The organism is Flavobacterium sp. CSZ, assembly GCF_015350725.1.
In the GTDB taxonomy this organism is placed as follows: Bacteria; Bacteroidota; Bacteroidia; order Flavobacteriales; family Flavobacteriaceae; genus Flavobacterium.
Map to the genome: position 1 here is coordinate 57,672 of NZ_JADKPQ010000016.1, position 57,671 is coordinate 115,342.

A 57,671-nucleotide genomic window follows, 5' to 3' on the forward strand; every position below is an offset into this window, starting at 1 on the left:
TTGTTCTCCAACTGTTCTAACACGACGGTTTGATAAGTGATCAATATCATCAATCTCTGCCTTAGAGTTGATTAGTTCGATCAAATATTTTACAATGGTAATGATATCTTCTTTGGTAAGCACTTGCTTTTCCATTGGGATATCCAAACCAAGTTTTTTGTTCATTCTGTAACGACCAACTTCACCTAAGTTATAACGTTGATCAGAGAAGAACAATTTATCGATAATACCACGAGCAGTTTCTTCATCAGGCGGTTCTGCATTACGCAATTGTCTGTAGATATGCTCAACGGCTTCTTTTTCAGAGTTTGTTGGATCTTTTTGTAACGTATTGTGGATAATAGCATAATCTGCCTGATTATTATCCTCTTTGTGTAACAAAATAGATTTAACGTTAGAATCAATGATTTCCTCAACATTATCCTTATCGATAATAGTATCTCTATCAAGGATGATCTCGTTACGTTCGATAGAAACTACCTCACCGGTATCCTCATCAACGAAATCCTCGTGCCATGTGTTCAATACACGCGCAGCAAGTCTTCTTCCAATATATTTTTTAATACCCGTTTTAGAAACTTTAATTTCTTCAGCAAGGTCGAAGATCTCAAGGATATCCTTATCTCTTTCGAATCCAATTGCACGGAATAAAGTGGTTACTGGTAATTTTTTCTTTCTATCGATATAAGCATACATTACGCTGTTGATATCTGTAGAGAATTCTATCCAGGAACCTTTAAAAGGAATTACTCTGGCAGAATAAAGTTTTGTTCCATTTGCGTGGAATGATTGACCAAAGAAAACCCCTGGAGAACGGTGTAGTTGAGATACTACTACACGCTCAGCACCATTGATAACAAAAGTACCGCTTGGAGTCATATAAGGTATTGTTCCAAGATAAACGTCTTGTACAATAGTTTCAAAATCTTCGTGTTCTGGATCTGTACAGTATAGTTTTAACCTGGCTTTTAAAGGCACACTATAAGTAAGACCTCTCTCTATACATTCTTGAATTGTATAACGTGGCGGATCTACAAAGTAATCTAGGAATTCCAATACAAAGTTGTTTCTTGTATCTGTAATTGGGAAGTTTTCCATGAAGGTGTTGTATAACCCTTCGTTGCCTCTTTCATCAGATTTAGTTTCTAATTGAAAAAAATCTTTAAAAGATTTAACCTGAACGTCCAGAAAATCCGGATAGTCAGGAATATTTTTTGTAGAGGCAAAATTCAATCTTTCAGTCTGATTTGTTATCATCAATGGACAAAATTTTGATTAAAAAAAAGTAATTTTTTGTGTAAACACACACTGTTTAATCTATACTTTCTTATTGTAATCAATACATCTTTAAAAATAAACCAGTAAAATTTGGTCCAATTTTTTTTCTTCGTATTGATCAAAAACTTTTTCGTATTTTAAACTATTTGATAATAAAACTTGATCTATTTTATTATACGAAAAATGGTTTAGGCCATTGAGCGTTCACTCAAGACCTAAACCTAGTTCTTAAAACTGAGTTGAATTATTTAAGCTCAACTACAGCTCCAGCTTCTTCTAATGATTTTTTAAGACCTTCAGCCTCTTCTTTAGAAACACCTTCTTTAACGTTACTTGGAGCACCGTCAACTACATCTTTAGCTTCTTTCAAACCTAAACCTGTAAGTTCTTTAACTAATTTTACAACTGCTAATTTAGAAGCACCAGCTTCTTTTAATACAACTGTAAACTCAGTTTGTGCTTCTTCAGCAGCACCTTCTCCACCACCAGCAGCAACTACTACAGCTGCAGCAGCAGGCTCGATACCATACTCGTCTTTTAATATTGTTGCTAATTCGTTAACTTCTTTAACTGTTAGGTTAACTAATTGTTCTGCGAATTGTTTCAAATCTGCCATTTTTTCTATCGTTTAAAATGATTTGTAAAATATAATTTATTTATTGTGCGCTAATTAAGCTACCAGGAAACTGAATTCCTGGCACGAATTATTATGCTTCAGCTTCTTCTTCGCTACCAGCGAATTTGTTTTGTAAAGCTGAAATAATTCTTTGTGCTGGTGATTGCAATAATCCAATAAGTTCTCCAAGAAGTTCTTCTTTAGATTTGATAGTTGCCAAGGCATCTAATTGATCATCTCCAATGTAAATTTCAGAATTGATATAAGCTCCTTTCAATACAGGTTTAGCTGATTTTTTTCTGAAATCTTTAATTATTTTTCCAGGTGCATTTGCAACATCTGAAATAAATATAGCACTATTACCAGTCAATACTGAAGGTAAATCACCATAGTCATTAGCAGAAGCCTCCATTGCTTTTGCAAGCAAAGTGTTTTTTACAACCTCTAATTTTATACCTGCTTTAAAGCAAGCTCTTCTCAAGCTTGAAGTAGTTTCTGCGTTTAATCCAGAAATATCAGATACATAAATAATATTTGTACCAGCTAACTGTGCAGTTAAATCTTCAATCGCGATTGATTTTTCTTCTCTAGTCATACTAAAAATTATTAACTACCAATTATACTGCTTTAGGGTCCAATGCAATTGCAGGACTCATAGTGCTTGTAAGGTGAATACCTTTAATGTAGGTACCTTTAGCAGCAGTTGGTTTAAGTTTGATTAATGTTTGAATAATTTCGTGTGCATTGTCATAAATTTGCTCAGCTCCAAAAGAAACTTTACCAATTCCTGCATGTACGATACCAGTTTTATCAACTTTAAAGTCAATTTTACCAGCTTTTACCTCTGCAACAGCTTTTGCAACATCCATAGTTACAGTACCTGTTTTAGGGTTTGGCATTAAACCTCTAGGTCCTAAAATACGACCTAATGGACCTAATTTACCCATAACAGCTGGCATAGTGATGATAACATCAACATCTGTCCAACCATCTTTAATTTTTTGTAAATAATCGTCAAGACCTACATAATCAGCCCCAGCTTCTTTAGCTTCCGCTTCTTTATCTGGAGTAACCAATGCTAATACTTTAACGTCTTTACCTGTTCCGTGAGGTAATGTAACTACACCTCTAACCATTTGATTCGCTTTTCTTGGATCTACACCCAAACGAACTGCGATATCAACAGACTCATCAAATTTTGCAGAAGCTATAACTTTAATTAATGCAGCTGCATCTTTTAAAGAGTATAGTTTGTTCTTTTCAATTTTTGAAGCAGCCTCTTTTTGCTTTTTTGTTAATTTTGCCATTTCTTTCTCTTAATTAAAAAGGAGCATCTCCTGATACAGTTATACCCATAGATCTAGCAGTTCCAGCGATCATGCTCATTGCAGATTCGATTGTGAATGCATTTAAATCTACCATTTTATCTTCAGCGATAGCTTTGATAACGTCCCAAGTAACACTAGCTACTTTTTTACGATTTGGTTCACCTGATCCAGACTTTAGCTTTGCAGCTTCCAATAATTGGACAGCAGCTGGAGGAGTCTTAACAACAAAATCAAATGATTTGTCTTTATACACAGTAATTTGTACTGGGCATATTTTGCCAGGTTTATCTTGTGTTCTAGCATTGAACTGCTTACAGAACTCCATGATATTAACCCCAGCAGCTCCTAAAGCAGGTCCAACCGGTGGCGACGGATTCGCAGCACCTCCCTTAACTTGTAGTTTAACTACCTTACTAATTTCTTTAGCCATTTTTTAAAAAATTTAACACCCTAATCATTGGAAGCGATTACGATGGTTATTATAGATGTAACAAAAATTATACTTTTTCAACTTGCATAAAACTCAGTTCCAGTGGAGTTTTTCTTCCGAAAATCTTCACCATAACTTCAAGTTTACGCTTTTCTTCATTGATTTTTTCAACCGTTCCGTTGAAGCCATTAAAAGGACCATCGATCACTTTTACTGTTTCCCCTAAGTTGAAAGGGATAGCGCGGGTATCTGTATTTACAGCCAGCTCATCTACTTTACCTAACATTCTATTTACTTCAGAGAGTCTCAAAGGAACAGGTTCTCCACCTTTGATCTCACCTAAAAATCCAATTACACTAGTAATAGACTTAATAATATGAGGTATCTCACCAACCAAATTGGCTTCGATCATAACATATCCAGGGAAATAAACTTTATCCTTAGACATTTTCTTTCCTTCTTTTACAGTAACTACTTTTTCTGTAGGTACTAAAACTTGGGAAACATAATCACCCATACCTAGTCTGGCAATCTCAGTTTCGATATAAGCTTTGACTTTGTTTTCCTGTCCGCTTACAGCTCTAACTACGTACCATTTTTTCACATTATTATCTGCCATCACAAAAAAATTATCCTTTTAACCAGTTAAAAAATCCAGCCAAAGCTTTTGCAAAAAATTCGTCTACTCCCCATGTTGCCAAGGCGAATAAAACCGAAAATACAGCCACAACAATTGTCAATTTTTGAACCTCAGCCCAAGCAGGCCAAGTAACATTTGACTTTAACTCTTCGAAAGCCTCTGATAAATAATTCGTAACTTTTGTCATTTGATATATTTTTTATTGCACGGGCGGAGGGATTCGAACCCCCATCAACGGTTTTGGAGACCGCTATTCTACCCTTGAACTACGCCCGTAATTAAAAGCCAGTGATTTCAGTTAAGAAAATCAACTGGCTTTTTATAATTTGTTTATAGGATTATCCTACGATTTCAGTTACCTGACCTGCACCTACAGTTCTACCACCTTCACGGATAGCAAAACGTAAACCTACGCTCATTGCGATTGGGCTTAATAAAGCAACATTGATAGTCAAGTTATCTCCTGGCATTACCATCTCTACTCCTTCTGGTAAAGTAATAACTCCTGTTACGTCAGTTGTACGTACGTAGAACTGTGGACGGTAGTTATTATGGAATGGAGTATGACGTCCACCTTCTTCTTTTTTCAAGATATAAACCTCAGCTTTGAAAGTAGCGTGTGGTTTTACTGATCCTGGCTTAATGATAACCATTCCTCTTTTGATAGATTCTTTATCAATACCTCTTAACAATAAACCTACGTTATCTCCAGCCTCACCTCTATCAAGGATTTTACGGAACATCTCAACTCCTGTAATAGTAGAAGTTAATTTATCAGCTCCCATACCAATGATTTCAACTGGATCTCCTGTATTAGCAATACCTGTTTCGATACGACCTGTAGCAACAGTTCCACGACCAGTAATTGTAAATACATCTTCAACCGGCATCAAGAATGGTTTAGCTACGTCACGCACTGGCTCTTCGATCCAAGCATCAACAGCTTCCATTAATTCAATGATTTTTGGTACCCAAGCAGGATCATTATTCAATCCTCCTAAAGCAGAACCTTGAACTACAGGACCATTATCTCCATCATATTCGTAGAAAGATAATAAATCTCTGATTTCCATCTCAACAAGCTCTAACAATTCAGCATCATCAACCATATCCACTTTGTTCATGAAAACAACGATTCTTGGAATACCTACCTGACGACCTAAAAGGATGTGCTCACGAGTTTGTGGCATTGGACCATCTGTAGCAGCAACTACTAAGATAGCTCCGTCCATTTGAGCAGCACCAGTAACCATGTTCTTTACGTAATCCGCGTGACCTGGACAGTCAACGTGAGCGTAGTGACGGTTAGCTGTTTCATACTCTACGTGTGATGTATTAATAGTAATACCTCTTTCTTTCTCCTCTGGAGCGTTATCGATTTGATCAAACGATTTTGCTTGACAGTAACCAGCATCAGACAATACTTTTGTAATTGCTGCAGTTAATGTAGTTTTCCCGTGATCCACGTGTCCAATTGTACCTATGTTTAAGTGCGGTTTGGAACGATTAAAATTCTCCTTTGCCATTTTACTTAATTTTTAATCTTAGTTATATATTAATTTTCAATTTCCTACTTACTTGAGCCAACTACGGGAATTGAACCCGTGACCTCTTCCTTACCAAGGAAGCACTCTACCTCTGAGCTAAGTCGGCAGAGAGTTCTGATTTAGATTGTATTTATGGATTTTAGTTTTAAAACCCGAAATCTACGCCCTGAAATCTTAACTTCTTTTTGTGGGGAGAGCAGGATTCGAACCTGCGAAGTTCACACAGCAGATTTACAGTCTGCCCTCGTTGGCCGCTTGAGTATCTCCCCTTTATTTTATCAATAATTGCATGAACAATTTCAAATCGCATTTGAAATATTTAGAGCCGGCGGAGGGACTCGAACCCACGACCTGCTGATTACAAATCAGCTGCTCTAGCCAACTGAGCTACGCTGGCAATATCAATAAAAAAGTCCGCTATTTCTAACGGACTGCAAATGTAGCTATTTTATCTTTTAATCAAAACATTTTTTAAAAAAAATTTTCAATTATATGTGTGCTCTTATTTTTTCTTTCCTTTTCACCAATACACGTTCTAGAGATTCTGCCGAAAGCTCGACTGCTTCTTCAAAGGTTTTGCATTGTTTTTTAACCAAAAAATCATCTCCCGGGACATTAATCTTAATCTCTACTGCCTTATTCTCCTTATCACTTGTTCTTTCGACCTTTAAAAAAATGTCAGCCGAAACAACCCGATCGTAATATTTTTCTAATTTATCCATTCTTTCCTGAATAAAATCTACTAATTTTCTGTCAACAGTAAAGTTAACTGCATGAACATCTACCTTCATAATACAAATTTTAGGGTTAAACATTTAAGAATCATTATTTATTTCTTGGATGCGCATCACCATACACCTTTTTAAGCTCTGCTAAACTATTATGAGTATAAACTTGCGTAGATGCCAAACTCGAATGTCCTAATAACTCTTTAACTGAATTTAAATCTGCCCCGTTATTTAGCAAGTGAGTTGCAAAAGTATGCCGAAGCACATGCGGACTCTTTTTTACCTTTTCAGAGACTTTACTAAAGTATGAATTTATTAATCGATACACAAAAGATTCACTCAATTTTAACCCTTTTGCTGAAATAAAAAAATAATCCTCATCAATGATCTTCTCCACCAAGGCCCTTTGCTGCAAATACAAATTAAACTGCCGGGTAATTATAGGCAAAACCGGAATGATACGTTCTTTATTTCGTTTCCCCAACACCTTAATTACATTTGAAGACAAATCGACATTGTACTTCATTAAATGTATCAGCTCAGCCCTACGCATCCCTGTGGTATAAAAAAGATCCACAATCAACTTATCTCTTACTTGCTCAAATCCGCAAGGATCCCCGACCTGCTGCATCAAATCTGTTAATTCTTTTTCAGAGAATGGAATCTGAACAATTTTGGGCGTTTTTAATGCTTTATGTTTCAGCATTGGACTCACCTCTATTTGTTTTGTTTTTAAAAGGAATTTATAAAATGCTTTTAAGGAAGACATTTTTCGATTGACAGACACATTGGAAATACCATCATCGACAAGTGAGACTATCCAGCTCCTGATTTGACTGTAATTAACCTGTTCGATATTTTGCTGCTCAAAATGTTCTTTATTGAATGTTTCGAAAAATAAAATATCATTCAAATAAGCATTGACCGTATGCGGGGAATATTTTTTCTCCAATTCAAGATAATCACCAAACGCCTCTTTATTTGATTTCATAAGATTATAGACTTTTTCATTTATTCAAACTCATATCCTAACTTATAAAGAATATTATTTATCTCAAAATTAAGCATAAAAAAACCGTTAGTATCAAAATTTTGACAACTAACGGTAATTATTTTTGAAAAGCTAATACTAACTCTCTAAACCATCTCTCATGTTTTGGATGTAAGCAGCTTTTTGAATTTGTGCTCTTTTGATAACAGAAGGCTTAATAAAAGCAGTACGTGCTCTTAGTTGACGAACAGTTCCTGTTTTATCAAATTTTCTTTTATAGCGCTTTAATGCTCTATCGATATTTTCTCCGTCTTTAATTGGTATAATTAACATAATATTGACACCTCCTCTCGTTAAGGCTGCAAAAGTAAGCATTAATTATCAATTATGAGTTATGAATTATTATTTTTTTTGATAAGGTAGAAAAGAAACCAGAAAATAGACCCACTATCTTTAAAAACTAATCCTTGCACAAACTCACACCGTTATGAGCACCGCCGCTGAGAGGCTGCCATGAGAATCCTTTTATATTTTTTCTTTGAAGTATATAACATGGATGTAACACAAAGCCCGACCTTCAAAAAAAACAAAAAAAAGCCACTCAACATTGAATGGCTCATTATTTTTTTTGTGGGCACGCCCATATTATGATCTTACTCTTACTTATATTACTTGAGTAAATTTCTTGAAATAACTAACTTTTGAATCTCGGTAGTGCCCTCTCCTATAGTACATAGTTTGGAATCACGATAGAATTTCTCTACAGGATAATCTTTTGTATAACCATACCCTCCATGAATTTGAACCGCTTCGTTTGCAATTCTCACGCAGGCCTCAGAGGCATACATTTTTGCCATTGCGCCCAATGTGGTAACAGGTTTATGTTGTTGCTTTAAGAAAGCTGCTTTATGCAATAGTAATTCTGAAGCTTCGATCTCTGTTGCCATATCGGCCAGCTTAAAGGAAATCCCCTGAAAACTACTAATAGGCTGACCAAACTGATGTCTTTCTTTAGAGTATTTAAGCGCCGCCTCGTACGCGCCCTTTGCAATCCCAAGAGATAAAGCTCCGATTGAAATACGCCCTCCATCTAATATTTTCATGGCCTGGACAAATCCCTGGCCTACTTCTCCTAATCTATTGGCATCGGGAACACGGCAACTGTCAAAAACCAACTCCGCAGTTTCACTGGCACGCATCCCTAATTTATTTTCTTTTTTACCCGAGGTGAATCCTTTCATTCCTTTCTCGAAAACAAAAGCGGTCATTCCTTTAGAATCTCCTTTTTCTCCGGTACGCACAATTACAACTGCGATGTCTCCAGAGATTGCATGGGTAATAAAGTTTTTAGCCCCGTTTACAATCCAATGATCTCCATCCTTAACGGCTGTTGTATTCATTCCACCGGCATCAGAACCTGTATTGTGCTCTGTTAAACCCCAGGCTCCTATATATTCTGCGGTAGCCAGTTTTGGCAACCATTTTTTCTTTTGCTCTTCGTTTCCAAAAGTCAAAATATGATTGGTACATAATGAATTATGCGCAGCAACCGATAAACCAATTGAAGGATCTACTTTTGAAATTTCCTCTACAACGGTAATATATTCATGATACCCTAACCCTGATCCTCCGTATTCTTCAGGCACCAAGACTCCCATAAATCCCATTTCTCCTAATTTTTTAAATAGGTCAACTGGAAAAATTTGAGCCTCATCCCATTGCATAATGTTAGGTCTGATATTTTTTTCGGCAAAATCCTTTATAGATTGAGCAATCATCGACTGCGTTTCGTTATATTCAAAATTCATTGTAAGCTGCTTTTGTTTTAGAACTCCAAATATAAACTAATTATTTTTGCTTTTTCAACAGGAAAACCTTTAATTTTTGATAAATCCTCAATATTATTAATATTTCTGCTTCTACTTCTATAAGTTAGAATTTATTTTAACCCGACATATTGGAAATAGAACAACATCCATAATTCTTTTAAAGACCCAGCCTCTATGGCTATTTTCTTTAATTCACCCTAGAGAGACAACCTTGGCTGTTTTTGCAGAAAAGATTTTTCAGGTAAACTAAAATCGACCAAAAAATAAATTCTATGCACTATCATTATAAGCAAGAAAGAGTAAAAAAAAATCCTGTTGATTGCTGCTTTGCATGGCTAAAACATTTTACAAATAGGCTAAAGCTTGTTCCCATTGAAAATATTGATTTCTAATAATTCCCAGAAATTAAGAGAAAAACAATTTATTTAATAAGAATTATATTAAAAATGTTATTGTTTTTAAAATTACATTTTTCACTACTAAAGCCCAATTAATTTAATGAATCCCAGTATTTAAAGAATAATCAACGCAGGTTTTATCAAAAAAATTAATATTTTATAACTTAAAAACAGATAATTGTTTTTATTTTTTACAAAAAACGATACATTTGGAGCTTAATAACAATAAACCAATATTATAATATGTCAATTTGGAAAACTAAACCACTTTCGGTATTGCTTGACGAAGCTTCCGAATCTGAAAAAGGCTTGAAAAGAACTCTATCTTCACGGTCGCTCGTTGCACTTGGAGTTGGAGCTATTATTGGAGCCGGATTATTCTCGTTAACAGGAATTGCTGCTGCAGAACATGCAGGACCAGCAGTTACTCTTTCTTTTGTTTTAGCAGCCGTTGGATGTGCTTTTGCCGGACTTTGTTATGCAGAATTTGCCTCTATGATTCCTGTTGCCGGTAGCGCCTATACATACTCTTATGCTACAATGGGAGAATTTATGGCTTGGATTATTGGCTGGGATTTAGTTTTAGAATACGCTTTGGGAGCCGCCACAGTTGGTGTAAGCTGGTCCCGCTATTTATTAGAATTACTAAACAAATACGGAATTCACCTCCCCCATCAATTTATATGTTCGCCCTGGGAAACTCTTAAACTCAGTGACGGTACAGTAATTGAAGGTGGTATTGTCAATTTACCGGCGATTTTTATTGTATCTATGCTATCTTTATTATTAATAAGAGGAACAAAAGAATCTGCATCTTTAAACAACTTTTTAGTTGTTGTAAAAGTTGCTGTAGTACTTGTTTTTATCATTTTAGGATGGAGCTTTATTGACTCTTCCAACTACACGCCTTACATTCCTGAAAATACAGGTGTTTTTGGTGAATTTGGATGGTCAGGAATTGCTGCAGGTGCGGGAACTGTATTCTTTGCCTTTATTGGTTTTGATGCTGTATCTACAGCTGCACAGGAAGCTAAAAATCCTCAAAAAGGAATGCCAATTGGTATTTTAGGATCCCTTGTTATATGCACCTTATTATATGTATTCTTTGCTCACGTAATGACAGGTCTTGTTAATTACAGAGAATTTGCCGGTGATGCCAAGCCTGCTGCAACTGCTTTTGCAAAAACAGGTTATGATTTTCTACAAACAGGTTTAATTGTAGCTATTCTGGCGGGTTACACCTCTGTAATATTAGTAATGCTTTTGGGACAAAGCCGTGTATTTTATACGATGAGTAAAGATGGTTTATTACCTCCATTTTTTAGTTCTATTCACTCTAAATTTCGTACTCCGTGGAAAACTAACCTTTTCTTCTTAGTATTTGTAAGTTTATTTGCTGGATTGGTTCCGGTAAGCGATTTAGGACACATGGTAAGTATTGGAACATTATTGGCTTTTGTACTTGTTTGTATTGGTGTGATGGTGATGCGTAAAAGAATGCCAGATGCTCCAAGATCTTTCAGAACACCTTTAGTACCATTTGTGCCTATCGCAGGTATTGTAATTTGCCTGGCTTTAATGTATTCATTACCTAACGAAAGCTGGGTGAGACTTGTAGTCTGGATGGCATTAGGAGTAGTAATCTATTTTGTTTATGGTAAGAAAAACAGTAAACTGAATAATCCAGGGAAGTAATTTTCTTGGAGATAATAAAAAAGGATCATAGAGTATAAATACTTTATGATCCTTTTTTTTATGTTGTATATCGATTTATAAATCAAAAACCGAGGTACGTTTTGCCCGAATTAAATCTTTTAGGCGAATCCAGAATGCCAAAGTAAGATAAACTCCAAATCCCAAACCTGCCGTAACAAATGAAATATAGATAAAAAACAATCTCACACTTGTCACGCGCATACCCAGTTTATCGGCCAATCGTGAAGAAACATGGAATCCGTACTTCTCTAAGAAAAACTTAAGTCTTAAAACTGCCGACATAGTTACATTTTTATTTTATCCCTGGGCTTTACCCAGGATGCTATTAGTATTTGCCGACAAAAGTACAAAATTATCTCATTGACCCATTTTCTAAATCTCTAATTATTCTCTAGCAGCTCCCTTGCTAAGAACACCTCTTAGAGATGCTCTGTGATTGAGTAACCATTTTTAACCTTGTATTAATCTTTGTATTTCAAAAATATCTTTAGCGCAAACTCCAAAAGATCTAAATGCATCACTCAGATCGTTTTTCTTAAGGGCTACGCTCACTGACAAATATTAATTCCTCACCAATTAATCTGCCCCCCTTACTCTCAAAGAGCAAACTAAATTAGCATTATGGTATTAATTGTGATCACAAGGGAAACTCCCTACTCTTTCAGTAAATATTCTTTTAGGCTTTTACTTTGTCTTATAGAAAGTCTGAAAATGAATTAAAAATAATATTCCTTCCTGAGCTTGTTGGCTTTTATCTCAACAGATACAATTTAGCACAAGCTCTCGCATCAGATAGCGCCTCGTGATGATCGAGTTGAATTTTCATCTCCCGACAGCAATCACTTAGCTTAGTGGGCTTAAAACCTTTTGCCTTATAAATCTTCACGGTGCATTCCCACTTCTCTGCTATATTCAAATCTTGATATTGCAAACCATAAAGCATCATCGATTTCATTAAAACATTTCGATCAAAACTCTCGTTGTGTGCCACCACCACTCTGTTTTTTAATCTTTTTTCGATCTCGGGATAGACCTGGACAAAAGTTTTGGCATTCAGGGTATCTCTGGGATAAATTCCATGTACACGAATCGTAAAGGGATTGTATTCGTTTTTGGGAGGCTTAATCAGGGTAACAAACTCATCTGTAATGATTCCGTTCTCTACAGTAACGATTCCAACAGAGCACGGATGATGTCCTGTAGCAGTTTCAAAATCTATCGCGGTAAAAGTCATTTTCAAGTATATTAAGCTAAAAAATCCATAAACCTAATTATCAAAACTAGATTTATGGATTTCAATTATTAAAACCGTATTATTTTATAGATCCAATGATATCATATTTTGTAATAATATGATGATTACCATTTCCTAAATCAACCAAAACAGCATCATTTTCTTTGGTAAACAATTTAGAAACTTCTTCAATTGGTGTTCCTAATTTTACAATTGGGAAAGGTTTTCCCATTACTTCTTTAATTGGTTTTTCGGCTACATTTTTATCTGCAACATAACTTCTAAACAAATCTGTTTCATCAACAGAACCCACAAACCCAGTAATATCTACAACAGGAATCTGAGAGATTTTGTATTTACGCATACGTTCAATGGCGTGAGAAACCAATTCTTCTGTACGCACCACGATTAATTCCTTATCGATATGATCTTTAATTACGTCTTCGGCCTTTGTAATGTTCTCTTCCAAGAAACCACGCTCACGCATCCAGTCGTCATTAAACATTTTACCCACATAACGGCTTCCTGAATCGTGAAACAACACCACAACCACATCTTCTGGCTTAAAGTGTTCTTTAAGCTGTAAAAGGCCTTTTATACAAGCTCCGGCAGAATTACCAACAAAAATAGCCTCTTCAAGAGCAATTTTTCTGGTATAAACAGCCGCATCTTTATCGGTTACTTTGGTGAATCCGTCAATTAGAGAAAAGTCAACATTTTTAGGTAAAATATCTTCTCCAATTCCTTCTGTGATGTAGGAGTAAATTTCGTTTTCATCGAAAATTCCCGTTTCATGGTATTTTTTAAACACAGAACCATAAGTATCGATTCCCCAAATTTTAATATTTGGATTTTTTTCTTTTAAGTATTTTCCAACACCAGAAATCGTTCCTCCTGTTCCTACTCCAACAACAAAATGAGTGATTTTCCCATCAGTTTGTTTCCAGATTTCCGGGCCTGTTTGCTCGTAATGTGCCAAAGAGTTTGACATATTATCGTACTGATTTACATACCATGAATTTGGCGTTTCTTCAGCCAGGCGTTTTGAAACAGAATAATAAGATCTTGGATCTGTTGGCTCAACATCTGTTGGGCAAACTACTACTTTGGCACCCACGGCGCGCAAAATATCCATTTTTTCTTTAGACTGCTTGTCTGATATTACACATATCAGTTTATATCCTTTAATGATGGCCACAAGAGCCAATCCCATTCCGGTATTTCCAGAAGTCCCTTCAATGATAGTCCCTCCGGGTTTTAATCGGCCATCTGCCTCTGCATCTTGAATCATTTTCACGGCCATTCTGTCCTTTACAGAATTTCCGGGATTAAAAGTTTCGACTTTTGCCAATACTAACGCATCAATTTCAGCAACAATTTTGTTGAGTTTTACCAATGGTGTATTACCAATTGTTTCTAAAATGTTATTTGAAAAGTCCATTTCTATTTAATTTAATATTTGATTTTTAATATAATAATACCTAATGCTATTGGAAGAAATTCCAAACTAAACCAAATCGGATAACAAAATCACGATAAGGATTATTAGGCGCTGAATAATAGTCGCTTTTAGAAAAAAGAGCATTGATGTGCTCAGCCTTTACATAGAATCGGGTTTGGCGAATTCTGGCATTTACGAAAACATCAAATAATGGATAACCTCCAATTTCTTTTTCTTTCTGAACATAAAACTCTCCAACAACAGGGTTATAGCCATTTGCGTAATATTTCGTAAAATAGTTAAAAACGATTCCGGTTTGTAAAAACAATGCTTTTTGAAAAAAGTGACCTGAATAATAAAAGGTATTTCTTGTTACAAAATCAGGCACATTTAAAATTAAATCTGACTGATCTACTTTTTGATATAATAGTGTATTATCAAGAGCGAAAGGGCCAAATTTAAATTCACGACTTGCTTTTATCTCCAAGTAATTAATCGCATTTGAGTATTGAGCCGGATTTATAATTTGTGTATTGACCGCCTTTTGTTCTGGCGAGGAAACATCTGCAAAATACAAATGATCATTTAAAACCGTATACTGAACTTCCCCGTTTAGCCAAGGCGTTCGAACAGCGGCGCTAAGGGAATTAATTTTCTCGTTTTTAAAATTATTCGACCAGTTATACTCCACATAACTGCTTTGGTACAAATTGTAGTTATTATTGGGTAATTTATTGATGTTACGGTATCTAAAATCAAACTGGATTTTATCATTAAAATCATATTTTAATTTAGCATCTAAATCAGACAATGACTGATCTGTAATTGATCTTGAATATAAAAAACGTCCGTTCCATTTGTTTTTTTGATATTCGAATTGTCCCCCTACATTATTAATCTGCAAAAATAAATTATCGGGAATAACAGTCCCATCTTTATCGACTAAGACTCTTCCGTATTTATAATTAGACCTGTAATCGTCTACAAAAAAATTAAATTTCCCTAAAAGAGAATTTTCATAGGCCACCCCCACCTTATTATACAATCTTTCATAATGGGTCTGATCGTTTATACCACTTGTTACATATGATTCTCCAAATCGTTTCACTGATCGGGTTCCAACAGCTGAAAGAACGGTTGGCTGATTGTATTCGAAAAATTTGTTTTCGTAATTAAACTGGTGCGTTACATATAAATTATTATTGCCCTCAGTTGGATTTATTCTAAAAGCATGATCAAAAAACAAACGTCGGCCTTTTAAAAATGATTCGGCATCGGTAAGATACACTTGCAATCTTTGACGGTTTTTATAATCCGGATTATCACTTTCAAAGTCTGCAGGTGTAGTAATCCCTCCATTTTCTTCGTTTAAAACATCCTGATAAGTATAATGCGCATTGATTGCATATCTTCTATCGGTTGTAGCGTAACTTGTTGTAAATCTAAAATTTCCTGCACTTACCAATTGGTTTATATAATCTCCTTCTGAACGTAAACCTCTGTATGCAATAGAAAAGTTAAGATTTTTTGACGTATTTAATGTAATAAAGGAATCTACATTCTGACCTTTATTTATTGTTGTATTAAAAAACAGTTCGGTCAGGGGCGTTGCTGCCGAGTAATAATTGATTTGATCTGCCTGAAGATAATTAAAATGTTTTCCGTTAAAACCAATTTCCGGATACGGAGAAAAACTAGTCAGGCTGTATTGCAGAGTATTATAAGTCTGACCGATATTGGCAAAAGACAATAGTCCGAAATCATCCCTGCGAAGATTATTTTGTTTGTAAGCACTCTTTAAGGTTAATGAAGTATCGACATAAGTAGTATCATGCTCCAGGGTAATAATCTGGTATTGATCTATGGTTGCAATTTTTGCTTTTTTCTTTTTTATAGTATCAGTTATACTTGAATATTTAGTATTCATATCTAAACTATTTTTAGAAGTATTTTTTTCCTGAGAAAACAATAAAGTGGGTACAACTAATAGGTATAGAAAAAAGAATATTCTCATTTGATCGCTTTATATGGAATTATTTTGGCAAAATTTGTCTGGCAAAGGTAAAAGATAAAAACGTATAAATAAAAAAACACTTGAATTTATACCACTGCTTTGGCAAATAGTAAGAGAACGAATGTTTTTAAAGAAAATTTTATAATATTTGCCAATTAAAACAAAAAAAGCAAATGCTTGAAAAAAATTTCTCAGGATTTAATTTAGAGACCGGAACTGACGAGGCTGGCCGAGGTTGTCTGGCTGGTCCGGTAACGGCTGCTGCAGTAATTTTACCCCATCATTTTGAGCATGAATTTTTAAACGACAGTAAACAATTGTCTGAAAAGATGAGAGTGTTTTTAAAACCAATCATCGAGCAGCATGCCCTTTGTTTTTCGGTTACCCATTTGCATCCCAACGAAATTGATGAGATTAATATTCTAAACGCCTCTATGAAAGGCATGCAGGAATGTATTTTGAAATTACAACATGTTCCTGAATTTATCATTGTAGATGGTAATCGTTCTTTGAATGCAAAACTGGGTTTAAAAAATACTTTTGGCAAACAATTTTCTCTTCCTGAAATTGAATTACTAAAATCGATTCCTAACCAAAGCATTATAAAAGGGGATGGTAAATTTTTAAGCATTGCCGCAGCTTCTGTCCTGGCCAAAACCTATCGCGATGAGTACATGGATCAAATTCATGAAGAATTCCCTATGTACAACTGGAAACAAAACAAAGGTTACCCCACTAAAGAACACCGGGAAGCGATCAGAAAATACGGAACCACCAAATACCACCGCATGAGTTTTAGGCTTTTGCCGGATCAACTCGAATTGAATTTTGAATAACAAAAAAAGACTTATCTAGATCGATAAGTCTTTTTTCTATAGAGAGATTTAGATTTCTCTTATTTTTTACTTTTCAGGAATTCTGCAAATTGTTTGGTATCAAAATAAAAAGGTCTAATTGCGATAATTTTTCCATTTTTTAAATCGAAATGCTCCGAGATTGGCACTGAGATTGTTTTTCCTGATTTTTTTGCTTTGGCTTTTATGGTGAAATAAATCATTACTTCATTTTTTGTAGCATCACTAAAATAAACAGGCTCTTTTTCTATCTCTAAATCAAAAAACTCAGCTGATTTGCTGTACATTTTTACCCATTCATTAAAACCTGTAAACTTTCCTCCGTAAGGCAATCCTTCTGCCTGATTATAAACTGCCCCTTCTTCTATTAAATGTGCCATTGTCGTGAAGTCCCTGGTTTTAAAAACGCTTTGGTAATATTGGCCAACAATCTTAAAATTTTCCGTTTCGAGATTATTCAAAATTTCAGCCTCAGACAAAGTGGCTTGCGGATTCCAAAAACCAATGATTTTGCTCACCTGACCTTTTCCGTTTAGTCGGGCAAAATCACGACCGGCCATTATAAGCTTATTTTTTGAATCTAAAATTTTCCAGTCCCAACTTACATAATTGTCTTTTACCACTTTTGGACCTGAGCTAAATACTGCATCGGGGTACTTTTTATAAAATTCATTTATAACATTATTGAAGGCAGCCGTTCCTTTTATAGATGCAGAAGGATCCTCAAAAGTACTTTCCTCGAGCCAAATTGTTTTAATTATTTTTAGCCTCACATCACTCTTAGGTTCTGACCAGGCCTTTTGATAAATCTCGATTGGATTTAATTTATCCTTCTTTTGAGCAAAAAGACCATTAATCATAAAAATAAAACAGATAAAGTAGATTTTTCCCATAAGTCATTAAATTAGGTTAGCTAAAGCTTTTATTAAAAGTATAAAACCAAATTTAGTATAAAAAACTCATACTAGTACTACCCTAAGATAATTTGCGGTCCATTTAAAATCTTTGCCGTTAAAGACTCTTTTTTGTATTTTTTGCAACCATCTTTAATTTTAAATCATTTTATCCCAAAACAGATTCTTTATCGATGAATCTCAAAGTAGTTTTGATCTGATTTTCCCAATCCGAAATACCCTCTTTAGAGGCTCTGTCGGCTTTATCAAAATAAAAATGCTGCTCGATTTCTAATCCGCAATACGTAAAAATTCCGGTATCAGAGGTTAAGGCCAAAGCTTTGTCCATTCCCATTGCCTGATATTCTTCATTTGATTTTCCGTGCGAATTGATAATGATTGTTTTCTTTCCTCTCAATAAACCTTTCTGAACGCCCTTTTCGTATCTGTATGCAAATCCGTAACTAAATACACGATCAATATAACCTTTCATTATTGCCGGCATTCCTGTCCACCAGATGGGGTAAATAAAAACAATACGATCTGCCCAGGTTATAAAATCCTGTTCTGTTTTTACATCATCGGCAACCTTTCCCATTCTTTGTCCGTTCATATCATCTAAAGAAAGTACGGGATTAAAATTGATCTCATTCAAATCGCGAAGTGCAATTGCTTCTCCAGATTCCTGAAGACTCTCCAGTACCGTTTGTTTGAAGAAGTGATTTAAACTCCCTGAATTGGGATGCGCATAAACAATTAAATTTTTCATGTTTTCTGTTTTTAAAGATTAACATGACAAATCTAAAGCGCAAGGCTGGGGTAGAATTGTAAGAAAACGAAATCTTCTTTATTCTGACCTTGAGCTGCAGATATCGTTTTGAAATTTCAGGAATTTTCTGGGCGAAATATTCATATAATATTTAAAGTCATGAATGAGCTGACTCTGATCGTAATAGCCGCACTGATCCACAATCGTTAGCCAATCCGTTTTTGAGTCCTTTAGTATATTTTCCTGAATTTGATTTACGGCTTTTAAAAACCTCTCATACCGATTGGCTTCTTTAATTGTATAGCCAAAAAGTTTCTTCTGATTGAGCTGAATATTTCTCTGGGTTTGATTGATCTGTGAAGCAATTGCTTTTATTGGACTGAGATTTTGGTTTTGAAAATCAGTTAAAAGCGTCGTTATCTGCTTTTGCTCCCTTAAATAAGGTTTGCAGAAATCTAAAATATAATCGACACGCTGTTTTGGGTCTGAAAGTTTTTGAAGTTCTTCCCATAAAAGAGCAAAACAATTCTCATCAATTAAATCATCCGGATCAATAGGCAAAGAATCAAAAAGCGCATTGCCAAAGAATCTGTAAAAAGCATCTTCTTTAAAATTGGCTACCAAAATCTCTGAATTAGGCTCTAAAGTATAATTGAAAGCTTGTTTTATAGGACCAAGAACCATACATTTTTCAACTTCCAGAAAGGTATTTTGCTGCGATTGTAAAGATGATTTTCTTCCAAAGTTAAAAACCAGTATGGTTTGAAAACTTGGCAATAAGGTTTTGGTTATGGGAAATGCCGTTTTATTTTCGGCAAAGTAAAAATGAGAAAAAACAGTTTCAAATGCTGAAGGAACGGCAATTCTATAATTGTTATTTTCTTCAGCATTTTTCATACTATTTATATTTAATAGGCTAATTTAAACAAATTCAGCTTCGAATAATTGTGTCAAATGTTTTACTATTTTAGCCTTTACTTGGGCTTCATCGACTTTTTCTACACCAAGTTCTACTTGCAATGAAGTAACGCCTTTTCCGCGAATTCCACACGGAATAATGTTGTCAAAATATCCTAAGTCTACATTTACATTTAAGGCAAATCCGTGCATGGTTACCCAGCGTGAAGCGCGTACACCAAGCGCACAAATTTTTCTGGCAAAAGGAGTTCCCGCATCGAGCCAGACTCCAGTTTCGCCTTCGCTTCGCCCGCATTTTAAGCCGTATTCTTCTAAAGTCAGGATAATAGCTTCCTCGAGAAAACGCAAATATTTGTGAATATCTGTAAAGAAATTCTCTAAATCCAAGATCGGATAACCTACAATTTGTCCCGGGCCATGATAGGTAATATCACCGCCACGATTGATTTTATAAAAAGTGGCTCCTTTGGCCTGGAGCTGTTTTTCGTTTAATAAAAGATTGTCAAGATCTCCACTTTTACCCAAAGTATACACATGGGGATGCTCAACAAAAAGTAAATAATTGGGTGTTGGCAAATCAAGTTCTTCTCTTCGGTTTTTGATTTTTAAGTCGACTATATCCTTAAAAATTTCTTCCTGATATTCCCAGGTCGATTTATAGTCTTTACTTCCTAAATCCTGAAGTTGAATTTTTTTATTCATTTTAATTATTTTTCAAACTCTACATCAAAGTTAAGTTTGTCAGGATTCTCCATATAATCCGTAAAAGGGTATTGAATTGTAATTGATTTTCGATCCTCGCTAAACAAAGCATTTGGGTTGGATACTTTTTTTATTTTCTTAGGAAAATGATACTTTATAATGTAGCTCGAAGAAGCAAAAATCATCTTAGACATATCGGCCGTAGAATCTTTCGCTTTTGCAGCTAATTTGTCTTTATCGATTACTGCTGTACGTGTAAATTTCTTTCCATCGTAGGTATAGCTTAATTTACTATTATTATCTCCTAAGCCTTTCCCCAACGGTGATGAAGCATTTGCCCCTCCTTCTAATTTTTGAAGTGCGTTTAAAGATTGCAAAGCATCTTGTAGCTCATTTACATTTTTAAAATCAGTCGAAATGGTCATTAAAAACTCTTTTTTCTCACCATTCATTTTGGTATTTACTACAAAATTTTCCAGTTTTTTAAGTTCTTTTTGGGCTTCGGGAGACAATTTTGCAATGCTGTCTTTTTTCTCTTCAAATAATTGCTTGAAGGTAAAAGTAGAATCTATATTTTTTTTAGCGTCAGGTCCAAGCTGGTCACCGGCCATGGCCATTAAAGAGGAACCATCCATATCTACAGAAAACTTTCCGGTTCCGTTATCATTTACATATATATTTTCGGTTAAGGTGCAGCTTGTTAATGTTGCTAATACAAAACAAAAACTAAGTAACTTGTATAATTTCATAATGGCTAATTTTTTATCAAAGATACGAAGACTATTTTATTTTTTAAGATTCTAAGACAACACTATTGAAGGTCTTTTTGTTCTAAAACCACTTCCAGATTCGTTATTTCTGGATTTTGTAAACAATCTGAAAGTTGAAATTGGAATGTCATTGTTTTTTTATCTGCACTGATAACTGCTTTTTCGTTTGAAACAGATTTTATTTCTCTTGGAAAATGATATTTTAAACTATAGGACTGCACCAACTTATACTTAGCATACATTTTTTTTCTTTCTTCCAACATTTTTTTATCCTTATCAAACTTTTGCTGATCAACAATTACAAGATTTCTTTTGAAAGTAGAGCCATCGAAAGTATATTGTATTTTGAAAGATTCTTTTGAAACCGGATAATTTTCTTTTAAAGAATTTGCCAAAGTAAGACTTTCATAAAGATTAGGTATTTCTTCTATTTTTTTAAAGTCAGAAGAAATTACATTAAAATTTTCCATTTGAACCGGATCCGCTTTAATATGCATTTTTACATTGGCATGCTCCTGAAACAATGCCTGGTCAGATTTATTAAATTTCACAAACGTTGCTGCATACTTTGTTATATAATCCTGAAAAACAAAAATTGTATCTGTAAATTTTTCAGAATCAGAATAAGGACGTCCTAATTGCAAATAACTATTTTCGTCGCGTAATTGAAAAACTTCAATAGTTCCGCTCCCGTCTGGGTTTATCTTTATAGTTTCTGTGATTTGACAGCTTGAGACTAAAATTAAGAGTAGAAAGGCTTTTATGATTTTCATTTTCTTGCAAGGTTGTGAGTTGCTAAGATACTGAGGTTTTTTTGTTTAATTTTTACACAAATGTTTTTTCATTGGTTTAGTTTGTCATTCCGAGCAATGACAAGATTGTGTAACCACATCAACTAAAACGCCTTTTGAAAACTTAAATTTCTAATGAGCCCTGATAGAAATGAAAATCCTTTTATGCCGGTGTTGGGCAAAAAAGACACAAGTGAATAGCGGGACAAAAGGCAATTGAAATGCAATAAATTACTGCTACAAAAAATCTAAAACCTGCATTCTAAAATCTACATTCTTTTCTTTATCTTTGCACACTTAAAAAAGAGCACAAAATGGCATTATCAGAACAAGAAATCATCCGAAGAGAAAAACTTCAAAACTTACGCAACTTAGGAATCAATCCTTATCCGGCTAATCTTTTTCCTGTAAATCATACTTCCAAGCAGGTGAAGGAATCTTTTGAAGAGGGTAAGAAGGTGATCGTTGCCGGACGTTTAATGAGTGTTAGAGATCAGGGGAAAGCTTGTTTTGCTGAATTACAGGATAGCGAAGGACGTATACAATTGTATGTGAATCGTGATGTTTTGTGTGAGGGTGATGATAAAACTTTATACAACACAGTATTTAAAAAACTAACTGATTTAGGTGACTTTATTGGTATTGAAGGTGAATTGTTTACCACAAAAGTGGGCGCGCAATGTATTCGTGTGGACGGATTTACTTTCCTGAGCAAAACTTTACGTCCACTGCCTTTACCAAAAGTAGACGAGGATGGAAACGTACACGATGCTTTTAATGATCCTGAGTTACGTTACAGAATGCGTTATGTGGATTTAACAGTGAATCCCCAGGTAAAGGAAAACTTTATCAAACGTACCAAGTTGTATACAGCAATGCGTGGTTATTTTAACGATGCAGGATATCTTGAAGTGGAAACTCCGGTTTTACAGTCAATTCCTGGTGGAGCTGCCGCAAGACCTTTTATCACGCATCACAATTCGCTTGACATTCCGCTTTACATGCGTATTGCAAACGAATTGTATTTGAAAAGATTAATTGTTGGTGGTTTTGAAGGTGTTTATGAATTCTCGAAAAACTTTAGAAATGAAGGTATGGACAGAACCCATAATCCTGAATTTACCGCTATGGAAATATATGTAGCCTACAAAGACTACAACTGGATGATGGAATTTGCAGAAGGCCTTCTTGAGCATTGTGCAATTGCCGTAAACGGAACAAGCGAGGTTACTTTTGGCGAACACCAAATTAACTTTAAAGCGCCGTACGCCCGTGTAACCATGACAGATTCTATCAAACATTTTACTGGTTTTGATATCTCGGGTAAAACGGAAGAGCAATTGTTTGACGCTGCCAGAGGAATGGGAATTGACGTTGATAAAACAATGGGGAAAGGAAAATTGATTGATGAGATTTTTGGCGCTAAATGCGAAGGAAATTATATTCAGCCAACTTTCATTACCGATTACCCAAAAGAAATGTCGCCTTTATGTAAAGAACACCGCGATAATGCTGAGCTTACTGAGCGTTTTGAATTGATGGTTTGTGGTAAAGAAATTGCAAATGCATATTCTGAACTAAATGACCCAATTGATCAGCGTGAGCGTTTTGAAGACCAAATGCGTTTGGCTGAAAAAGGTGATGATGAAGCAAACGGAGTTATCGACGAGGATTTCTTAAGAGCATTAGAATATGGTATGCCTCCAACTTCGGGAATGGGAATTGGTATGGATCGTTTGATTATGTACCTAACAAACAACGCTTCGATTCAGGAAGTTTTATTGTTCCCTCAAATGCGTCCTGAGAAAAAACAAGCGCAGATTGAATTGTCTGATGAAGAGAAATTCATCGTAGATTTATTGAAAGGAAATGAAAACAAGATGGATCTTCAGCAATTAAAAATTACTGCTAATTTAAGTGGTAAAAAATGGGATGCGTCTATGAAAAATTTATCAAAACATGGTTTGACTAAAGTGGCTGTTGAAGGTGAGTTTAAATTTGTGGAACTTGTAGAGTAAATTTTAAAATTCCAATTTTTGAAAATTCCAAATTCCAAAATTGTATTAATATTCAAACCCGACAAATTTTTAAAAATCTGTCGGGTTTTTTATTTTAAAACCAGTACTTCTCTAATTTCTTTGCCTGAATATCTAAAACCTTTGAGTTTTCTTTAGGAGTTTCACCTTTCCAAATTTCCTGAACTGAAGGGTTTGAAGGGTATTTACCATTTTTCATTTTCACAAGGTGGAACTTTCCTCCGGTTTCAAATATAAGATCGTAAAACTTTTCAGTAGATGAAGTGGTGACCAAAATCGGAAAATCGGTTACGGTAAAAGAATTAATTAAACCTCCATCATTCTTTAGAATATATCCTGAGCAGCCTCCGCTTCCGCAGAAGTAAGAGTTGGAGAATCCTACGAAATATTCGTCTTTTTTATCGTTGTTTAAATCGAAAGCATCGTAATAAAAGAATCGGTCATCTTTTGTCATTGCCGGAAGATCTTTCTTTAATAGAATATTCAATTGTTTGCGGATCAATTCCACTGCCTTATCATCTTTTGCAGGGGCATCACTAAGATCTGCAGTTCCTGCAACGGTTTTTGATAAGGTATCCTCAGCAATTGTTTTGATGATACTCTTTGCGTCTGTTTTATCTTTGTTTTGGCATGAAAGTATTCCCAGAATCATAACTGCCACTAAAATTTTATTTTTCATAATCTCTTTGTTTTAAGTTCTCAACATTGCCTTTGTTAAACCAGCAAAGCTGCTTTATTTTCAATATCATTTTTAGTCAATAAATCTTTTATATTATTAAAAGTTATCACAGCAATCTGCGTTAGGGCTTCATTGGTAAAAAAGGCCTGATGCGCTGTAACCAAAACATTGGGAAAACTCATTAAACGCTGAATGGCATCATCCTGAATAATATCAGCAGAAAGATCTCTGAAGAATAGTTTTTCTTCCTGCTCGTACACATCTATTCCCAAATATCCAATTTTACCTTCTTTTAAACCTTCAATTACCGAAGCTGTTTCTATTAATCCGCCTCGGCTTGTGTTGATGATCATCACGTTGTCTTTCATTTCATCGATAGACTTCTTGTTTATGATATGTTTGGTTTGCTCGTTTAATGGGCAATGCAGCGAAATAATATCACTCTGTTTAAAAACTTCTTCAAGAGACACGAATTTTACTCCGTCTTTTATCATTTCATCATTTGTAACAATATCATAGGCGAGCACTTTGCATCCAAAACCTAAAGCAATTTTTGCAAAAGCTTTCCCTATATTTCCCGTTCCGATAATTCCGATTGTTTTTCCAAACAAATCAAAACCCAGTAATCCATTTAGAGAAAAGTTTTGTTCACGAACTCTGTTATAGGCTTTATGCGTTTTTCTATTTAAAGTTAAAATCATCGCGATAGCATGTTCTGCAACTGCCTGAGGAGAATAAGCCGGAACACGACATACTTTTATATTATACTTTTTTGCGGCTTGCAGATCAACGTTATTAAAACCAGCACAACGCAAAGCAATAATTTTCACATTCTTTTCTGCCAATTGTTTGATTACCGCCTCATTTACAATATCGTTTACAAAAACACAAACTATAGCAGCATTTTCGATAAGGATTACCGTTTGAGGATTCAGTTGGGTTTCAAAAAAATCCAATTCAAAACCAAATTCTTCATTGTACTTATTAAAGAAAGTCTTATCGTAAGGCTGTGTCGAAAAAAAGGCAATTTTATTATTGTTTGATGTGGCATTTAAACTCATGATTGTTTCTTTTGGGTTTTAACTTGTGGTTGTACTAAATTACGCAATTAATTCTGAAGTAAATTTCTGATATTAAAAAATCAACTTATTTTGGGTATTCTTTGCCATGTGCTATAGTAAATCCCTCTTTTGGATGCAAACCAGAAACATCATAACCTAAACTTTCAAGTATTTCTAAACCATCAACAGATTCTAATTTGTTTTTCCCGTTCCAGCCGTTATTCAAACCATACAAAATACATTCTCTAATATATTTGGGCCTGTTCAGGTTTATAACTTCTGTTTGCTGATTAGATAATCTGGTTAGCTTTATACCAGTATTCAATGGATTTCCGTCACACAAATCTTCCCATGTAGTGAAACTAATTTTCAATGGGGTTTGTTTAAAATCCTTTAAGAATATAGTTATTTCAAACGTTGCTATATCTGTATTAAGTCCAAATCCACAAGTTGTTTTATAAAGATAAAAGTGCTCTTCGACTGTAATTTTTCTTAATGCCATGAAATTATGACCTAAATTTTAAATGATCTGTACTAAAAAGCAAACCAATGCCACTGTACGGATCTTTTTTTAAGTCATAAAAATTATTTACTCCTGCCAGATCCTGATACAAATCTGAAATTATCGAAGATTGCTGAAATCCGTCTATGGTATGATTTATAATAGTATCTGCCAAACATGTTAATTCTTTTGTAGCGTTGGTAACTCCAACATTATTTCCCGTTTCCCAATCCCAAATAATCCAATTCCATTGGTGTTTTTTATGCACGCAATCCATCCATAAATAAGAGAGATTCTTAATTTTTATCTTTCCTAATTCTTTTTCTTTCCAATACTCTATACTTTCTATTATAGCTTGAATCGCTTCATCTGTTTGATTGTAAACAAAATCAGGATTCGAAATCTGAATAATCTTTACAGCAGCTGCAATTTTGGCATTGATGTTTTTTAACTCTTTTTCGTTGGGGGTTCTTAAAAAAGCAAACTCAATATCCTCTCGTTCAAAAATAATTCCCGGCGATTTTTCCAGCATTTGAGCAGGAATACATTTAGTATTAGAATTTTCATCGAGAAACTCTTGCTTTGGATCAAAAGAAAAATGCTCCTCTTTATAAAACCCGGAAGTATATTTTTCTTCAATTTCTTTTATTACAAGATAAGTCTGATAATTAATATCCTGTTTTATTGCCTCCTGGTTTTTGAATTTACAGAAATAATCCGGCTGCAAGATCCAATACAAACAAAGCGCTGTTCCTTTGTCCAGGTGCTTTTGTTTGATGATCCAGTTAAAGGGTTCAAGTCCGTCATCATAATTCCAGTGCTGCACAAATTGATGCAATTCGGCAGTGGTTAATTTTTGATACGACATCTCTCCGCTTACGGCTTTAAGAACACGGTTTTTATTTTTCTTATTAAATAATTCTTCCATATTTTATCCTGGTAATTCTATTTTGAAATTGTCAATGCACTAACAAATTTAAAAACCTATTGTTGTAAAACATCATCATCGAGCATAATTAAAACAATAAAAAAGCCCTTGTAAATCAGGAGACAATATCGCAAAGCGATTTTTCGTCTTGTTAAATAAACTACAATTCTGATTATCAGATTAAACCTATTGAATTTAATAAAGTCTAACAACTATAACAATTAAAAAACTCAACATCATGAAAAAACTATTTATCGCAGCTTTGTTATTTATTGGAGTAGCAAGTTTTGCACAAGAAGCAGATCAAACACCTACACGCGAACCAAGAGAAAGACTAACTCCGGAACAACGTAATGAGAAACAGTTAAAAAAAATAACTACAGAGTTAAATTTAGATGCCAATCAGCAAGCTCAGGTAAAACAACTATTAGCCGACAGAAGTGCTAAAGCAGAAAAATTAAGAGCAGAACGAAAAGACCGAAAAGAGAAACCTACTGCAGCGGAAAGAGAAGCTTTTAAAAATGAATTAAAAGCTGAAAAAGACGCCAATGATGCTAAAATGAAAGCGATACTCAATGCGGATCAATACAAAAAATGGACCTCTATTCAGGACGAAAAAAGAGAGCAGGCAAAAGAGAAAATGAGAGAATACAAAAAAGAAAACAACTAATTATAGTTTACAAAGAGGCTTAAATAGCCTCTTTTTTATTGAGAATACTTTTTATGCTTTCCTTAATAGTTTGTGTTAATTAAAAGATAAATCTTACAACAAGATTAAACCTAGCCAACTTCTTGAAGTCTAATGGATATAAACCTTTAAAAAAAAACGAATTATGAAAAAATTATTTATCGCAGCTTTATTATTCGTTGGAATGGTAAGTTTTGCGCAAGACATCAATCAGAAAGCTACAGGTGATCAAAGAGAAAAATTAACTCCTGAGCAGCGTAGTGAGAAACATTTACAAAAATTAACTTCTGAATTGAGTTTGGATAAAAACCAACAGGAAAAAGTAAAACAATTATTAGCCGAAAGAAATGCTAAAGCAGAAAAGTTTAAAGATGCTAATAAAGATCGCAAAACAAAACCAACTGCTGCAGAAAAAGACGCTTTTAAAAAACAAATGGAAACTGAAAGAGCAGCAAATGATGCCAAAATGAAAGCTATTCTAAACGCCGATCAGTATACTAAATGGACCGCTCTTAAAAAAGAGCATAAAGATCATAACAGAAAAGGCGATCACAGAGGAAAAAGAGATTTGAAATCTCCACAAGAACGCGATCAGGCACACTTGCAAAAACTAACTACAGATCTAAACTTAAATGCTGATCAGCAAAAACAAGTTACTGAACTTTTATCTGAGAGAACTACCAAAATCTCTATGCTTGAAAAAAGCCGCAAAGATACTGGTGTAGCTCCAAGTGATGCGGAGAAAAAAGCCATGAGAAAACAAATGGAAGTAGATCATAAAGCTTTTGACACTAAAATGAAATCTATTTTGAATGCAGATCAATATACAAAATGGACAGCGATTCAAAAAGAGCGTAAAGACAAAATGAAAGAACACAGAAAAGGTAAAAAATAATCCTGATCAAAAAAAGAGGCTCGTGAGCCTCTTTTTTTGTTTATACATTTCTTATTTCGGATTTAAAATCAAATCGATTCGTTTGATACAATCTTCATAATGGTATTTTGTTTCTGTGTTTACCGGTTTTGCTTTTGCTGCCAAAAGTGTTGTTTTTAGTGCAGTTAATTCGCCGCGAACCAAAGCCCTTACATCAGATTGTGCTACATTATAATAAATTACAGATCTGTCTGCTGGTTTAATTTCTTCGCTCATTAAAGCGCCCATTCTCTCGATATAACCGCGCTGCAAATTTCTTCTGTATATTGTTACATTGCCCGGTGTAGCGGCTTCTTTCCAGATTCCTTTTCGCGTATCTCTTAATAAATCCAAAGCTTTATAAGTATCTGCGCCAAGTATTTCATTATCCATCAGGCGGCCAATACGGCCAATACTCAATAAATTATTTAAATGTCGAACCTGCAAAGCTCTAAATCTCTCGCTATACCCTGCAACATCTGTATTTTTTAAAGTATTTACGTTTACAATCCAGGTTGGCGAAGCAAAAGCATTTGCCTGAAGCCAGTTCATTGCCTCAATTTGTTTTGCTTTTGAAACCACTTCATAAATATTTCCGGCTTGATTTGGCTTTTTAGTATTTTCATAAACCCCACCCACATTGGTTACCACATGCCCAACATATCTGCTCCAGGCTTCTAACATTTCTTTATACAATTCATCCAAATCCGCATAATTATTGGTCACAGTACTTGTCCATTCATTTAAATGAGACGCTACATATTGTAAATTTTTCAGCCCGTATGAACTTGCTTTGATCGCATTATTTCCAATGTCTTCGGTTTGAGTTGTAGGATCAAAAGCACTGCTTTGTTTGCCAAACTTATAAACAGGATTTCCGGCTTTCTCTAAAATCCATTTGTCTAAAACAGAAACTTCGTCTTCAGGTGATTTGGCATTTGGAATTACTCTATATCCCCAATTCAGGGCATAATGATCATATGCTCCCATTTTACGAATAAAACGAATATTTTTATCCCCAGGCTGTGCGATATAATTAAAACGGGCATAATCCATAATACTTGCCGAGATTCCGTTTTGTTGTGTAAAATCACCGTTTCTGTAACTCTCTACATCATAAGCACAACTTGCTCCCATATTATGAGGAAACCCTAAAGCGTGGCCTACTTCGTGAGCAATTACCATTCGCATCATCTCTCCCATTTCTTCATCGCTGGTTTGCAAAGTTCTTGCCGAGGGATTTGCTGCTCCTGTCTCGAGCAAATAGCGGTTCCTGTAGGAACGCAAATGATTGTGATACCAGATAACATCACTTTCGATTATTTCTCCGGTTCTGGGATCCGACACACTTGGCCCAACGGCATTTCGGGTTGTACTTGCCACATATCGAATAACCGAATAACGAATATCTTCAGCACTAAAATCAGGATCTTCCTCTTTTGTTGGAGCATCTTTGGCAATAATAGCATTTTTGAAACCCGCAGCTTCAAAAGGTTTTTGCCATTCTTGGATTCCTTGCTTAATATATTTTCTTAATTTTTCAGGCGTTGCAGGATCTAAATAATACACAATTGGTTTTACAGGTTCGACCAGCTCTCCCCTGTTATAAGCTTCTGGATCACTAGGTTCTAATCTCCATCGGCGAATGTAGATTTTAAGGTCAGATTTTAACTCATTACTTCCGTAATCGTATTGACTTACAGTAAACCATCCTACTCTTGGATCTGCTAATCTTGGTTTCATTGGCACTTCTGGCAATAAAACCATCGATTGATTCATTTGTATGCTTATCGACTCTGTATCTTCCAGCATTGATGGCTTCGAAGCATTATAAGTCATATCCTGAATTACTTCGATATTCATAGGAAAACTTTTAATTGTATTGATAAAACTTCTCGAATCATCAAGTCCTTTTACTTTATACATTTCGCGCATTTCTGCCGATATTCCGCTGATGGCTTTAACATCTGTACTGTAAAATTTAGTAACATCAATAACGCTATTGGCTGAATCTTTGCTAAAAGCTACAATATCAAAAGCAAACAATGTTGGCTCATAATTATTGGATTTTACCGAAATACTAATAGGCAAAGTATCATTGGCAACAGCACTGTATGATTTTGATTTGATGAGAATTTTATCCTGAAAACGCTGCCAGACTATTAATTGTTCATTGGTTTCAGAACCAGCGTTTACATATCCTCCTCCTAAATTTGAAGGTAATTTTGAGAGTCTGCTTACTAAAAGCATGTCTTTATCTAAATATTTATTTGGAATCTCGAAGTAGTATTTTTTATCCACTTTATGAACAGTAAAAAGTCCCGGATCAGAAACAGCGTCTTTGGTAATTACTTTACTATATTCTTTTATTGTAGATTCTGATTTTTTCTCTGGCGAAGCAACTGCTGGTTCTCCTTTTTTGGTGTCTTTCTTTTTAGATTGTGCAAATGGTTTAGTAGAAAACAGCATAAAAACTGTCAGTGTAATAAAAATGAAAAATTTCTTCATTTATGGTAAGTTTAATGATTATTTGTTAAACAAAAATAATTTTTATTCTAAATATATAAGAACAAACATTCTCATTAACTTTTTATTAACTACTTCAAATTAAAATTTTAAAGGCCAAAAAAAAGCCCAACTTTATTAAAAAGCTGGGCCTGAAATTGAAAATATATAATTCTTTACGTTTTAAAATGTCTTTGAAACCTTATCAATCGCATTAATGGTAAAATCTAGATCTTCATACGTTAATGCATCTGTAATAAACCAGGTTTCATAAGCAGATGGTGCAATGTAAACACCTTCGTTTAATAAACCGTGAAAGAATTTCTTAAACGTTTGGTTATCTCCTTTTGCAGCCGTTTGAAAATCAACCACAGGATTAGCATCAAAATGAACAGAGATCATAGAACCTACTCTATTGATGGTAAAAGTAACATTATTCGCTTTTAAAACTCTATCGATTCCTACTTCTAAATAAGCTGTTTTTTCTTCTAAACGGGTAAAAATTTCACGATCATTATCAAGTGCCTGCAACATTGCCAATCCCGCAGCCATTGCTAAGGGATTCCCTGATAATGTTCCTGCCTGATAAACCGGACCAAGAGGCGCTAAATAATTCATGATCTCTTCGCGCGCAGCAAAGGCACCAACCGGTAAACCTCCACCAATTACTTTTCCGAAAGTTACAATATCAGCATTGATATTATACAATTCCTGAACCCCACCACGAGCCAGACGGAAACCAGTCATTACCTCATCAAAAATTAATAAGATTCCGTTTGCTGTACACAATTCTCTTAAACCTTCCAAGAAACCTTTTTGAGGCGGAATACAGCCCATATTTCCGGCAACTGCCTCGATAATAATCGCTGCAATCTCCCCTTTATTTGCTTGGATTAAAGTTTTTACATTCTCTAAATCATTGTATTTTGCCAGTAAAGTATCTTTTGCAGTTCCTTCTGTAACTCCCGGGCTATTTGGCGAACCAAAAGTTACGGCTCCACTTCCTGCCTGAATCAAAAATGAATCAGAATGTCCGTGGTAACAACCTGCAAATTTGATGATTTTATCTCTTTTTGTAAATCCGCGAGCCAGACGAATCGCACTCATACAAGCTTCTGTACCCGAATTTACAAATCTTATTTTATCAATATTCGGAACCATAGAAACCGCCAAAGCAGCGATTTGAGTTTCCAATTCAGTTGGCATTCCAAATGAAGTTCCCAACTTTGCTTTTTCAATCACAGCATCTACAACGGGTTGATAGGCATGCCCCAAAACCATTGGTCCCCATGAGTTGATATAATCTATTAATTTATTTCCGTCCTCATCATATAAATATGCACCTTTGGCACTTTTTACAAAAATAGGAGTTCCCCCAACCGCTTTAAAGGCTCTAACTGGTGAATTTACTCCTCCTGGAATTACTTTTTCTGCTTCAGCAAAAAGCTGACTACTTCTTTTATATATCATTTTTGATTTTTGATTTTTGAGTTCAGATTTTAGATTTACCTACTTAAGCCCTGATCTGTTATAAACTCATTAAAATATTTTTGTTCTATTTGTTTTTCTTCGGTAAGTTCTTCCAATTTTGTATCTGACATTCCCTGAGGAGAATAAAATTTCCATTTCCAGGTTGGACGATGTTTTACAAAAAGATGACTTTCTGCAAACTCATCATGCTCATAAACTCCTAAAAAGAGTCTTACAATTAAAACTGCTGCAAAAGCAGAAATTAATATCATAACTTTCTTTTTCATAATTACCCATCACTGAAAACTGAGACTCAGACTGAAAACTTACTTCACTTTCAATCGCTGCCCAATAGAAATGGCGTTGTCTGAAAGATTGTTTTTTTGTTTTAAATCATCAACCAATACGTTGAATTTTTTTGAAATCGAATATAAGGTATCTCCCTTTTGAACTTCGTATAAATTAGGATCATTCGAATTCGGGTTTGATGAACTCTTAGAAGGTGTTGAAGAATTTTTAACCGTGGTTGATTTCTCAAAAGGTTTGTAATTTCTTCCGGTAACCTGACAGTCATATTGATGCAGATTGTATCTTTCGATATAACTTATTAATTTATCGGGATAATTAGGATCTGTAGCATAACCTGCTGCTCTTAAACCTTTTGCCCAGGCTTTATAATCGTCTTTTTCGTAAGTAAATAAGGTTTCATATCTTTTTTTACCCACCAGAAACAAAGCGTGATCTCTGTAAGATTCTGCAGCTTCTGGATATTTCCTGAAACATTCCTGAGCTGAATCGTCATCATGGCGAACACTTTCTCCCAACCAGTCTTTATGGCATTTAATCCCAAAATGATTGTTTGCTTCCAAGGCTAAATCACCTCTTCCGGCACCGGATTCTAAGATTCCCTGAGCCAGAATAATACTGGCAGGAATACCGTATTTCTGCATATTGCCCATTGCAATATCTTTAAATTGCAAAATATAATTATTGATTAAATCGCCTGTTACAACTGTTTTCGAAGTAGATTGAATAACCTCAGTTGTATTATTTGTAGAAGGATAATTTTTACCAATTGGCTTAACAGGAGTTTGCTTTTTGGTCGCTGCCACTCTTGGCCTCTGTATTGCTGCTGCTTTTTTGGTCGTTGCAACAGTAGGTTTACTAGACGAACAACTCACTAAAGTAGCAAGAATCAAGAATGTTATTATTTTTTTAACCATTGCTTTTAAGTATTGGTAATTTTTTCTGTTTCAATTTTATATTCATCCCCTCTATTCCTTGCAATCCGCCGGTATGAAGGAGTAATATTTTTGAATCTTCAGCAAAATAGTTTTTATGGATTAAATCTATAACGCCAAAAACCATCTTTCCTGTATAAATTGGATCTAAAGGCACTTTTGTTTCTTCAAAAAAAGTGTTGATAAATTCAATTAATTCTAAATTTATCTTCCCGTAACCTCCAAAATGATAGTCACAAATCAAATTCCAGTTATCTTGTTTTGCAAAAATACGAATTTCATTGGTTAAAAAGTCACCTTTTAACGCCGGAAACCCTAAAATTTTCTGATTTGGCAAGGCACTATTGATCAAACCGGAAATTGTTCCGCCGGTTCCCACCGCGCAGCAAACGTAATTAAAAACAGCATCTTCCTTTGTCAAAATCTCTTCGCAGCCTTTTACGGCTAATTCATTTGTACCACCTTCGGGCACTAAATAAAAATCGCCAAACTTCTCTTTTAATTTTTCGATAAAGAAAATTTCACTTTTATGTCGGTACTCTTCCCGGGTTACAAACTCAAATTGCATTCCGTTTTCCTGCGCAAATCTCAGCGTTGGATTTTCTTGAATTTTATCAAAAAGCTCATCGCCGCGAATAACACCAATTGTTTTAAAACCCTGTTTTTTTCCTGCATACGCCACCGCTGCAATGTGGTTGGAGAATGCTCCGCCAAAAGTTACCAGTGTTCCTTTGTTTTCGGCTTTTGCCTGAAGTAAATTGTATTTTAATTTTCTTAATTTATTTCCCGAGATAAAGGGATGATTTAAGTCATCACGTTTTATTGTCAGCGAAATATGATTAGGAAAACTGATATGAATTTCCTGATTCAAAATCTATTTTATTTTAAAGTTATGTAATTCAAAAAACCAAAAAAAGATCTGTTTTTCAAATAATCCAAATCCGTTTCATTTGCATAAGCTTCTCTTTCAAAACTTATACTTCTATAAGCCAGATCTTTGTTTTTGTATTGTATGAGTCTGATAATATATTCTAAAACATAAAAGATATAAAAAGGTAAAATCAGAAATTCTAATTGTTGTCGCAAATGAATTTTTTCATGATTGACAAAAACAGGATTATTTTTATCCAAATCATATTTTAAAATTACAAAGGGAAACACAGCCATTCCCCTATATCCTTTCGGAATTAAATATTTAGCAACAATTAGAAACATTCGCTGTAAAATTTATAAATTTGTAGATAAAAAATGTTCGATTTCATTAAAATCACAATCAAATTCGTGTATTTGATTTTAAAAGAAAAGAAACATCAACCCTATGCAGATTTATGAAAGAGCAAAGTAATGAAAATAAACTAATTGAAGGCGAAGATTTTTACTATACGCCCGAAGGTTATAAATGCTTTACCGAAAAACACCACTTAAAACGTGGTTATTGCTGCAAAAGTGGCTGTCGTCATTGTCCATATGGGTTTGATAAACGAACTGGCGAAATAAGAAAAAAAGCAAATTAGATAATGTGCCAATTTGATAATTAGAAAATTTCTTAATTTGATAGTTTTGTCATCCTGAGCAAAGTCGAAGGAAAAATCTAAAATCAATAATCTAAACTCTAAAATTATAAATGGATATTCTCTTGCGAAAATTTAGGATTAGGATCCACAAATCCTATCACAGGTCGGATATTCGTTATCCCTAGTTTTTTAATTAGAAAATTATCTAAATTAGAAAATGTGCCAATTTGATAATTAGATAATTCTTTTGATACTGAATTTGTAAAGAACAAAAAAATTAATCTGTTGTTAATCTTGCTAGATTATCTTAGCAACTAAGTACCTTAAAAAAAAATGACTTTTCAAGAACAAATAAAACAGGGAATCCCCTCTATATTACCTCCAAAAAAAACTTACGATTTGGCCATTAACCACGCGCCAAAACGAAAAGAAATTCTTTCGGCAGAAGAAAAAAAACTGGCCTTAAAAAATGCCTTACGCTATTTCGAAGCCAAACATCACGCTGAATTAATTAAAGAATTCTCAGAAGAATTAGAAACTTACGGTCGTATATATATGTATCGCCTACGTCCTGATTACAGAATGTACGCACGACCGATTGACCAGTATCCAGGAAAATCATTGCAGGCAAAAGCCATTATGCACATGATTCAGAACAATCTGGATTATGCTGTGGCGCAACATCCGCATGAACTAATTACTTATGGTGGAAACGGCGCTGTTTTTCAGAACTGGGCGCAATATTTATTGACCATGCAATATTTGTCTGAAATGACAGATGAGCAAACCTTAACGATGTATTCAGGACATCCTATGGGATTATTCCCCTCACATGCAGAAGCGCCAAGAGTTGTGGTTACCAACGGAATGGTTATCCCGAATTATTCTAAACCCGACGATTGGGAAAAAATGAATGCTTTGGGTGTTTCCCAATACGGACAAATGACAGCTGGAAGTTATATGTACATTGGCCCACAAGGAATTGTACACGGAACTACCATTACAGTTTTAAATGGTTTCAGAAAAATAAAACTCAATCCTGAAGGTAATCTTTTTGTAACCTCGGGTCTTGGCGGTATGTCCGGAGCACAACCAAAAGCCGGAAACATTGCCGGTTGTATTACGGTCTGCGCCGAAGTAAACCCTAAAATCACTAAAATCCGTCACGAACAGGGCTGGATTAACGAGATCGTAACTTCTACTGAAGAATTGGTAAAAAGAGTCACTTTGGCCAAAACCAATAAAGAAGTGGTTTCAATTGCTTATTTAGGAAACGTGGTGGATGTTTGGGAATGTTTCGACAAAGAAAACATCAAAATTGATTTGGGTTCTGACCAGACTTCACTCCATAATCCATGGGCTGGTGGTTATTATCCTGTTGGAATTTCTTTTGAAGAAGCCAACGAAATGATGGCCAATAATCCTGCCTTATTCAAAGAAAAAGTTCAGGAATCATTACGCAGGCAAGCCAAAGCGATTAACAAACATACCGCAAAAGGAACTTACTTTTTTGATTACGGAAATGCCTTTTTATTAGAAGCTTCCCGCGCCGGAGCTGATGTAATGGCAGAGAATAATATCGATTTTAAATATCCGAGTTATGTTCAGGATATAATGGGACCAATGTGTTTTGATTACGGATTTGGGCCATTTAGATGGGTTTGTACTTCCGGAAAACCAGAAGATTTACAAAAAACAGACAACATCGCAAGCCAGATTTTAGAAGAACTGGCTAAAACTGCTCCTAATGAAATTCAGCAGCAAATGCAGGATAACATCAAATGGATCAAAGGCGCGCAGGAAAACAAACTCGTTGTAGGTTCTCAGGCCCGTATTTTATATGCTGATGCTGAAGGTAGAATTAAAATTGCTGAAGCGTTTAATCAGGCGATTGCCAAAGGCGAAATAGGAACGGTTGTTTTAGGCCGCGATCATCATGATGTTTCGGGAACTGATTCTCCTTACAGAGAGACATCTAACATCTATGACGGATCTCGTTTTACGGCTGATATGGCCATTCAAAACGTGATTGGAGACAGTTTTAGAGGAGCAACCTGGGTTTCGATTCATAATGGCGGAGGTGTTGGCTGGGGAGAGGTTATAAACGGTGGTTTTGGTATGGTTCTTGATGGCTCTAAAGAGGCGTCAAAACGTTTAGCATCAATGCTTTTTTGGGATGTTAACAACGGAATTTCAAGACGAAGCTGGGCCCGAAATGACGAAGCTATTTTTGCTATAAAAAGAGCAATGGAAGTCCAGCCACTATTAAAGGTAACTTTACCCAATATTGTAGATGAAAATCTATTTTAGACAAAGTTTCGTATTTAATTAAAAACAAAGAACATTAAAAATTTTAAACATATGAAAACATTCAAATTAGTACCCGTTTTTTTGCTTTTGATACTAGCTTCATGCAGCACGGTAAGTGTATATTCTGATTACGATAAAAACGTAGATTTCGCACCATATAAGACGTACGCTTTTTTTAAGCCCGGAATTGATAAGGTCGAAATCTCTGATTTGGATAAAAGACGTATCTTACATGCCATAGACGAACAAATGCAGGCAAAAGGTTTTACAAAAAGCGAAAACCCTGATTTATTAGTAAATATTTTTACAAAATCAAGAGAGCAGGTTAACGTAAACCAATTTAGCGCCGGATGGGGCTACGGTTGGGGTTGGGGATGGAATCCTTACATGATGTACGGAGGAAACCAGACTACTGTATCAACTTCTACCGAAGGAACTTTATTCATTGATTTAATCGATGCTAAAAAGAAAGAAATGATATGGCAAGGTGAAGGAGTTGCAACTTTAACTAAAAACGTCGATAAAAAAGATGCCAGAGTAAAAGAAATTGTAACAAAAGTTTTAGCGCAATATCCTCCCGTTAAAAAATAATTAATACATTTGCGTTTCAAATATCTGAAATGAAAAACTTAAATATCATTATTATCTCTATTAAAATTATTGCTATTCAGCAATAATGGTGAGGTATTATATAAATAAGTAAACAAAATACAATTTATAAAACCTCCCAAATCGGGAGGTTTTTTTATTTAACGAAGATTAAAGTCGCTAGGAATTAACGCGAATCCTTTTTTCCATATTAAACAATAAAAATTAGTGTCAATTCGTGGCAAAAAAATAAAACAAAAATGAACTTATTTAACGAAGTACTCTCTGCAAAAAAGCAACTCGAAAATGTAGTTGCCGCTACCCCACTCACTCAAAATTTAAATCTTTCAGACGAGTTTAAATCGACTATTTTACTGAAACGGGAAGATTTACAAATTGTACGGTCGTACAAAATCAGAGGCGCATACAACAAGATTTCTTCGTTGAATGAAAAAGAAAAAGCAACCGGAATTGTTTGTGCAAGTGCCGGAAATCATGCACAAGGTGTCGCCTATTCGTGTCATCTTTTGCAAATACAGGGCAAAATTTATATGCCCAAAACAACTCCAAAACAAAAGGTAAAACAAGTTCAGTTGTTTGGAAAATCGTTTGTAGAGATTGTCTTAACCGGAGATACTTTTGATGATGCTTATGCTTCGGCCACGGCAGATGCGATTAAAAATCATAAAATATTTATTCATCCTTTTGACGATGAAAAAGTAATTGCCGGTCAGGGAACTGTAGGTTTAGAGATTCTGGAAACTTATAAAGAACCCATCGATTATGTTTTTGTCCCGATTGGCGGGGGAGGACTGGCTTCTGGTCTTTCTGAAGTTTTTAAACATTTAAGCCCGAATACTAAAATTATTGGCGTTGAACCACAAGGTGCTCCATCGATGAAAACCTCTATTGAAGAGAATAAAAACACAGCCTTAAAAACAATTGATAAGTTTGTAGACGGCGCGGCTGTAAAACAAGTTGGAGATAAAACTTTCGAAATTTGTCGTGAAAATCTGGACGATATTATTCTGGTTCCCGAAGGAAAAGTGTGTACGACAATCTTGCGTTTGTATAACGAAGAAGCTATGGTGGTAGAACCTGCCGGCGCATTGACCATTGCCGCTTTAGATTTTTATAAAGATAAAATAAAAGGTAAAACAGTGGTTTGCGTTGTAAGCGGAAGTAATAATGATATCGAGAGAACTGCCGAAATAAAAGAGCGCTCTTTATTGTATGAAGGTTTGATGCATTACTTTATGATTCAGTTTCCGCAGCGTCCCGGAGCTTTAAAAGAATTTGTCAATAATATTTTAGGTCCCGATGACGATATCACTTATTTTCAGTTTGCCAAGAAAAACAGTCGTGAAGTTGGTTCTGTAGTGGTTGGTTTAGAATTAAAAAATAAAAAAGATATCAAGGCAATTAAAATGAATATGACCAAAAATGGTTTTGAATTTCAATACCTGAATGACAATCAGGATTTGTTTACACAACTCATTGGATAAACAAAAGGCTGTCTGAATTTAAAATCAGACAGCCTTTTTCAAACCAAAATAAAATAACTAATTAAAATTAAAAATTGGTAATTATTTCTTTATCACTTTTTTAGAATACGAGCTTTGGCCATCATTTACTTTTACTACATAAATCCCTTTTGGTAATTGCGAAATTTCTATTTCGGCTTCATTACCAGTTGTAAAATCAACGCTTCTTTTTAAAACATTTTGCCCAGAAGCATTGTAAACTTCGACTTGTCCGGAGCCTGAATTAGGGGTGTTAATTTTTAAATAGTTGTTTGTTACATTGATATAAAGAGAAAAATCAGATACGGTATTGGCTTGTTCTTCTATGGCAGCTTTCCTGGCTGCAGAAGCCTCCACCTGTACCAATTGCCATTGCTGATTTAATCCTCCTGTATAAGCCCATACCTGAATATTGGCACCATTTGCAGTAGAAACACTTTCGACATCCAATGATTTTCCGCTATTTACATTGATAATACTATAGTAACCTCCGCCAAGACTGTTCACTGTCCATTTAAATTCGTTTGAAGACGAGAATGCTCTTTGTTGTACTTTTATTCCATCAGCAGTACTATTACTCTCAGGTGCCAGGTATAATCCTGTCGATTTTACAATGATGTAGTAATTGCCGCTTGCCTCAGCAACAAACTTCCAGCGTTGATTACTTCCTCCTCCACCGGTAATGTCATATTGCTGAATGCGTCCTCCGCTTATAGCGGAATTATCTGCAACATCTAATCCTTTGCTGCTGTTTCTTGAAATGACATTGTAATATCCCGGAAATGAAGATGACGGAGGGGATCCTGCTGACCAATTAAAAGTAACTGCCGATGAAGCGGGAACTGTATAATTAAAAGCTGATGATCCTGAAACCACTTTTATGGTATTGGCTGATCCTGAATTGTAAACCACAAGTGCAATGGATCCGTCAGGATTTCTAAATCCAACCGTTTGAATTGTACCACTTGTACTTGAAGATGAAATTCTTACAGCACCCGGTTTTACAAATTTTGAGATTTGACCAATAATATAATAGGCCACATTTTTAGTATAACTTGTACTGTTATTTACCGTAATGGCTCCCAGACAAGTATTGCATCCACCCGGAGTACGCGGCCCTAAACTCGGATTATTGGCTGCATTCCATTCTAAAACTGTTTTTGACCAGTTATTGGTACTTCCAATCACTACGTTTTGCATGTGCCAGCCAAAATCTCCACCAAAGTTTCCGCCTGATCCTGTATATTGTTCTGTAAAATAAACGTTTTTATTGGTGGCATTTCGCACAGTTGACATGGCCGAAATATTTCCTAAATACAAATGAAACGCTGCACCATCAACATAACTGCTGTTGTTTAAAACATCAATAGGGTAAGCTGTATTGTCGCAATTGTGATCAAAAGCGATGATTTTTATATTTCCATAACCTGCTGCTGCCATTTGTGGTCCCAGTTGCTGATTGATAAAGTTTTTTTGTTCTGTCGAATTCATTAACATACTTGGCTCATTATGCGGATTCTCTGGTTCGTTTTGAGGTGTGACTGCCCAAATTGAAATTCCCTGCGCTTGCATTGCGGCAAAATACTTTACAAAATATCTCGCGTAGGCAGCGTAATATTGTGTTTGCAAACTTCCGCCAATCCAGGAATTATTAGTTTTCATCCAGCGTGGCGCTGACCAGGGAGTGGCTAATATTTTTATGTTTGGATTGATAAGCTGTATCTTTTTTATAATGGGAATCAAATAGGTCAAATCCGGTCCGTTAATACTGAAATTGTTCATATTAACGTCTCCTGAAGTTTCGTTATAACTATAAGAAGAACTGCTTAAATCAGAAGCCGCTATACTAATACGAACTACGCTGGCGTTTAAACCTGTAACAGGATTGTACAAATCATTTAATAATTGATTTTGCTGAGTGGCTGCCATTGCACTGATTACCTCGGCGCTTCCTTCGGTAAGAGTATAACCAAAACCATCCATGGTTTGGTAGGTTGTTGCTACATTAATGGTAATTGTAGAAGGATTAGTCCCTGAGTTTGTCCCGAAACTTACTGCAGATTGCTGCTGTAATAATCTGGTCTGATCACCCGATGTGATAAAAGGTGTGACTGTTTGAGCATTGGCTTTGATCATAACCAAAAGCATTATAATGATGACCTGGGTCAAAATTGCTTTTACTCGATTTGTAGGTTTGTGAGTAGTTTTGTGCATTTTTTTGCGGTTTTAGATAGTTAAATTTCTTTCATTTTATTATGATTATTTTTATTAAAACGCATCTAAATTACATCAATCTTTTACGAAATCGATATAATTCAAACTTTACAAATACACATCATTTGTAAAAATTACCTTAACAAAAACTGATCTTTTATTTTTACAAAAACCTAAAAACCAAATACTTAAACCCTAAAAAATCATAAAATTCTAATTTTACTTTTCATTAAATAAATAAATTTTTCAAAATCAAGCTTTTAGATCATCTTTTAAATATTCTATTGTATTATAAAATTTTCACAAATGACAAATCTCATAGAACAAACCTGGAGTTATAGCGTATTTTTGCCGTTAATATAATTACTTAAAATATGGAGGCACTTAAAGATATTTCAACCTTAGAAGACATTAAACAAATGGTGAACAGCTTTTATGCAAATGTTAGAAAAGACGAGCTGATTGGCCCTATCTTTAATAATAAACTGCAAGATCGGTGGGAACCTCATCTGCAAAAAATGTACGGATTCTGGCAGACTATTTTATTTGATGTGAGAGCTTATTCGGGAACTCCTTTTCCCCCACACAAACAATTACCCGTAGATAAAACGCATTTTGACCGCTGGATTGCAATTTTTAATACCACAATCGATGCACAGTTTGCCGGCCCAATAACCCAAGAAGCTAAAATGCGTGCCGCCAATATGGCCTATATGTTCAGCCACAAAATTGAATATTTTAGAAATGCCGAAAACGAGCTGAGAAATACATCAGGTAAATCTTAAAAATATTCAAGTTTTAGATTGCATACTATTTTTAATTAAATAAATTTGATTTGAAAATACTGATAAAAGCCAAATCAAAATTTAATTAAAATGAAAAAACTCATCCTTTTCTTTACAATCTGTTTCTCTTTTTTAAGTCATTTAAATGCACAATCTCAAGCTCCGGTTTCTAATTTATACAAAGGAACTATTGATGGAAAAACACCAATAACTCTTTATATTAAAACAGAAGAAAATCCGTGTACTGCTGATTTAATGTTTGCCTCAATGTATCGCTACAATAAATCAAGCAAATGGATTCAAATTTATCCTACGCAGAACAAAAAGGCTGAAAATGAATTTGTAATGGTCGAACATGATTTCAGTGGTGTTTTAATTTTAAAGAAAACAGGAAATACTTTCTCGGGTTTATGGATTAGCCCCGATACTAAAAAACAATTGAAGGTAGATTTAAAAGAAGCTTCGATGACCAAAAAAGAGATCGAAAGCTATGAAAAAACAATGGAAAGAGTGAGTTTTGACAATAACGACTGCTAAAATTTTCACTTTTTTATTAATGCTCCAAAATCTATAAAAACGCAATAAAAAATCATTTCGGACAAAAAAATTGTAACAAATAGCAAAAAATAGCGGTCTTAATTCGTAATTTTACATTCTTAATCTACAACGTTTTCGAAATGAATGCAAGTATTGAAACAAACCCGTTATTAGAGCGATTGCCTAAACATTTAAAGCAATTTATTAAACCTCAGGATTATAGCGATTACACTCCTATAAATCAAGCGGTTTGGCGCTATGTAATGCGTAAAAACGTAGATTATTTATCGAAAGTTGCGCATAGTTCGTATTTAGACGGTTTGCGTAAAACGGGAATCGAAATTGATTCGATCCCCAGCATGTACGGAATGAATAGAATCCTGACTGAGATTGGATGGGCTGCAGTTGCAGTTGACGGGTTTATTCCGCCCAATGCATTTATGGAATTTCAGGCGTATAACGTTTTGGTTATTGCATCGGATATTCGTCAGTTAGAACATATTGAATATACTCCTGCGCCGGATATTATTCATGAAGGTGCCGGCCACGCTCCAATTATTGCCAATCCTGAATATGCTGAATATTTGAGACGTTTTGGCGAAATTGGCTGCAAAGCCATTTCTTCTCACAAAGATTATCAGATGTATGAAGCGATTCGGTTGCTTTCGATTTTGAAAGAAGCTGAGGATACGCCGCAAGAAAAAATAGACCAAGCCGAAAAAGCGGTTGCTGATTTACAGAATAATATGGGTGAATTATCTGAAATGGCTCAGATTCGAAATCTGCATTGGTGGACGGTTGAATATGGCTTGATTGGAACGATTGAAAACCCAAAAATATATGGCGCCGGATTACTTTCCTCGATTGGTGAGAGTGCCTGGTGCATGACAGATAACGTAAAGAAAATTCCTTATGATATATCAGCTGCAAATCAAAATTTTGATATTACGCAGTTGCAGCCTCAACTCTATGTAACGCCTAATTTCTCTTATTTAAGTTTAATTTTAGAAGAATTTGCAAATAAAATGGCTCTACGTACAGGAGGGCTCTCGGGGATTCAGAAATTGATTCATTCCAATGCCTTAGGAACAATTGAATTGAGTACTGGTTTACAAATTTCGGGTGTTTTTACCAATGTACTGCAAGACGAAGGAAAACCTGTTTACATTCAGACTACAGGAAAAACAGCTTTGTCATACCGTGAAAAAGAATTGGTTGGTCACGGAACTTTGACGCATCCTGAAGGATTTGGAAGTCCGATTGGAAAACTAAAAGGCTTTAATTTAGCCATTGAAGATATGAGTCCGAAGGATTTACAGGCTTATTCTATTGTTGAAAATGAAACGGTAAAACTGGAATTTGAAGGTAATATCATTGTGGAAGGTGAAATTATTACGGGATCCAGAAACCTGCACGGAGAGATTATTCTAATTAGTTTTAGAAATTGTACCGTAAGGCATGGCCAAACGATTTTGTTTCAGCCTGAATGGGGAAATTATGATATGGCGATTGGTAAAAAAGTAGTTTCCGCTTTTTCTGGCCCAGCCGATGTGAATAGTTTTGACTTGATTAATTCTGTTCCGAAAACCACCACTATAAAAGCCAAACATTCTGAACAACGTGATGATCTTGAAGTCTTGTATCAAACGATTCGCATGATTAGAGAAAATAAAGATTCTAAAGCTGAACTAAAAGCTGTATTTGAAAAACTTCAAAAAAACCATTCTAATGATTGGTTATTGTCTGTTGAAATTGCTGAGCTTTTAAAGGATTCAAATGAAGAGCAGCTGTTACAGCAAGTATTGGTTTATTTAGATCAATTGAAAGGGAAACGTCCTGAAGTGGCACATTTAATTGCTGGTGGTTTGGATTTGATTTTCGATAAGAAAGCTGTTTAATTTGTTACCCGAGGATCTGCTTACCTGTTGGCTAGCGTTTAGGTTAGAGATTTAACCGATGAACAAAGATTTTATTTTAATCTCGGAAAATTTGTCACTTTCGATCGAAGGGAGAAATCACAGTGGTAAATCAAAAAAGATTAAAGAGTTTCTTTGTGGAGTTTCTACTGCAAAAAAACGTTGAACCCTTAAACCCTTGCGCTACAACTTTAAGTCCTCATTAAAATCCTTATCAGATTCTATTGTCTTTCCTTCGTATTGTAATTTCCAGCCCATTGAATTGGTTAGAATTAAAATCTTAGATAATTCACTGATTAATCTGTTTTGAGCATTGGTTTTTAAAGTTGATTTTTCGATTTTCTTGGCCAGATTTGCTTTTACAGATTTGTTTATCTTATTGTAATCATCTCCCGTAAATGGATTGAGTTTACTTTGTTCGACATCATAAAACTGGATATCGGGATTGATGGTTATTTCTTCTTTTGGGATATTGAGAATGGTGATGGTTTTGTTTTTTTCGTCGATATCATATTTCATCTTGTGCAAATCGTAGGCAACGGTAACATTTGCATTTACAACAACAAGGGCTTTCTTTTCAAAAGAAACCATATCCATCAAATACTTTTGTTGGTTTTTATAGGTGATAACTTCTGAGAAATGTCCTTCGGTCACTACCAGTTTACCAACATTAAGAATTTGTTGCTGAATGAGATTGGTGTTATAATCGATTGTAGAATCGTCGTCTTTTTTGAACTCACAATACTTGAAAGCCAGAACCACTACAAGTACCAGCGCAGCTAAAACTATTATTCTCTTTATTAAATTTTGCATTCTATTTTTTTATTAGACCAATTTACTTCTTTTTTTAAGAGCTGAAAAGTTTTTTTGTTACGAAGTTTTTTCGCCACTAATTTGCACTAATTAGTAGTTTGCGCATTATAATCAATTTCATGAATTAAAATCTTAAAAATTCAATTTTAAAATTCGTGCTCATTGGTGACCCGAGCCATAGCGAAGTGGCAAAACAAATTCGTGGCAAACCTTCTTTAGAATGGATAACCAATCGCGATATTTAAAATCAGGTTGTCTTTTCTCCACGGTCCGCTTCCGAAATTAATATCATCAATTACCCAGCGCTGTCCATCCGGAAGGGCTGGATTTCTAAGAGGGAAAGCCAAATCGGTTCTTAAAACCAAGAACGACAAGTCGAAACGTAAACCTGCACCAGCACCTATTGCAATTTGTTTCATAAAATCTTTTGAGATTTCGGCTCCTTGTTTATCAGGATCGGCGTGTAAAAGCCAAATATTTCCCGCGTCTATAAACACCGCTCCTCTTACAATACTAAAGAGCTTTGCTCTGTATTCTGTATTAAATTCCAATTTTAAATCTGCTGATTGATCTGGTGTATAATTGTTGTTTACTGTTGGCGGAATCACATAACTTCCCGGTCCTAAAGTTCTGGCTCTAAAAGCTCTAATACTATTGGTTCCTCCTACTACAAATTGTTTCGATGTTGGCAGCGTTCTTGAATTTCCGTAAGCCAATCCTGCTCCTACAATTAATCTGCTGGCCAATTCGCTTTCTTTCCCCAGTTTTAAATAATGCCTGAAATCTGATTTGATTTTTACATATTGGCTAAAGGGAACGTCAAATATGGTCTTTACATCGTCTTTTTTATAATTGGCACCTGTAACCAATCCTGTAATATTTCCGGCTAAATCTAATTCACCATTAAAATAGAAGGTGTTTTTTCGGCGTTTCTGCATGGTATTGGTAAAAGTATAATTGTAAGTCGGTCCAAAAATAAGCTGTTTTTCAATTACTTTCCCCAGCGCAGGATCCTGTTTTATATCTTCTAAATATTCCGGGGTAACATGATTGGGACTTACGTAGGTTACATCTATTACATTTAGCTGGTGTTCTTTCCTTATGTTTTCTTTCCACAAATATCCAAAAGAGGCATTAAAGGAATTAAGGGCATACAACTGTGTTCTTTTTTGATACTCATATCGCAAAGCTACTTTGGTTCTTGGTACATACTCGCTGTTCCCTTCGATATTAAATGGCGTAACAAATCTAGGCCAGGTTAAACTTGTTTCTGCTCCCAGTTTATAAATGTTCTTTCCTTTGTTTACACCTCCAAGCTGGAAATCAGCACCGCCAAAAACAGACACGGTAAATAGTTCTGCGCCTTTAAGTAAATTTCGGTTATTCCAATTTACATTAAGTTCTGTTCCGGTATAACTGGCTGAATTTGTTTTTCCCAGAACCTCAACGCGAATAAACTTTTTAGGCAAAAGTGTTAGATAGTAATAGGAATCTAAAGTCTTTGGAATACTATCCGAGGGTTTAAATTCATTTTTTACAAAACTAAAAGTTCCCAGATTCACAAAACGATTTAAGGTTAAATTATGGTCTTTTCTGTTATACAAATCTCCTTTTTTAAAATAGATCGTTCGATCGTAAACTCTTGGTTTAAAAGTCTCTGTTGTATCTATAATCGTGAAATCTTTGTATTGCGTTATATTTTTTTTCCTGTAAACGGCACTATCATTCGAAAGAGAATAATTAGGGTAAACAAAAATTCTATTAATCTTATAGGCCGTAAGTGCTTTTGGTGGTGTATCTGGTTTTATTACCAGCCTGATTTTTACTTCATGATCGCCTTTACTGCTGTCTACCTGAGCCAAAAGATAATCTGGGTTAAAGTAAAAATACCCTTTCTCTTTAAGCCTTGCATCGATTCGTTCTCTTTCGGCTTTTATAATATCCAGATCATACGGTTTTCCTACTTTCAATAAACTTCTTCGGCTTGATCTTCCAATGATTCTGGACATGGCCAGGGAATCATCAGGAAAAGTTACGCTTTTAATGATATATTGTTTTTTGGGTATAACGGTATATTCTGCCGTAACTCTTTTATTTCGAACGGTAGAATCAGCGCTGACACGGGTTTTAAAATAACCTCTGTTTTCGGTAAAATTTCTCAGAACAGAAGCGTTATAATCTAAATCGACCTTGCTGAAAAGAACCGGAGCCTCTCCTACTTTATTACGAAGCCAATATCTGGTACCTTTTTGTTTTTTAGGTTCGCCGGCCAGATTGTAAATCCATAATTTGGGACGTAATCCCAAAATTTGTTTGTTGGGTTTTGGACGCAATAAAGCTTCTAATTCTGTTTCGAGTGCTTTTCTTTCTTTTTTCTTTAGTAAAGAATCTTTCACTCTTACAGAAGCTCCTGTGTAAAGCAAATCGCCTTCCGGCAGGTATTTAGTATTACTGCAGCCTAAAACAAAAAACAGGCAAAACAGTACAAAATAATTTATATACCAATTTTCTATATGTTTATGTTTTTTGTTCATTACCTTGAATTTGATTCTCTTTTAATTCTTTTTCTTCTTTCTCTTTTTGCTTTATTTTTTCTTTGCGGATTTTTTCTTCTTTTATCATTTGCTTTTCTTCTTCTGAACGATGAAAAAGCTCTCTGAATTTATTGTAACTCATTGTAATGATAAAAGCAACACCCGTTTCTACAACCTGACCTTCAACTGCTACCTGATATTGATTTTTTCTGTAAGCACGAACCATATAACGGCCATCTTTTGTAAGCTGATAATCCAAGGCTACGTCTCCGGCAATATTGGTGCTTTCTTCATTGGCACGCTCCGCTCCTTCAACACCAAAACTGCTTCCTACCGTTACTTTCAATCTGTCATCGAGCAGTTTTTTAGAAACCGCAACATTCAAATCGGTTCTGTTTTGCATGGTTCCAGAAGTGTAATCTTCTGTAGATTCTAAATCAAAATTGACTTCAAATCCGGTAATTAGTTCTCCGGCAAGATTATTTAATTGCTGCGAAAGAATCTTACTCACACTTTGTCTGGCCAAAGATTCTGCATTTGTACCGCCGCTTTCACTGGCAAATGGATTCTCGCCTACAAATCGGTTTAGTAATAAAAGGGCAAAAACCTGTTTATTTAATTCGGCAGGATCTTGTTCTAATTGTTTTAGTTTAGTCTGCGTTAAGGTCACCACATCGGAAGAAACATTATAATTGCCATCAGGAAGTACGATACCAAAAGAGATATCCGGTTTCATTAATTCTCCGTTCATTTTCAATAAAGTCTGAAACGGAAGCTTTTGTTTGTATCTATTTCTTATGGCCTGATCATCGTTTCCAAGCTGGTTGCCTAATAAATCAATTGGCGCAGCATTTACTTTATAAATTGCCGTAATATTTAAATTCGCCATTGTCGGTTCGCCATTCCAGGTAATATAACTTCCTTTCTGGATATCAAATTTTCTTTTGATTCCGTTAAAATTCATTTCATAAGCCCCGTCTGAAAACTCATATTTACCAGTCAAAGTAGTTTTTCCTGATTTATCTATTCCTCCAACTAACTCTGCTTCTCCTTTTAATTTTAAATAATCCCCGTTTGCTTTGTCGATAAGCAAAGTCAATTCTGCTTCTTTATCAATCGAAATGGCCACATTTACATCCATTCCTTTTACTTCAGACTGATCGAGTTTATTCTGTAAATCAACGGTCTGTTTCAAATACATACTATCTTCGTTGACAAACTCTACAATTCCTTCACGATCTGCAATTGATGGATCTGACTGCGGCATTACCAACGTAAAATTGGTTTCTTTATTAATTTTTATCGTTCCATCGATAACCGGGCTATCAAGATTTCCTTTAATATTTAGTTTTGTGTCTAAAAACATATCGCCATAAAACAAATCATTATCGGCTTCTTTAGAATGTATGGCTCTAAAATCGTCTGCCGTAACCAGCAGACCAAAGTTATATGCTTTGAAATCCGGAGACTGAATGGTTCCATCTACAGATAATTCGTTGTCGTTTTCGTCGTGAAGCGTGAACTTATCAAAAGTGATTACATCATTATTAAAGGTGATTTTTTCCTTATCTGTTTTAAAAAATGAATTGAGTTGTGTGATTCTAAAGCCGGTATCGTTAAAATTTAATTCTCCCGATACTTTTGGACTTGACGCCTTGCCAACAATTTTAAAATTTCCGGATAAATAACCCGTTCCTTCTGTCACATTGCCCATTGTAAAACCCTGAATGCTTTTAAGATAAAGCTTGTTTAAATCTAAATCAAAATCAAGATTTCCGTCATCCATTCTATAGTTTCCTGTCAGCTTTACTTCATTTCCTTCGCCTGTAAGTGCTACATCTGCATTGAGTAAATTATCGGTTTTATTATCTACTTTTATGGCAATATCCCCAACCGGTTCTCCTTTAAAAGCAAACTGATCTACTTTTAAGTCTGATGTAAAAGTGGGTTTTGTCATTACATTTTCCACCACTGCATTACCATTGATCAAACCTTGCATCAAAATTTCATCTTTTTTGACCATGTTCATAATGGTCTCAATTTTGAAGTTTACAAAATCGACTTGCAATGGCGCATTGTCCTGTTCTCCCTGCGACTGAATTTTTAATTCATTACCTGAATTGGCCAGATAAAATTTATTGATGTACAATCTTTTTGCTCCAAACTCAATTACATTTTCAGGATCAATAGTCCATTTATCATAATTTAGTATAAAGTTTTCAGCATCGATTTTAAAGATGTTTTTAGAATCCTCTGTTTTAAATTCTCCGGCAATAAAATATTGTTGTTTGTCTTTTACATCTTTCACTTCAAGTGCATATGTCAAAAGATTATTCTCGACTTTTCCCGATAAACTCGTAAAGGGAATTTTTAAAGATCCGCTTTCGATTGTTGCTACAGAAACCGAATATTCTAAAGCATTTTCTTTGGCTTCGATATTTATTTTTCCGTCAGAAATGGTATTATCGCCATAAACAATTCTTGGGATTGTTCCTTTTATTTCTAATGAATCTGTTACGTTATTGTATTTTCCGGTAATGTTAACAGGTTCTAAACCGGTTAATTTGGGAACCAGTTTAAAAAGTATAGGGTCATTATCGATCTTTAACTTAAAGGTCAAACGTTGCTCGTCTGCCTCGCCATTTACTTTTGGATTTTTTAAATCAATATATTTTGACAATGATTTTTTTATCGCGGCAGTTAATGTTGTTAGTTTGTATTTTCCGTCAACTTCGGCCTTTAAAAACTGAGATGAAATTTTGATATTATTTCGATTATTATCCGCAAAAGCAATTATGCGAACAGAATCCAGAACAATTGGTTCTGCAGCCTGCAAAACCTGAATGTTGGAAAGAAACACTTTTCCGTTTAAAAAATCAGGATTACTATTGGCAATATCAGCATCTACATTACCTCGCAATTTCATTGGTCCGGCATGAAGATTCAGTTTTTCTAAATCGGCAATATCAAGGTTTAATTTTAATTTTATTGAAGGGTATTTATCTTGTGTATTTCCGCTCGCAACCAAGTCAAAATTCAAATTTGGATCTTTCATTCCGGATTTTACGTCGAATGAACCCTTTGCGATATTTCCTTTTAATGCTAAATCTCTATAAGTATATCGATTAAAAACTGCTTTCTGTACCAGTCCATCAAATTGAGCACGAGCCGTTTTTGGGTCTAAACCATTTCCTTTTACTTTTGCTTTAAGGGTAATTTTTCCAATCGAATCGTTTTTGATCAATCTCCCCAAATCAAAATCTAACAGATAAACCGTTGCATCGTATTTCTCTTTTTTCTTAACGCGCTGATCAAATAACCCATCCACTTTTGCATTTCCAAAACTACTGTTTAAAGCCAGATTGGTTTTGAAATTCTGAACTGAACCTTTAAATTTTCCCTGCAAATTCAATTGAGAAGGCAACTGAATATTCTTTGGAATTGTTCCTGTTGGTACAAACGAATATATATCTTTAGACGTGCTTGAAACTTTCTTAATATCCAGATCGTAATAGGCTTTTTGAGCATCCGGCAATCCTTTTATTTTCCCCGAAAGGGAAACTTTTGTATTTCCTATTCCGCTCATTTCAAATTGCGGAATCCTTAGATCTTTTATTTTTCCGCTCAAGCGTGTATTCAGATACAAAATTGCATTTGGGTTACTCTTAAACGGATTTGTTTTTTGTAAATCCGGAACAAATAATAAAATATCTTTAAAACCAATTTTCGACTGATTTAGATTTGCCTCTATAGAAAGGTTTCCTAAATCTTTAGAAATTGATGCAATCGAATTGTACCCCACTTTAACTTTATTTTGAAGTAAAGTTTGAGGTGTTTTTAAATACAAATCATTCAGATACGCATTTTTAGGCCCGTAAAAGAAATCAGTTTTTAAAGACTGAATTTGTAATCCGCTTTTATCGTTTGCACTTAAAGCTTTTATATTTCCTGAAATGGTATCGTTTCCGTAGTATAATTTTTCTGCTTTAAAATTCAGTTTATCCAAATCTAAATGACTGTAATCAATTCCTTTTACAACCGGTTTGGATTGCATATCATCAAATTTGAAAGCAACATCCTGTATGTCGATATCATTTAGTTTTACTTTCCAACCTGCTTGTTTAATGGCAGTTGAATCTAAATCGGGCGTTTTTATTTGTTTGTCTTTTGTACCTAATCTCAAGTTTCCTTTTAGATTTTTTAGCTCGAAAGTATCGAAATCTAAAAGCTGATTATTCAAATCTATTTTGTTTACCGATAAATCAAGATTACCCAGTTTTATCCCTGAATCTAATTTAGAGTCTTTATTGTCATAGGCAATATCAATTTTCGATAAACTGATTTTGCCTAATTTTAAATTAAAATCTTTTCTTTTCGAGATGGTATCAACGGTTTCTACCGAAACTTCAGCAATTTTTTCCACTGCATCTTGATCTAAAACCAGTTTTAATCCGTCTAATTTAATGTTCGGAATATCAAAATTCATTTTATCCAAATCAAATTCCTTAAATTTTGTATCGAAATGTGTTAGATTGACCTTGACATCATTCTTAGAAAAATCATCTTTAAAACTGAATTTCACATTATCCAGATTCACTTTTACAACCGAAATTTTAAAAGGTTTGCTATCCGGATCCTCCACCTTTGGTTCTTTTGATTCGAATGCTTTTATGATATAATCAAAATTGAAAACGCCGTCTTTATTTCTGGAAATATTCGCATTCACATTTTCAAGTGAAACCGAATTGATTTCGAGTTCACTGCTTACCAGTTTAAACAAATCGACATCAACCTCTAAACGTTTACCTGCCAGTAAAGTATCTTTTTTTTGGTCTTCGAAATAAAAACCTTCCAAAACTATATCTTTTGGGAATTTAATCGAAATATGATCTAATGAAACTTTGGTTTTAATCTTATTATGAAGATAGGTAATTGCTTTGTCCTTCGCATAATTTTGAATAGAAGGAACCTGAATTAAAACAATTAAAAGTAATAAAAGTGCAATGATAGAAACCACGCACCAAAGAAGTATACGTAGTGTTTTTTTAAGAAAATGAATGGGTTTCTTATTCATACGTCAATAAAACACGATTAGATTAAAGTTGCGTTGTTATAAGGCTGTACTTATACAGTCTACAAAATTGAGAATTTTAAACTTTAACAATTTACATAATTACACGCAATTATTCTAGAATTTTACGCACAAATAATTATTTTCTTACTTTTAATTTGCCGCGAAGGCACCAAGACACTAAGTTTTTTGATTGGAAAACCCTTCATTAAATAATGGAATTGAAATACTTATATTAAATTAAAATTTAATATGAATCCATTTTTCCTGAATAGCACTTATTTTTTGCTGAAGTTTTGCTAAAAATTTTTGATGCTGTTCTGATTCCGGATTAAAACTTCTGTGACGCAGACTTTTTTGAATTTCATCTACTTCCTGCATAGTAGTACTGCTTTCTGGTGAGATATAATTTTCGCTAAAAAGTTTCCAGACATAATCAATGGCAATTTGATTAGGATGCAGCATATCCTGGGCATAAAAACGATAATCACGAAGTTCGTCCATCATGATTTCGTAAGATGGGAAATAGTTATGAGTAATGAATTCTGTGTTATGAGTTTTTAAAACTTGATGAAGTCCGGCAAACAGATGCGATTTACTGAGTTGATTTTCTGCAAAACCGTCTTTGATATGGCGTACGGGCGAAACGGTAAAAACGAAATTGATATTCGGGTTCAAAACCTGAATTACATCTATTGTGTTTTGAATACTTTTCTGAATTACTTCAACTTCTAATAATTCTTTTGAGAATTTCCTTTGAGGCACTTTGTGGCAATTGGCCACGATTTGCTCACTTTCTGTGTTTCTGTAAATCCAGGAAGTTCCATAAGTAATGATAATATGTGTGGCTTGTTTTAAATATTTATAAGTTTCTGAAATAGCTTTATTCAACGTTTCGAGTAATTCCTGTCGGTCCGAGTTGCTTAGATCTGAGTGTACTTGGTAACTATGCCAGCGCTCGTTATAAAAGAAAACATCTTTCTCTGTGTAAAATTCTTCCTTAACCACTCTACTCATTATTTTTTCGATCGAAACCGGATTAAAAATAATCCCAAACGGATTTGTAGAGTTTTGAAATTTGAAATAATCAAATTTCTCGGCCATATTTTCTGCAAAACACGAACCAATAGAGATTATTTTCGAATTATAATGGATTGGATTATTGCTTTTAGAAATTGGTATTTGGGTTCTGAACTGCATGGCTTTTTATTTAAACACGAATTTCACCAATTTTCACCAATAAAAAAACCAAATACAGAAGTATTTGGTTTTTGATAAAGTTTAAACTTATAACGCTTAATAAGTATATTCTGTTATTTCATCATCTTGCGAAGAATCGGTTTGGGTTTGTTTTGTCGGATATCCTTTTTCATTGTACTGATAAACACTATTGAAAATATTGGTTGTAATATCTTCTCCATATTTGTAAAGAGTAGTTAGTTTTGTTACATTATTTAAACTAGCACTAGTTTCATGATCAATAAGTAAATTAAATCCTAAAACATTTTTAAAAGGATTATTTTTAGCATCATATTGGTATGTTTTAGTATATGAATAAGAATCAAAAGTTTCTATTTTCTTTATAAGATTTCCATTTATGTAGGTTAAAACTCCATCAGATTTTTTTGTTTCTTCTTTTGTGGTTGGGTCAACAGAATAATTTACAAAAGATATTGTTCCGTTTGTATTGTATGTATAAACTCTTTTAGAAATATAAGTAACAGTAGGAGCTATTTCTGTTAATACATCTATTTTTACTTTACCGTCCTCATATGTAATTTCATTTTTAGAACTAATATTTCCTTCCTGAGCAAAATCTTCAATTTTAGTGATAAAATCCCCAGTGTAGGTATATACTTCTTTATCACTTGCTGTATAACTAGCACTTAGTATTTTATTTCCGTCATACGTTATTGTCGAGAAATCATTATCTTCAGGAGAATCGGAATATTTATAACTAACTGTTTTAGGCAAAACAGCATCAGTTCCGTTTTCATCACTAGAACAAGAGCTAAGTATTAAAGCTAATGCTCCAAAAAAACATAAAATTTTTTTCATTATTACAGGTTTAATATTATTTATTAAAAGCAAATATACAGGATAGTATATTTAATTTTTAAGAATTTTTAACAAAAAAAATAGTAGGATGAATTTAAAAATTTCATCAATAAAAAAACCAAACATTAAAGGCATTTGTTTTTTTATTGCTATTTAAATTTTAAAACTAGTACGTATATTCAATTTCGTATTCTATTGATTTACCTGTTCCATCAAATGAAGTATGTTTTAATGGATAACCGTTTTCATTATATGAATAGGTTGTCAAATAGGTGCTTACATTAGTATTTTCAGAGGATGCTTTTATCACTTTTAAAATATTATTTTTCCCAAAATAACTCACTTCATTTAACAACAAGTTAAAACCTAAAATACTTTTAAGAGGATTATTTTTAGTGTCATATTCAAAAACCAATGTAGTTGTTACTGATTTAAATGTTTGCTGCTCTTTTACAAGATTACCATCTTTATAAGTCAAAGTACCTATGCTGGTTTGAATTTCTAATTTCGTTTTAGCATCAATTGAATAATTTATATATGAAATTTGTTCATTAGAATTATGTGTATAAACCGTTTTTATAATATATTCTCCATCAGGATATTCTTTACTAAAAAGTATTTTATGAATTCGTGTTTTTAATTTTCCATTTTCATAACTATATACAACTTCTTTACTTTTAGTTTCATTTCCTTTCTCATCAACATTAAATAATTCTTGTTTTGTTATCAGATCTGCGTTGTAGGTAAATATTGTTTTTGAATCAGAGTCTATACTGTTTATAATTTTCTTGCCATCAAACTTAAGTGTACTGGTACTATTTGTTCCTAAAGATGCATTAGGATATAGATACGAAATGGTTTTAGGCAAAACAACACTCTCTTCTGAAGGAGTATTATCATCACTTGAACAGGATATCAATAAGAACGTTAAAAATCCAAAAAGTGGTAAAAGTTTTTTCATATAAGCAGATTTTTTTTTATGGGATAAATTTAGATTAAAATAAAAGACAAAATATTAAAATAATTAACATTTTTAATAACATAAATCAACTTCACAAACTCAAACTATTCACTACTTTTGCATCTTCTATTTTTTTAACATCCTCTCTATATGAAATTATTATATTCTTATATAATCAAACACAAAATGCTATTGCTTTTTGCGTTGATTATGGCCTCCATAAACATTTGTTTCAGTTTATCAGACTCTATTATTACCGGTAAATTAATGCAGGATTGCGGTGTTGGTTTGCATAAATACGAAGGAAACGAAATTGGTTTTATAAAATCTTTATCCTTCTGGCTAGGACTCTCTCTTGGTGCTGCCATGATTTCCAGAATCACCAAAAACTTTCAGGATTATTTTACCAATGTGGTGATCCAGAGAACCGGAGCTCAGATGTATACTGACGGAATCAAAAAATCTCTTGATTTGCCTTATGCAGAATTTGAAGACCAGCGAAGCGGTGAAACTTTAAGCAAACTGACCAAAGTACGATCTGATTCTGAAAAATTAATTACGCTTTCGATCTCTTTGATCTTTCAAACCATTATCGGATTCATTTTTGTAATTGTTTACGTTGCCCGAATCGATTATCGCATTTCGATTATCTTTTTGATTACAGCTCCAATCATTGCTTTGATCAGTTCGTATTTGGGTAAAAAGATAAAGATCGTTTCTCGAAAAATTGTCAATCAAACCAATGCTTTGGCAGGTTCTACAACCGAAAGTTTAAGAAACATCGAACTAGTGAAAAGTCTTGGTTTAACCTATCAGGAAGAAAAACGTTTGAACTTAAACACCTTTAAAATCCTGCAACTTGAACTGGAGAAAATCCGTTTTATCAGAAGTTTGAGTTTTATTCAGGGAACAACGGTTCACTTTTTAAGAACTTGCG

General features: G+C 34.5%; 52 protein-coding genes and 4 tRNA genes (2 of these 56 cut by a window edge). 13 read left to right on the top strand and 43 right to left on the bottom strand.

The features are described 5' to 3' along the window. From rpoB to IRZ78_RS18020, 16 genes are all read right to left on the bottom strand, one after another. A protein-coding gene (rpoB, locus tag IRZ78_RS17945) for a DNA-directed RNA polymerase subunit beta (protein ID WP_194617843.1) crosses the window boundary here: on the bottom strand, positions 1-1,257 show its beginning. Its footprint begins 2,556 nt before the window's first position; only the first 1,257 of its 3,813 coding nucleotides appear in the window; the start codon lies at positions 1,255-1,257; the stop codon falls past the left edge of the window. A 265-nt stretch (positions 1,258-1,522) separates the two neighbouring features. Then, positions 1,523-1,894, bottom strand: coding sequence for a 50S ribosomal protein L7/L12 (gene rplL, locus IRZ78_RS17950; protein ID WP_007807437.1), 372 nt, complete (start codon positions 1,892-1,894; stop codon positions 1,523-1,525). Positions 1,895-1,985: 91 nt separating this feature from the next. After that, on the bottom strand, positions 1,986-2,489 hold the full coding sequence (gene rplJ / locus IRZ78_RS17955) for a 50S ribosomal protein L10 (RefSeq protein WP_056195154.1): 504 nt from the start codon (positions 2,487-2,489) through the stop codon (positions 1,986-1,988). Positions 2,490-2,511: 22 nt separating this feature from the next. Further along, positions 2,512-3,201, bottom strand: coding sequence for a 50S ribosomal protein L1 (gene rplA, locus IRZ78_RS17960; RefSeq protein ID WP_007807440.1), 690 nt, complete (start codon positions 3,199-3,201; stop codon positions 2,512-2,514). A gap of 13 nt (positions 3,202-3,214) precedes the next feature. Next, positions 3,215-3,652 carry a 50S ribosomal protein L11 gene (rplK, locus tag IRZ78_RS17965; protein ID WP_007807442.1) on the bottom strand — a complete coding sequence of 146 codons (438 nt, stop codon included), beginning with the start codon at positions 3,650-3,652 and terminating at the stop codon, positions 3,215-3,217. Positions 3,653-3,719: 67 nt separating this feature from the next. After that, positions 3,720-4,271, bottom strand: coding sequence for a transcription termination/antitermination protein NusG (gene nusG / locus IRZ78_RS17970; RefSeq protein ID WP_029273444.1), 552 nt, complete (start codon positions 4,269-4,271; stop codon positions 3,720-3,722). 10 nt (positions 4,272-4,281) lie between these two features. Beyond that, positions 4,282-4,479, bottom strand: coding sequence for a preprotein translocase subunit SecE (secE, locus tag IRZ78_RS17975; protein WP_041517377.1), 198 nt, complete (start codon positions 4,477-4,479; stop codon positions 4,282-4,284). A gap of 18 nt (positions 4,480-4,497) precedes the next feature. Continuing rightward, a tRNA-Trp gene (locus IRZ78_RS17980) sits at positions 4,498-4,568 on the bottom strand. A gap of 62 nt (positions 4,569-4,630) precedes the next feature. Further along, complete coding sequence (gene tuf / locus IRZ78_RS17985) at positions 4,631-5,818, bottom strand: elongation factor Tu (RefSeq protein WP_031456758.1); 1,188 nt, start codon at positions 5,816-5,818, stop codon at positions 4,631-4,633. Positions 5,819-5,873: 55 nt separating this feature from the next. Beyond that, a tRNA-Thr gene (locus IRZ78_RS17990) sits at positions 5,874-5,945 on the bottom strand. An 82-nt stretch (positions 5,946-6,027) separates the two neighbouring features. Continuing rightward, positions 6,028-6,108 (bottom strand) — tRNA-Tyr (locus IRZ78_RS17995). A gap of 54 nt (positions 6,109-6,162) precedes the next feature. Next, positions 6,163-6,236, bottom strand: a tRNA-Thr gene (locus tag IRZ78_RS18000). Positions 6,237-6,327: 91 nt separating this feature from the next. Further along, positions 6,328-6,630, bottom strand: coding sequence for a ribosome-associated translation inhibitor RaiA (gene raiA, locus IRZ78_RS18005; protein ID WP_056245753.1), 303 nt, complete (start codon positions 6,628-6,630; stop codon positions 6,328-6,330). 34 nt (positions 6,631-6,664) lie between these two features. After that, complete coding sequence (locus IRZ78_RS18010) at positions 6,665-7,558, bottom strand: tyrosine-type recombinase/integrase (protein ID WP_194617844.1); 894 nt, start codon at positions 7,556-7,558, stop codon at positions 6,665-6,667. A 138-nt stretch (positions 7,559-7,696) separates the two neighbouring features. Beyond that, positions 7,697-7,891, bottom strand: coding sequence for a 30S ribosomal protein S21 (gene rpsU / locus IRZ78_RS18015; protein WP_026985791.1), 195 nt, complete (start codon positions 7,889-7,891; stop codon positions 7,697-7,699). A 335-nt stretch (positions 7,892-8,226) separates the two neighbouring features. After that, positions 8,227-9,366 carry an acyl-CoA dehydrogenase family protein gene (locus IRZ78_RS18020; protein WP_194617845.1) on the bottom strand — a complete coding sequence of 380 codons (1,140 nt, stop codon included), beginning with the start codon at positions 9,364-9,366 and terminating at the stop codon, positions 8,227-8,229. A 662-nt stretch (positions 9,367-10,028) separates the two neighbouring features. Between IRZ78_RS18020 and IRZ78_RS18025 the strand changes: the two genes are divergently transcribed. Next, positions 10,029-11,480, top strand: coding sequence for an amino acid permease (locus IRZ78_RS18025; RefSeq protein WP_194617846.1), 1,452 nt, complete (start codon positions 10,029-10,031; stop codon positions 11,478-11,480). A gap of 75 nt (positions 11,481-11,555) precedes the next feature. Here the strand turns inward: IRZ78_RS18025 and IRZ78_RS18030 are convergent, their stop codons facing one another. The 4 genes from IRZ78_RS18030 to IRZ78_RS18045 form a co-directional block, all read right to left on the bottom strand. Further along, positions 11,556-11,783, bottom strand: coding sequence for a PspC domain-containing protein (locus tag IRZ78_RS18030; protein WP_194617847.1), 228 nt, complete (start codon positions 11,781-11,783; stop codon positions 11,556-11,558). A 469-nt stretch (positions 11,784-12,252) separates the two neighbouring features. Beyond that, positions 12,253-12,735 (bottom strand): 3'-5' exonuclease, encoded by a 483-nt coding sequence (locus IRZ78_RS18035; protein WP_194617848.1) that lies wholly within the window; start codon positions 12,733-12,735, stop codon positions 12,253-12,255. 79 nt (positions 12,736-12,814) lie between these two features. Further along, positions 12,815-14,176 carry a pyridoxal-phosphate dependent enzyme gene (locus IRZ78_RS18040; RefSeq protein ID WP_194617849.1) on the bottom strand — a complete coding sequence of 454 codons (1,362 nt, stop codon included), beginning with the start codon at positions 14,174-14,176 and terminating at the stop codon, positions 12,815-12,817. A 46-nt stretch (positions 14,177-14,222) separates the two neighbouring features. Next, complete coding sequence (locus IRZ78_RS18045) at positions 14,223-16,190, bottom strand: putative porin (RefSeq protein WP_194617850.1); 1,968 nt, start codon at positions 16,188-16,190, stop codon at positions 14,223-14,225. Between the two features lie 173 nt (positions 16,191-16,363). On the opposite strand from IRZ78_RS18045, the gene IRZ78_RS18050 reads away from it, so the two are divergent. Continuing rightward, positions 16,364-17,026 carry a ribonuclease HII gene (locus IRZ78_RS18050; protein ID WP_194617851.1) on the top strand — a complete coding sequence of 221 codons (663 nt, stop codon included), beginning with the start codon at positions 16,364-16,366 and terminating at the stop codon, positions 17,024-17,026. Between the two features lie 59 nt (positions 17,027-17,085). On the opposite strand, the gene IRZ78_RS18055 is transcribed toward IRZ78_RS18050, so the two are convergent. The 6 genes from IRZ78_RS18055 to IRZ78_RS18080 form a co-directional block, all read right to left on the bottom strand. Beyond that, entirely contained in the window at positions 17,086-17,937 is an 852-nt protein-coding gene (locus IRZ78_RS18055) for a nuclear transport factor 2 family protein (RefSeq protein WP_194617852.1), read from the bottom strand. A 169-nt stretch (positions 17,938-18,106) separates the two neighbouring features. Next, complete coding sequence (locus tag IRZ78_RS18060; RefSeq protein ID WP_194617853.1) at positions 18,107-18,706, bottom strand: NAD(P)H-dependent oxidoreductase; 600 nt, start codon at positions 18,704-18,706, stop codon at positions 18,107-18,109. A gap of 78 nt (positions 18,707-18,784) precedes the next feature. Beyond that, positions 18,785-19,603, bottom strand: a complete 819-nt coding sequence (locus tag IRZ78_RS18065; RefSeq protein WP_194617854.1) for an AraC family transcriptional regulator — start codon at positions 19,601-19,603, stop codon at positions 18,785-18,787. Between the two features lie 24 nt (positions 19,604-19,627). Further along, a complete protein-coding gene (lipB, locus tag IRZ78_RS18070) occupies positions 19,628-20,326 on the bottom strand; it encodes a lipoyl(octanoyl) transferase LipB (protein ID WP_194617855.1) in 699 nt (232 codons plus the stop codon). A 5-nt stretch (positions 20,327-20,331) separates the two neighbouring features. Then, the gene (locus tag IRZ78_RS18075) at positions 20,332-21,075 is read right to left on the bottom strand and encodes a hypothetical protein (protein ID WP_194617856.1); all 744 of its coding nucleotides are present in this window, start codon (positions 21,073-21,075) and stop codon (positions 20,332-20,334) included. Positions 21,076-21,137: 62 nt separating this feature from the next. Beyond that, positions 21,138-21,869: a hypothetical protein gene (locus IRZ78_RS18080; RefSeq protein WP_194617857.1), complete on the bottom strand. Its 732-nt coding sequence runs from the start codon at positions 21,867-21,869 to the stop codon at positions 21,138-21,140. Positions 21,870-22,201: 332 nt separating this feature from the next. On the opposite strand from IRZ78_RS18080, the gene lysS reads away from it, so the two are divergent. Further along, the gene (gene lysS / locus IRZ78_RS18085; protein ID WP_194617858.1) at positions 22,202-23,905 is read left to right on the top strand and encodes a lysine--tRNA ligase; all 1,704 of its coding nucleotides are present in this window, start codon (positions 22,202-22,204) and stop codon (positions 23,903-23,905) included. Between the two features lie 94 nt (positions 23,906-23,999). Here lysS and IRZ78_RS18090 read toward each other — a convergent pair whose 3' ends face one another. From IRZ78_RS18090 to IRZ78_RS18105, 4 genes are all read right to left on the bottom strand, one after another. Continuing rightward, positions 24,000-24,602: a hypothetical protein gene (locus tag IRZ78_RS18090; protein WP_194617859.1), complete on the bottom strand. Its 603-nt coding sequence runs from the start codon at positions 24,600-24,602 to the stop codon at positions 24,000-24,002. Positions 24,603-24,637: 35 nt separating this feature from the next. Then, positions 24,638-25,663: a 2-hydroxyacid dehydrogenase gene (locus IRZ78_RS18095; RefSeq protein ID WP_194617860.1), complete on the bottom strand. Its 1,026-nt coding sequence runs from the start codon at positions 25,661-25,663 to the stop codon at positions 24,638-24,640. An 85-nt stretch (positions 25,664-25,748) separates the two neighbouring features. Next, positions 25,749-26,165: a hypothetical protein gene (locus IRZ78_RS18100; RefSeq protein WP_194617861.1), complete on the bottom strand. Its 417-nt coding sequence runs from the start codon at positions 26,163-26,165 to the stop codon at positions 25,749-25,751. A gap of 4 nt (positions 26,166-26,169) precedes the next feature. Beyond that, positions 26,170-27,093: a DUF4274 domain-containing protein gene (locus IRZ78_RS18105; protein ID WP_194617862.1), complete on the bottom strand. Its 924-nt coding sequence runs from the start codon at positions 27,091-27,093 to the stop codon at positions 26,170-26,172. A gap of 238 nt (positions 27,094-27,331) precedes the next feature. Here IRZ78_RS18105 and IRZ78_RS18110 point away from each other — a divergent pair, with 238 nt between their 5' ends. After that, on the top strand, positions 27,332-27,763 hold the full coding sequence (locus IRZ78_RS18110) for a hypothetical protein (protein ID WP_194617863.1): 432 nt from the start codon (positions 27,332-27,334) through the stop codon (positions 27,761-27,763). Positions 27,764-27,926: 163 nt separating this feature from the next. Next, positions 27,927-28,676, top strand: a complete 750-nt coding sequence (locus IRZ78_RS26220) for a hypothetical protein (RefSeq protein WP_228520519.1) — start codon at positions 27,927-27,929, stop codon at positions 28,674-28,676. A gap of 51 nt (positions 28,677-28,727) precedes the next feature. Here the strand turns inward: IRZ78_RS26220 and IRZ78_RS18120 are convergent, their stop codons facing one another. The 6 genes from IRZ78_RS18120 to IRZ78_RS18145 form a co-directional block, all read right to left on the bottom strand. Next, positions 28,728-31,202, bottom strand: coding sequence for a zinc-dependent metalloprotease (locus tag IRZ78_RS18120; protein WP_194617864.1), 2,475 nt, complete (start codon positions 31,200-31,202; stop codon positions 28,728-28,730). Between the two features lie 180 nt (positions 31,203-31,382). Next, the gene (gene hemL / locus IRZ78_RS18125) at positions 31,383-32,669 is read right to left on the bottom strand and encodes a glutamate-1-semialdehyde 2,1-aminomutase (RefSeq protein WP_194617865.1); all 1,287 of its coding nucleotides are present in this window, start codon (positions 32,667-32,669) and stop codon (positions 31,383-31,385) included. Between the two features lie 35 nt (positions 32,670-32,704). Continuing rightward, complete coding sequence (locus IRZ78_RS18130; protein WP_194617866.1) at positions 32,705-32,941, bottom strand: hypothetical protein; 237 nt, start codon at positions 32,939-32,941, stop codon at positions 32,705-32,707. 54 nt (positions 32,942-32,995) lie between these two features. Then, positions 32,996-33,892 carry a glucosaminidase domain-containing protein gene (locus IRZ78_RS18135; RefSeq protein ID WP_194617867.1) on the bottom strand — a complete coding sequence of 299 codons (897 nt, stop codon included), beginning with the start codon at positions 33,890-33,892 and terminating at the stop codon, positions 32,996-32,998. Continuing rightward, positions 33,885-34,781 carry a pyridoxal-phosphate dependent enzyme gene (locus tag IRZ78_RS18140; RefSeq protein ID WP_194617868.1) on the bottom strand — a complete coding sequence of 299 codons (897 nt, stop codon included), beginning with the start codon at positions 34,779-34,781 and terminating at the stop codon, positions 33,885-33,887. The genes IRZ78_RS18135 and IRZ78_RS18140 overlap by 8 nt, the downstream gene beginning before the upstream one ends. Before the next feature lie 8 nt (positions 34,782-34,789). Then, complete coding sequence (locus tag IRZ78_RS18145) at positions 34,790-35,125, bottom strand: hypothetical protein (protein WP_194617869.1); 336 nt, start codon at positions 35,123-35,125, stop codon at positions 34,790-34,792. Positions 35,126-35,238: 113 nt separating this feature from the next. On the opposite strand from IRZ78_RS18145, the gene IRZ78_RS18150 reads away from it, so the two are divergent. From IRZ78_RS18150 to ilvA, 4 genes are all read left to right on the top strand, one after another. Continuing rightward, positions 35,239-35,424 carry a DUF5522 domain-containing protein gene (locus IRZ78_RS18150; RefSeq protein WP_073418076.1) on the top strand — a complete coding sequence of 62 codons (186 nt, stop codon included), beginning with the start codon at positions 35,239-35,241 and terminating at the stop codon, positions 35,422-35,424. A 333-nt stretch (positions 35,425-35,757) separates the two neighbouring features. Continuing rightward, positions 35,758-37,734, top strand: coding sequence for a urocanate hydratase (locus tag IRZ78_RS18155; RefSeq protein WP_194617870.1), 1,977 nt, complete (start codon positions 35,758-35,760; stop codon positions 37,732-37,734). 51 nt (positions 37,735-37,785) lie between these two features. After that, entirely contained in the window at positions 37,786-38,325 is a 540-nt protein-coding gene (locus IRZ78_RS18160) for a DUF4136 domain-containing protein (protein ID WP_194617871.1), read from the top strand. 257 nt (positions 38,326-38,582) lie between these two features. After that, a complete protein-coding gene (ilvA, locus tag IRZ78_RS18165) occupies positions 38,583-39,827 on the top strand; it encodes a threonine ammonia-lyase IlvA (protein WP_194617872.1) in 1,245 nt (414 codons plus the stop codon). Positions 39,828-39,908: 81 nt separating this feature from the next. Here ilvA and IRZ78_RS18170 read toward each other — a convergent pair whose 3' ends face one another. After that, entirely contained in the window at positions 39,909-42,059 is a 2,151-nt protein-coding gene (locus IRZ78_RS18170) for an RICIN domain-containing protein (RefSeq protein WP_194617873.1), read from the bottom strand. A gap of 374 nt (positions 42,060-42,433) precedes the next feature. Here IRZ78_RS18170 and IRZ78_RS18175 point away from each other — a divergent pair, with 374 nt between their 5' ends. The 3 genes from IRZ78_RS18175 (at position 42,434) to IRZ78_RS18185 (ending at position 45,279) form a co-directional block, all read left to right on the top strand. Next, a complete protein-coding gene (locus IRZ78_RS18175; RefSeq protein ID WP_194617874.1) occupies positions 42,434-42,844 on the top strand; it encodes a group III truncated hemoglobin in 411 nt (136 codons plus the stop codon). A gap of 90 nt (positions 42,845-42,934) precedes the next feature. Then, the gene (locus IRZ78_RS18180) at positions 42,935-43,381 is read left to right on the top strand and encodes a hypothetical protein (protein ID WP_194617875.1); all 447 of its coding nucleotides are present in this window, start codon (positions 42,935-42,937) and stop codon (positions 43,379-43,381) included. 140 nt (positions 43,382-43,521) lie between these two features. Then, positions 43,522-45,279 carry an aromatic amino acid hydroxylase gene (locus tag IRZ78_RS18185; RefSeq protein ID WP_194617876.1) on the top strand — a complete coding sequence of 586 codons (1,758 nt, stop codon included), beginning with the start codon at positions 43,522-43,524 and terminating at the stop codon, positions 45,277-45,279. A gap of 201 nt (positions 45,280-45,480) precedes the next feature. On the opposite strand, the gene IRZ78_RS18190 is transcribed toward IRZ78_RS18185, so the two are convergent. From IRZ78_RS18190 to IRZ78_RS18215, 6 genes are all read right to left on the bottom strand, one after another. Beyond that, on the bottom strand, positions 45,481-46,110 hold the full coding sequence (locus tag IRZ78_RS18190; RefSeq protein WP_194617877.1) for a DUF4230 domain-containing protein: 630 nt from the start codon (positions 46,108-46,110) through the stop codon (positions 45,481-45,483). A 215-nt stretch (positions 46,111-46,325) separates the two neighbouring features. Then, positions 46,326-48,644 (bottom strand): BamA/TamA family outer membrane protein, encoded by a 2,319-nt coding sequence (locus IRZ78_RS18195; protein ID WP_194617878.1) that lies wholly within the window; start codon positions 48,642-48,644, stop codon positions 46,326-46,328. Beyond that, positions 48,628-53,718, bottom strand: a complete 5,091-nt coding sequence (locus IRZ78_RS18200) for a translocation/assembly module TamB (RefSeq protein WP_194617879.1) — start codon at positions 53,716-53,718, stop codon at positions 48,628-48,630. The genes IRZ78_RS18195 and IRZ78_RS18200 overlap by 17 nt, the downstream gene beginning before the upstream one ends. 237 nt (positions 53,719-53,955) lie before the next feature. Then, positions 53,956-54,915 (bottom strand): GSCFA domain-containing protein, encoded by a 960-nt coding sequence (locus IRZ78_RS18205; protein WP_194617880.1) that lies wholly within the window; start codon positions 54,913-54,915, stop codon positions 53,956-53,958. Positions 54,916-55,011: 96 nt separating this feature from the next. Beyond that, a complete protein-coding gene (locus IRZ78_RS18210) occupies positions 55,012-55,773 on the bottom strand; it encodes a hypothetical protein (RefSeq protein ID WP_194617881.1) in 762 nt (253 codons plus the stop codon). A 166-nt stretch (positions 55,774-55,939) separates the two neighbouring features. Beyond that, entirely contained in the window at positions 55,940-56,734 is a 795-nt protein-coding gene (locus IRZ78_RS18215) for a hypothetical protein (RefSeq protein ID WP_194617882.1), read from the bottom strand. A gap of 150 nt (positions 56,735-56,884) precedes the next feature. Between IRZ78_RS18215 and IRZ78_RS18220 the strand changes: the two genes are divergently transcribed. Next, positions 56,885-57,671 carry the beginning of an ABC transporter ATP-binding protein gene (locus IRZ78_RS18220; RefSeq protein ID WP_194617883.1) on the top strand. The gene runs 959 nt beyond the window's last position, so the window shows 787 of its 1,746 coding nt (coding positions 1-787); the start codon lies at positions 56,885-56,887; the stop codon falls past the right edge of the window.

Coding starts and splice junctions, on each gene's coding strand:
- rplL (WP_007807437.1), bottom strand. CDS start 1,894: ATGGCAGATTTGAAACAATTCGCAGAACAATTAGTTAACCTAACAGTT.
- rplJ (WP_056195154.1), bottom strand. CDS start 2,489: ATGACTAGAGAAGAAAAATCAATCGCGATTGAAGATTTAACTGCACAG.
- rplA (WP_007807440.1), bottom strand. CDS start 3,201: ATGGCAAAATTAACAAAAAAGCAAAAAGAGGCTGCTTCAAAAATTGAA.
- rplK (WP_007807442.1), bottom strand. CDS start 3,652: ATGGCTAAAGAAATTAGTAAGGTAGTTAAACTACAAGTTAAGGGAGGT.
- nusG (WP_029273444.1), bottom strand. CDS start 4,271: ATGGCAGATAATAATGTGAAAAAATGGTACGTAGTTAGAGCTGTAAGC.
- secE (WP_041517377.1), bottom strand. CDS start 4,479: ATGACAAAAGTTACGAATTATTTATCAGAGGCTTTCGAAGAGTTAAAG.
- tuf (WP_031456758.1), bottom strand. CDS start 5,818: ATGGCAAAGGAGAATTTTAATCGTTCCAAACCGCACTTAAACATAGGT.
- raiA (WP_056245753.1), bottom strand. CDS start 6,630: ATGAAGGTAGATGTTCATGCAGTTAACTTTACTGTTGACAGAAAATTA.
- IRZ78_RS18010 (WP_194617844.1), bottom strand. CDS start 7,558: ATGAAATCAAATAAAGAGGCGTTTGGTGATTATCTTGAATTGGAGAAA.
- rpsU (WP_026985791.1), bottom strand. CDS start 7,891: ATGTTAATTATACCAATTAAAGACGGAGAAAATATCGATAGAGCATTA.
- IRZ78_RS18020 (WP_194617845.1), bottom strand. CDS start 9,366: ATGAATTTTGAATATAACGAAACGCAGTCGATGATTGCTCAATCTATA.
- IRZ78_RS18025 (WP_194617846.1), top strand. CDS start 10,029: ATGTCAATTTGGAAAACTAAACCACTTTCGGTATTGCTTGACGAAGCT.
- IRZ78_RS18030 (WP_194617847.1), bottom strand. CDS start 11,783: ATGTCGGCAGTTTTAAGACTTAAGTTTTTCTTAGAGAAGTACGGATTC.
- IRZ78_RS18035 (WP_194617848.1), bottom strand. CDS start 12,735: ATGACTTTTACCGCGATAGATTTTGAAACTGCTACAGGACATCATCCG.
- IRZ78_RS18040 (WP_194617849.1), bottom strand. CDS start 14,176: ATGGACTTTTCAAATAACATTTTAGAAACAATTGGTAATACACCATTG.
- IRZ78_RS18045 (WP_194617850.1), bottom strand. CDS start 16,190: ATGAGAATATTCTTTTTTCTATACCTATTAGTTGTACCCACTTTATTG.
- IRZ78_RS18050 (WP_194617851.1), top strand. CDS start 16,364: ATGCTTGAAAAAAATTTCTCAGGATTTAATTTAGAGACCGGAACTGAC.
- IRZ78_RS18055 (WP_194617852.1), bottom strand. CDS start 17,937: ATGGGAAAAATCTACTTTATCTGTTTTATTTTTATGATTAATGGTCTT.
- IRZ78_RS18060 (WP_194617853.1), bottom strand. CDS start 18,706: ATGAAAAATTTAATTGTTTATGCGCATCCCAATTCAGGGAGTTTAAAT.
- IRZ78_RS18065 (WP_194617854.1), bottom strand. CDS start 19,603: ATGAAAAATGCTGAAGAAAATAACAATTATAGAATTGCCGTTCCTTCA.
- lipB (WP_194617855.1), bottom strand. CDS start 20,326: ATGAATAAAAAAATTCAACTTCAGGATTTAGGAAGTAAAGACTATAAA.
- IRZ78_RS18075 (WP_194617856.1), bottom strand. CDS start 21,075: ATGAAATTATACAAGTTACTTAGTTTTTGTTTTGTATTAGCAACATTA.
- IRZ78_RS18080 (WP_194617857.1), bottom strand. CDS start 21,869: ATGAAAATCATAAAAGCCTTTCTACTCTTAATTTTAGTCTCAAGCTGT.
- lysS (WP_194617858.1), top strand. CDS start 22,202: ATGGCATTATCAGAACAAGAAATCATCCGAAGAGAAAAACTTCAAAAC.
- IRZ78_RS18090 (WP_194617859.1), bottom strand. CDS start 24,602: ATGAAAAATAAAATTTTAGTGGCAGTTATGATTCTGGGAATACTTTCA.
- IRZ78_RS18095 (WP_194617860.1), bottom strand. CDS start 25,663: ATGAGTTTAAATGCCACATCAAACAATAATAAAATTGCCTTTTTTTCG.
- IRZ78_RS18100 (WP_194617861.1), bottom strand. CDS start 26,165: ATGGCATTAAGAAAAATTACAGTCGAAGAGCACTTTTATCTTTATAAA.
- IRZ78_RS18105 (WP_194617862.1), bottom strand. CDS start 27,093: ATGGAAGAATTATTTAATAAGAAAAATAAAAACCGTGTTCTTAAAGCC.
- IRZ78_RS18110 (WP_194617863.1), top strand. CDS start 27,332: ATGAAAAAACTATTTATCGCAGCTTTGTTATTTATTGGAGTAGCAAGT.
- IRZ78_RS26220 (WP_228520519.1), top strand. CDS start 27,927: ATGAAAAAATTATTTATCGCAGCTTTATTATTCGTTGGAATGGTAAGT.
- IRZ78_RS18120 (WP_194617864.1), bottom strand. CDS start 31,202: ATGAAGAAATTTTTCATTTTTATTACACTGACAGTTTTTATGCTGTTT.
- hemL (WP_194617865.1), bottom strand. CDS start 32,669: ATGATATATAAAAGAAGTAGTCAGCTTTTTGCTGAAGCAGAAAAAGTA.
- IRZ78_RS18130 (WP_194617866.1), bottom strand. CDS start 32,941: ATGATATTAATTTCTGCTTTTGCAGCAGTTTTAATTGTAAGACTCTTT.
- IRZ78_RS18135 (WP_194617867.1), bottom strand. CDS start 33,892: ATGGTTAAAAAAATAATAACATTCTTGATTCTTGCTACTTTAGTGAGT.
- IRZ78_RS18145 (WP_194617869.1), bottom strand. CDS start 35,125: ATGTTTCTAATTGTTGCTAAATATTTAATTCCGAAAGGATATAGGGGA.
- IRZ78_RS18150 (WP_073418076.1), top strand. CDS start 35,239: ATGAAAGAGCAAAGTAATGAAAATAAACTAATTGAAGGCGAAGATTTT.
- IRZ78_RS18155 (WP_194617870.1), top strand. CDS start 35,758: ATGACTTTTCAAGAACAAATAAAACAGGGAATCCCCTCTATATTACCT.
- IRZ78_RS18160 (WP_194617871.1), top strand. CDS start 37,786: ATGAAAACATTCAAATTAGTACCCGTTTTTTTGCTTTTGATACTAGCT.
- ilvA (WP_194617872.1), top strand. CDS start 38,583: ATGAACTTATTTAACGAAGTACTCTCTGCAAAAAAGCAACTCGAAAAT.
- IRZ78_RS18170 (WP_194617873.1), bottom strand. CDS start 42,059: ATGCACAAAACTACTCACAAACCTACAAATCGAGTAAAAGCAATTTTG.
- IRZ78_RS18175 (WP_194617874.1), top strand. CDS start 42,434: ATGGAGGCACTTAAAGATATTTCAACCTTAGAAGACATTAAACAAATG.
- IRZ78_RS18180 (WP_194617875.1), top strand. CDS start 42,935: ATGAAAAAACTCATCCTTTTCTTTACAATCTGTTTCTCTTTTTTAAGT.
- IRZ78_RS18185 (WP_194617876.1), top strand. CDS start 43,522: ATGAATGCAAGTATTGAAACAAACCCGTTATTAGAGCGATTGCCTAAA.
- IRZ78_RS18190 (WP_194617877.1), bottom strand. CDS start 46,110: ATGCAAAATTTAATAAAGAGAATAATAGTTTTAGCTGCGCTGGTACTT.
- IRZ78_RS18195 (WP_194617878.1), bottom strand. CDS start 48,644: ATGAACAAAAAACATAAACATATAGAAAATTGGTATATAAATTATTTT.
- IRZ78_RS18200 (WP_194617879.1), bottom strand. CDS start 53,718: ATGAATAAGAAACCCATTCATTTTCTTAAAAAAACACTACGTATACTT.
- IRZ78_RS18205 (WP_194617880.1), bottom strand. CDS start 54,915: ATGCAGTTCAGAACCCAAATACCAATTTCTAAAAGCAATAATCCAATC.
- IRZ78_RS18210 (WP_194617881.1), bottom strand. CDS start 55,773: ATGAAAAAAATTTTATGTTTTTTTGGAGCATTAGCTTTAATACTTAGC.
- IRZ78_RS18215 (WP_194617882.1), bottom strand. CDS start 56,734: ATGAAAAAACTTTTACCACTTTTTGGATTTTTAACGTTCTTATTGATA.